Here is a 54529-nt window from a genome sequence, read left to right on the forward strand (position 1 = left end):
AGGCTGGCCCACGGTCGACCGTCGCCTCGACATGCTGGCCGAGGCGATCAAGATCATTCGCGAACTGTTCAGCGGCGAGCTCATCGACCTGCACGGCGACTATTTCAGCGTCGACTCGGCGCGGCTGTGGGATCTCCCGGACCAGCCCGTGACCATCGGGGTGTCGATGACGGGTGAGAAGTCCGTCGAACGGCTCGGGGTGCTGGCCGACCACCTGATCGATGTCGCGCCCGACCGCGAGATCGTCGAAGACTGGCGCAGGCGCAGGCATCTCACCGGTGTGTTGCCCGAAGGCCGCGTGATCGGCCAGATCCCGGTGTGCTGGGATCCCGATCGGGATGCGGCCGTGGCGCGGGCGCACGAGCAGTTCCGGTGGTTCGCGGGCGGCTGGTCGGTCAACGCGGACCTGCCGACACCGGCCGGATTCGCCGCCGCCACCAAATATGTCCGGCCTGAGGACGTCGCGGCGGCGATCCCGTGCGGGCCAGATCTGGACGCGATCGTCGCGGCCGTCGACAAGTACCGCGACGCCGGGTTCACCGACATCGCGCTGGTTCAGATCGGCGGCGACTCGCAACAGCGGTTCTTGGACGAGGCGGCCAAACCGCTGCTGGCCGCACTGCACGCCGAACTTGACTAGTCTTGCCGGCCAACGCCATTCGCACCGCCGGTAGAACAGGTTTCGGTGGACGATCGGCGGGTACCCGACGGGCGCCGGAGCGTTGATCGCGACGGGCGCCGGCCCGACGGAGGCGCCTTCGGCGCCGAATCGGGCGGGACACCGGTTCGCGCAAGTCAACATCTGATGGGAATGAGCCTATGACGAGCAACGTGCACACCGGTTCGGAGACAGGGAACGTCACCGGTACCGCCGACAAGGACTACAACCTCATTTGGTTCGTGGAAGCCTGCCTGAGCAACGCGCTGCGGATGGAGCAGTACTGCGCCGACGCGCAGCGCGAGGGCGACAGCGAGCTCACCGAACTCTTCAAGCGTGCGCAGCACGAAAGCCGCAAGGGCGCCGAGGAAGGCAAGGCGCTACTGGCGCGACGTATCGCTTGACTCTGAGGGGCGGCGGCCTCGCGTCGGGCTCACCGGCCGGGGAACGCCCGCCGACATGGGGCTGCCGCTGCGCATTGCCAGTGGCAGTCCCATCCACAGCCCCAGGAACATCGCCAGCGTGAGCAACCCGGCGATGACACCTGCGGTGCGCCCCACGACCGTGTCGAAGATCAGATCTGACACCCCGGCCAGGGTGAGCCCGAGCAACAGCAGCCCGGCGTAGGCGCAGCGATGCGCGGCCGAGACCAGGAGGTTGAGCCGGTGCCGCCGAAACAGGATGCGGTGCATGGCGACCGGTGCCACGAGGAGTGCGGTGGCCACCGCCGAGCACGACACCGTGACGAGATACACGTCCCGCATGGTCTCGTCGAGGATGTCGAACCGTTGCTGAAACGGCAGGGTGAGCAGTAATCCGGTGAGAAGCTGAACGCCGGTCTGTACCACCCGCAGTTCCTGCAGCAGGCTGCCCCAGTTGCGGTCGAGGCGTTCGGCTTCAGTTTCGTGTCGAGCCGCTTGATCCCAGCGCTGATCCTCTTCGGGATCATCGACACCCATGTATCGATGATCGCATCGATTACGTGTCAGCCGAAGCCATGTGGGGTAATCCGATCCCATGGCAGAGATTTCGCCTACGACACTGCGGCGCGTGCTGATCGTCACGGGGCTGGTGCTCGGCGTGCTGATCTTGATCATCGCGCTCGTCTACGCCATGGCGTTCATCATTCTGGCGCCCATGATGGCCTGACGAATCGGCCGGACGTTTGCCCGCAGCGCTCTGTGGGCACACGTTGCTGTGGACGGCGAAAACACCGAAAGGAGCAGGGACGTGCCGAAGACGACGAAACAAGGCAAGCCCAAGAAGGACGAACTGCCGAGCACTTTGCAGAAGTCCAGCGCGAAGGCGCAGCGTACCTTCGCCAAGGCGCACGACTCTGCCGTGAAAGAGTACGGAGAGGGGCAACGCGCGCACCGCGTTGCGTACTCGGCGCTCAAACACAGCTTCGAGAAGGTCGGGGATCACTGGGAACCCAAATCGCACCGCGGCCCGTCCGATCAACGCGCACGCAGCGGTGGCCCCAACGCCAAGGGCAAGTCGGCGGGCGGGGTGGACGCCAACTCGACCAAGAAGCACCTGATGGAGGTTGCTCGTCGGCTCGATGTCCACGGGCGGTCGACGATGAGCAAGGATGAGCTGGTCGATGCGATCGCTCGGGCCAATCGTCGAGAGACCCGCAGTTCACGTTGAGGTCGAACATCATTGCCCATGCGATCGCTGGCATCAGCGGGAGTAAGGTCGGTCGGGATATGCCGGGAGGTCAGATGGCAGATGCGGTAGAGCAACACCACCCACCCGCCCGCGGAACGCGGTCGGTGGAGATTCGTGTCGCAGCAAGGCTGGAGAACTTGGCCGTGGTGCGGACGGTGGTTGCTGCGCTTGCCACATTCGAGGATCTGGACTTCGACGTGGTCGCAGATCTGCGGTTGGCGGTCGATGAGGCCTGTACCGCGCTGATCCGCTCGGCGTTGCCCGACTCGTCGTTGTTGCTGACAGTGGATCCGCGCGAGGATGCCGTGGTGATCAGCGTGTCCACGACATGCAACGACGACGCCGTCGTCAAACCGGGCAGCTTCAGCTGGCACGTGCTCAGCTCGTTGACCGACGAGGTCCAGACGTTCACCGGCGGACACAGCGACGGTCAGGGACCGAAAGGCCAGGTATTCGGAATCACGCTCACCACGAGGCGAGTGAGCCTGCTGCGGTGACGTCGGAATACGCGGACGTCCTGGTCATGTTCCGCGAGCTGCAGGGGATGACCGAGGAATCACCGCAGTACTCGCATCAGCGCGAACGGATCGTGGAGCGGTGCCTGCCGTTGGCCGATCACATCGCGCGCCGTTTCGATGGCCGGGGTGAGCCCCGGGAGGATCTCGTGCAGGTCGCGCGGGTCGGTCTGGTGAATGCCATCAATCGATTCGACGTCGAAACCGGTTCTGATTTCGTGTCATTCGCCGTACCGACCATCATGGGTGAGGTTCGGCGGTACTTCCGGGACAACAGCTGGTCGGTCAAGGTGCCGCGGCGCCTCAAAGAACTGCATCTGCGTCTTGGCGCGGCGACCGCGGAGCTGTCGCAACGTCTGGGCCGCGCACCGACGGCCACGGAGCTGGCCGACGAACTCGAAATGGACCGGGACGAGGTTGTCGAAGGTCTGATCGCAGGCAGTTCGTACAACACCCTGTCGATCGACAGCGGGGGAGGCGGTGACGAAGATGCGCCCGCCATCGTCGACACGCTCGGTGACGTCGACACGCGCATGGATCAGATCGAGAATCGTGAGGCGCTGCGACCGCTGTTGGCTCAGCTGCCGGAGCGTGAGCGCACCGTGCTGCTGTTGCGCTTTTTCGAGTCGATGACGCAGACGCAGATCGCCGAGCGGGTCGGGATATCCCAGATGCACGTGTCGCGGCTGCTCGCGAAATCGCTAGCGCGACTTCGCGACCAGCTGCAGTAACGGCGAAGCGCTCGACATCGTGGACAAGGCCGCCGAGACCGTGTCCGAGGTGGGCAGGCGATGGTCGGTGTCGCAGACCCGCAGCAGTCTGGCAACCGCGCGGCTGGGAACCAACCGCCAATCGCAGCTGTCAGCGGCGCACTGGGCCGCCACCGTCGTCAGCGCGGAAAAGCCGGCTGCGCCGAAGAAGTCCACGGCGGACAGATCCACGACCATGCGGTCCGCGTGTGCGGCATGGCGCGCGGCATAGTCGGCGAATTCGGTGGAGTTTGCCGCATCGATGTCGCCATGGGCGGCGACTACGGCGGCGGATTCGGACATCCAGCGAGTGGCGAACACCGCGGCGATGCCGTCGGTGCGGGCGGAATGTGCGGTTGGCGTAGTGACAGACATGGTGACTCCATCAGTCGGAATACGTGTATTCGTTCTGTGGCGCACGCTGACGTCGGAAGCCCAGGAGTTCGGCCCGGACGTCTGAAACGGTCGCATCGGCTGTGAACTCAACCTGTCCCGACCCTACGCGGCTCACGGTCATCCGACAACGTTCGCGGTAGGCCTGCCCGCATGGGCCAGACTGTTCCCATGTCGACCATCACAGCTGCCGGAGGCGTGCTGCTTGCCGCCGGTGCGGGCAGCCGGTTCGGGATGCCGAAAGTGCTTGCGGCGCAGGGTGAATGGCTGCGCGGTGCGGTCACCGCGCTGCGCGACGGCGGATGCGCCGACGTCGTGGTGGTGCTGGGTGCGGCCGTCGTCGACGTCCCGGAACCGGCGCGCGCGGTCATTGCCGAGGACTGGGCGGACGGCCTGTCCGCATCGCTGCGGGCCGGTATCGAGGCGCTCGATTCAGCCGATTGTGCGGTACTGCACCTCGTCGACACGCCCGATGTCGGCGCCGACGTTGTGCGTCGGGTACTGGCTGCGGCGCAAGAGTCGGGGCTGGCCCGCGCCGTCTACTCCGGCCGTCCCGGGCACCCCGTCGTGGTGGCCCGGACGTATTGGGCCGAGTTGCTGGCCGCCGTGCACGGCGACGAGGGCGCCAGGCCGTTCCTGCGCGGCAGAAGCGACGTCGTCGCGGTCGAATGTGGTGATCTCGCGAGCGGCGCCGATATCGACGTCAACCCCCGAGGTTGAGCCCGAGGACGGCGCCGGCGAACCGGCGTACCGAGACCTCGGCGATTCTCGCGGCGTCGGCATGGCCCGTGCGGGCTCTGCTGTGGACGGTCGCGGTGACCGGGTCGAGGGTGACCTCCGCGAGCAACTCGCCTGTGGTCGGCTCGCACACCGCCCACGAGTAGAACGTGTCCGACGCCCACTGGGCTTCGCGGCGGGTCACGTAGTCCGGATCGGTCTCGCCGAGGTCGGTGAGGGCCGGGCGGTCGTCAATCAGGTCATCGTCGCGAAGCGCGCGCAAATACCATGCGCCGGCGTTGATTTCGATCGGTTCCATCGGCGCGCACTCCTTGAGAACGCAGTCAGGGCTGCGATCCCGACGGGATCACAGCCCTGACTGCAAATGTCAGTGATCGATTACTTGATCTCGGCGATCACGGTGCCCTGCGTGATGGCAGCGCCCGCCTCGACGGCCAGGCCGGTGATGGTGCCGTCCTTGTGAGCCGTGACCGGGTTCTCCATCTTCATGGCCTCCAGAACCACCACGAGGTCACCGGCGGACACCTCCTGGCCCTCTTCCACGGCCACCTTGACCACGGTGCCCTGCATCGGAGCCGTCACCGAGTCACCCGAAGCCGCCGCACCTCCGGCGCCACCACGCTTGCGCGGCTTGGGCTTCTTACGAACAACACCGCTCACGCCGCCACCGCCACCGCCGCCGAGCGCCAGGTCTCCGGGCAGCGACACCTCGAGACGACGGCCACCGACCTCGACGACCACGGTCTGGCGCGGAACGGTGTCCTCTTCCTCGATCGGATCGCCACCGGTGAAGGGCTCGACGGTGTTGTTCCACTCGGTCTCGATCCAGCGGGTGTGCACGTCGAAGCTCTCGCCGTCACCGATGAACGCAGGGTCGGAGACCACGGCCCGGTGGAACGGGATGACGGTCGCCAGGCCCTCGACATGGAATTCGGCGAGCGCTCGGCGGGACCGTTCCAGCGCCTCTTCGCGCGTGGCGCCAGTGACGATCAGCTTGGACAGCATCGAGTCGAACTGGCCACCGATGACCGAGCCGGCCTCGACGCCGGAGTCCAGGCGTACACCGGGGCCGGTGGGGATGTCATAGCGCGTGACCGGGCCGGGGGCGGGCAGGAAGCCGCGGCCGGCGTCCTCGCCGTTGATGCGGAACTCGATCGAGTGGCCGCGCGGCGTCGGATCCTCGGTGATGTCGAGGGGCTCGCCGTTGGCGATCTTGAACTGCTGGCGCACCAGGTCGATGCCCGAGGTCTCCTCGGTGACGGGGTGTTCCACCTGCAGTCGGGTGTTGACCTCGAGGAACGAGATCAGGCCGTCCTGGCCGACCAGGTATTCGACGGTGCCTGCGCCGTAGTACTGGGCCTCCTTGCAGATGCGCTTGGCCGACTCGTGGATCTCCTTGCGCTGCGCGTCGGTCAGGAACGGCGCCGGGGCCTCCTCGACGAGCTTCTGGAAGCGGCGCTGCAGCGAGCAGTCGCGGGTGCCTGCGACGACGACGTTGCCGTGCTGGTCGGCGATCACCTGGGCCTCGACGTGACGCGGCTTGTCCAGGTAGCGCTCGACGAAGCACTCCCCGCGGCCGAACGCGGCGATGGCCTCACGGGTCGCCGACTCGAACAGCTCGGGGATCTCCTCGATGGTGCGGGCCACCTTCATGCCGCGGCCGCCACCGCCGAACGCGGCCTTGATCGCGACCGGAACGCCGTACTCCTTGGCGAATGCGACGACCTCGTCGGCGTCCTTGACCGGATCCGGGGTGCCCGGCACCAGCGGGGCCTTGGCCCGCGCGGCGATGTGGCGGGCCGTGACCTTGTCGCCGAGGTCGCGGATCGACTGCGGGCTCGGGCCGATCCAGATCAGTCCGGCGTCCAGCACGGCCTGGGCGAAGTCGGCGTTCTCCGACAGGAAGCCGTAACCCGGGTGGATGGCGTTGGCGCCGGACTTCGCGGCGGCGTCGAGGATCTTCTCGAACACCAGGTACGACTCGGCAGACGTCTGGCCACCGAGGGCGAACGCCTCGTCGGCGAGCCGCACGTGCGGCGCATCGGCGTCGGGCTCGGCGTACACGGCCACGCTGGCCAGTCCGGCGTCCTTGGCGGCGCGGATCACCCGAACCGCGATCTCCCCGCGATTGGCGACAAGCACCTTGGAGATCTTTGAGCTGGCGTGGTTCGCCACGGTGCCTCCTCGGCAGTTCTCTAAGAAACGTCTTTAAGAATCTATCGCGGGCAGTTTATGCGGCGCACCTGAACCCTTGGCGAGCCGGTGCCGGTTACCGACGGGTAGGTTTCGTCCCGGATTCGTCGGTCGGCGCATCGGTCCTGCTCGACGCCAGAATTCGGGCGTAAGCCCGCACCCCGACGCTATTACCGTTGGCGCGCGGGGGCAGGGATATTCGTCAATGTTGTCGGCGTGTTGGTGAGTGGGGGTCATGGCGGCCGCGCCCACGGCGGCCGCGTCGTCGACTGTCGCTCAGGCGGCCCGCAGCCGCCGTTTGATCCGCGTCAGCATGGCCGACATGCCGCGCAGCCGCAGCGGGCTGATCAGGGCGGCCAGGCCCAGGTCGGTATAGAAGTCGTCGGGTACGGCCAGGATGTCGTCCGAGGATTGGTTGTCGAGCCCGGTCGCGAGGATCGCGGCGAACCCGCGCGTCGTCGGCGCCTCGGCAGGCGCGCTGAAGTACAGCCGGACATGGTCCCGGTCAGACGCGTCGACGTCGAGGAACAGCGGCGACTGGCACTCGGGGACCGGCTCCATCGCGGCTTCCTCGAGGTGAGCGGGCAGCGGCGGCAAGTCGTTGGCGAACTCCAGAAGCAGCTGCAGCTTGTCCTGGCCGGTCACTTCCTGGAAGTCCGAAACCACCTCGGCCAGGGCGGCCGGCATGGCACTCATGCGGAACCCGGGGCCTCTCCCGGATCGGGCCCCACCGCGACGGGCACGCGTACGGCGTTACCCCACTCGGTCCAGGATCCGTCGTAGTTGCGCACGCCGGGCAGGCCGAGCAGGTGGGTCAGCACGAACCAGGTGTGGCTCGAGCGCTCACCGATGCGGCAGTACACGACGGTCTTGTCCTCGGGCGTGAGGAAGCTGTAGAGCTCCTCGAGCTCGGCCCGGCTGCGGAACTGGCCGTTGTCCTTGGCGGCCTTGGCCCACGGGATGGACTTGGCCGTCGGAATGTGACCGCCGCGCAGCGCGCCCTCTTCGGGATAGTCGGGCATGTGGGTGCGCTCGCCCGTGTACTCCTGAGGCGACCGCACATCGATCAGTGGCTGCTTGCCGAGGATGCCCAGAACGTCCTCGCGGTACGCCCGGATCGGGGCGTCGTCCCGCTCGACGACCGGGTACCCGGTGGTCTGCCGGACCGGCACGTCAAGGGTCGTGTCGCGGCCGTTGGACACCCACAGATCGCGTCCCCCGTCGAGCAACCGCACGTCGGGGTGGCCGAAGAGGGTGAACACCCACAGTGCGTAGGCCGCCCACCAGTTGCTCTTGTCGCCGTAGATCACGACGGTGTCGTCCCGGCTGATGCCCTTGCGATTCATCAGCTCGGCGAACTGCTCGCCGTTGATGTAGTCGCGGACATGGGGATCGTTGAGGTCGGTGTGCCAGTCGATCTTCACCGCGCCGGGGATGTGGCCGGTGTCGTAGAGCAGCACGTCCTCGTCGGACTCGACGATGGCCAAACCTGGCCTGCCGAGATTGCTGGCCAGCCAGTCGGCGGTGACCAGGCGTTCCGGGTGGGCATAGTCGGTGAGCGTGGGGCTGGGATCTGCAGGCAGCGGCACAGTGTGAGCCTACCGCCGGACCGGAAATTGCTGCTCGGTAGTGCCGCGACGCCCGCCTATGGTCCCCGATCACGGTTGCCGCGACGGCCGTCAGGCGACGGTGCGCTCGATCAGCTGAGCGACAGCGGCCATGCCTGCGGCATTGGGATGAAAGGAGCCGGCGAACCGATGGATCGGCTGCAGGGGCTGAATCCACGGCTCGTCGGTGCCCAACTCGTGGCCGCGTCCCAGCTGTGAAGCCAGGACCAAGTCGACACGTGTGGCGTCGGCGGCGCGAGCGAACACCTCCGACAGCTGCTCGTGGACGGTCGCCACGGCCGCGATGGCCGCGGCGTCGAAAGGCGCGTCCTCGAACGCTCGTGTTTCCTGGCCGACCAACGGCAGGTAATCGACCAGAACGACACGGGCCTGCGGTGCGCGGAGCTGGGCTTCGGCCACGACACGCGCCAGACCGCTCGTGGCCGAATCGAGCTGGGGTTGCGTGACCACGGGAAGAGTGGCGGGCCGCCACCGCTGCAATCGCCTGCCGGTGTAGCGGTCGAGGGTGAAGTACACCCCGAGCTTGATCGCCGAGCCCAGATAGTCGAGGTCGTTGCCCGCCGCGGTGATCAACACCAGGTCGGTGTCGGAGGGGAGCCCGGTGAGTTGGGGCGGGAACTTCGTCAACGCGACGCGCTGCGGGGTGTCGAGGATTGTCGAAGTTGTCGCTCCGGACACCGTGAGATCGGTGAGCCGCGCGCCGAACGTCTCGGCGAGCAGGTGCGCGTAGTTTCTGCCGGAGCGCATCGCGGCGCGGTCGGCGACTGGCGGGATACCCGGACCGGCGGCATACGAGCTGCCGAGCGCGGCGATCCGGCGGGGAGCGGTCATCGCTCCATGTTATGGACTTGTGTGTGAAACACGGCGGGCTGCAAGTGCTCCCGTGCCGTCAAGCGGTGAAGACCACCTCGTAGGCCACGGCGTAGCGACGGGCCCCTGGCTTGGTGCGGAACAGCGAACCGCCGTCCTGGCACCAGGTGACGACGCGCAGCAGGCGCTTGCCCGGTGCGAGGCGTTTGGCGATGATGTCGGCGAATGCGGCGCGCAGCCGCTCCAGGTCATAGGTTTCGATGTCGCGGGTGACGCGAACGTCCCACATCGTCTCTTCGACTGGCATCGGCCCAGTGTCAACCCGATCCGGTGCGGATCCGGGTCTTCCGCGCGGCGTGCCGTCGGCCAAAAAGGTTGCAATTTGGTCACTGCCGACCGCCGGTACCCGCCCGTCGTGATGGCCACGTGCGCGGTGTCGACCAAACTGCTTGTCGTTCAACAGCAATGGAATCTCCTGTGTCAGCGCCAGTTTGCGCCGAACATCTTGATGCCGGTCATTTCCGTCGCACCCGCCTCATGTCGCCCTTGGGCCGCTGAGAAATCAATACCCGCTGGTGACGCAGTCGAAACCGGGAATACGTTTCGTGCGCACGGCCGCGGGTACAGCGCAGGCATGGGATTTCAAGTAACAGAAGTGCAGAAGTGCCTGGCCGGTTTCAACTACCCGGGCTCACCGACAGACCTTGCCGACCACGCCCAGAAGAACGGTGCGGACAGCGATCTTGTCGAAACCCTGCGGGGTCTCGACAAGGACAGTTTCGACGGGCCCAATGCCGTCATGTCCGCGCTCGGATCCAAGGATGCGCTGGGTGGCGGGCAGTGACTGAAAGACAGAGAAATGACGAAAGCAGCGAACCCGCACCCGGATCTGGTTGACGACATCATCGCCGACCATCGCGAGGTGGAGGAAGTCTTCAAAGAGCTGGAGAAGAACGAGGATCCGCCGCGACGGCGAGACCTCGTCGAACACGTCGTGACCGAACTCGTCCGGCATTCGGTGGCCGAGGAACAGTATCTCTATCCGACCGCGCGGCGGGTGCTCGACGACGGCGACGAGCTGGCAGACCATGAGCTCAAAGAGCACGCCCAAGCCGAACTGGTGATGAAGCAGATCGAGAAAACCGATACTGACGACCCGCATTTCGAAGAACTCGTCGGCAAGCTCATCGGGGACATCCGCCACCACATCGAAGATGAGGAACAGGATCTGCTGCCCAAACTTCGAGCCGCGTGCGCCGAGACCGATCTGCGTGAACTCGGCGAGAAGTTCGAGAAGGCCAAGAAGGCGGCGCCGACCCGCCCGCATCCGGCCGCGCCGGATCGACCCCCGGTCGACATGATCATCGGTCCCGGGGTCGGTCTGATCGATCGGCTGCGGGATGCCCTGACCGGTCGGGGCGGATGACGCAGCGCCGGGCCCGCAGCGTTTGACGCAGCTCGGCGCGGGTATCCAGCTCCCACCTGACAAGGAGCGATGCCCGATGAAAGCGGCGACATCCGGTCGAGCGGCAGCCCGAGTTCGACTGTCCCACCACGTGATTCGACTTGACGACGGCCATCAGGTCGGTGTCTCCGTCGGTGGCCACGGCGTGCCGCTGGTGTTCTTGCACGGTTTGGGGTTGAGCCGTCGCGCATACCTGCGCCTACTGAGTCGGGTCGCTGCTCTCGGCTTTCTGGTGGTGGCGGTCGACACCCCAGGGCATGGTGATACTCACGATCTACCCTGCGACGCAGGAGAACTCGGCGACCGCGCGGACCTTGTTATCCGCACACTGGATGCACTCGGCATCGAGCAGGCGGTAGTCGCCGGCCATTCGATGGGCGGGCGCCTGACGATTCATCTCGCGGCAGCCGTGCCCGATCGGGCACTGGCCGTCATCCTTTTCGACGCCGCGGCGGGCGCGTCGTTCGATGCTGCCGTCGCGACCGTGACGCGCTCGCCTCGACAGATCTTGCGCACCATCACCGGGGCGATGAGTGACATGTACCGCGACCCGTTCTGGATGCAGGTCGCCGCGGCAAGCCGGTATCTGCGGATGCTTACCGCTGTGGCATTGGGCAAGATTCTGCCGCCCACAGGCTTCACGGGTGCCGCGCGGGCGATCATGCAGTCGGGGGAGTGCACGTCGCTGCTGCGGGTCATTCGCGAACGGCAGATCCCGACCATGGTGTTGCACGGGGCAAGCGATGCGATTGTGCCGTTCGAAAGTGCATGTGAGGTAGCCGACGACGCAAATGCGACGCTCTACCGTGTGCGCGACGCTTGCCATTCCTGGCTCATCACCGATCCCCGTCGAGGCGCGGACTCGGTGCGCCGACTGCTCGACGGCGCATTGGGTGACGTGTTGCGCCATGCCGCAGAAGCGTTGGGGGTAGACGACTGGCGTGACATCGCGGCGTGGGACCGACGCCTGGTCGAGCCGGACGCCTTGGTGCGCACTCTCAACCCGGACCACAACCTGCTCGGTATGGATGTGCGCGGGCGGGTGGACATGGAACTCGTGCGGCGTGCCGATCACCCGAAGGCCGCGCGGCGCGCGGCGGTGGTGCGGGAGTTCCTGCGGCCCCGGGATGCCCGCCCCGCGTGAACCGGATCAGCGCTGGGGTTGCGTGTCTCCCGGCGGCGGTGTCGGCAGTCCCAGGCGGTCCTGGATGTTGTCGATCTTCGCCTCGATCCGCTCCATGTCGTCGGCGTCGACCTTGAATATCCAGTGTTTCGCACCGAGGAGCAGGATGGCCTGGAACACCAGTTGGAGCCACTCGCTCTGCCAGTTCTCCAGGGTGCTCGCGAAGAAGGTGCTCCAGTACTCCGGCCACGCGAACGGCTGGCCGTGCGCAGCTTGTTCGGAGCGGAACGTCTGCAGCTGTGTGACGAACTGGCCGAACCATGATCCGGCGAACAGCAACAGCAGCACATACACCGCACCCCACCGTCGAAAATGTCGCATTACCCCTCCTTCAGCCCTCCGACGCGGCATCGCTCCCGTGGTGAAGTTCGTCGTGCAGCTCTTCTTGATCGCTGACCTCTTCGTTTTCGAGGTCGATGACGTCTTCTTTGGCGTCGGTGGTGGCCCGGATCAGCTCATCGAGCTTGATCAGGATCGCGGTGGTGTGCCGATTGGTGGTGTGCTGCAGGACGAACAACATCGGCAGTGTCACCAAGGCCGCGGCGGAATGGATGAACACCTGCCACCAGTGATCGAAGCCGGTCACCGCTCCCACCACGAAGAAGATGACCGCCGCGGCCGCGATAAGCACTGCGGTCCAACGTGATCCCACAACGCGGCTGGTGGTGTCGAGGAGCGCAGTCAACCCCTGCGGGGTGTCAGCCTTCGATGCCATCGGATCTGCGCTCTTTCTGTCAGACGTCAGGCCGGCACCGACAAGCCGGCGACCCTGGTAGTACCCCGTGTCGCTCGGCCGAAACTGCGCGAGGGCCCCGAGCTCGGCTTGGGGCTCCGCAGCAACACGTGGACAGGGAACCGGCAAGGCCCGACGACGCGCCGCCCCAGCGGTGTTGTGAACCGCGGATTCACCGCGTGGCCTGCGGCAGTGGGTTTGCCGACGCCTACGGCGGGTAATCAGATAATCCGATGAGTACCAGGAGGTTCCGGTGTCTGGCGGTGGTGTGGGAGACGCGGTGGAACTCGATGCGGCGATGACCGAGTTGGTGCGGAGATCGAGCGGCGGTGCCAATCCTGACCACTACGTGATCCTGGCAAAGATCGTGATGGCCGCCGCTGAGCAACTGCCTGCTGTGGATCACGCCGGGGTGGCGCTGTTCGGCGAAAGCGGAGTGATCCGTTCGCTTGCAGCCACGGATGGTGATGCGCTGATGCTCGACCACGTTCAGCGGCTTTGCGGACAGGGCCCCGGCTACCAATCTGCGGCGGATGGCCGGGCCGTGCATGTCGACGACCTGTCCGTCGAGAAGCGCTGGCCTGCCTTCGTCGAACAGGCCTCAGCACTCACGCCGATACGTTCGATTCTCATGTTCCCGCTGCTGGCAGACGGTGGCGACAGTGCGGTGCTGGCCATGTCCGCTGACGGCCCGAGCGTATTTCTGGCAGATGTGGTGAAGGCCGGCTCGGTGTTCGCCAAACACGCCGCCGGTTGTCTCGAAGCGGCACGCAATCAACCGCCGGTGCGTTGCCACGTCGCCGCGGTGGGTTCCCGCTCACGACGCCCTCAAGGAGTCAGTCGCTGGGTGCGCCACTGATGCCGCTGCGCGGGCCGTGGCGACCGGTGTGAATCGACCCGTGGTGTTTGGTCGGTCGGCGCCCGGGTACCTCCCCGGGCAGCCTGAACCCGACGAGAGGGTCCGTGATGAGGACGATGCCCCACCCGCGCGCTGCCATGAAGACGGTTGGTGCACGTGCGTCCAGCGCTGTCAGCGGTCCCTTCCAATGGATTGCCGCCCTGCGGAACGGCAGGGTCTTTCATCCCGACGGTGTGCTGACAACGGGCTCCCTTGAACGGACTGCACCCGCGGGCGACGGTCTGCCCGTCGAAACCACTCACGACGTGGTGGCTCGGCTGTCCAAAGGGCTCGGCCTGCCGGGCGCGGTGCCTGACATCATCGGACTCGCCGTGCGGTTGCCACCGCAGCAGTCCGCCGCGACGCCGTGGGACATCCTGCTTGCGTCTGCCGGTACCGGCCCAGCCGGCCGTGTCGTCGGCGTGCGGCCCGCGCTTCGGTGGTCCGGCCAGCCGCTTTCCAGCGTGATGCCGGTGCGGTACCACAACCGAAATTGGTGGATCAGCGCGCGAATGGTCGACGACATCAACGGCTTTGGTGTACCGCTCGCCGATGTGCGAGATCGGTTGCGCGACAGCGGTGTGCGGTTCGACATCGATCAAGCCTGTGGCGCGCAACCGTTTCGGCCCTTGGCCCGGCTGACTCTGCGCGGCGTCGTACCGTCCGATGCGGCACACGACGTGGCGTTCGACCCGGTCTTGCACGTCGCACCCGGAGTGCGGCCGGCGCCACAGTGGCTGGCTTCGTTGCGCGCGCACGCCTACGACCGCAGCCGGCGTGGCCGTCATGCCGGGTGAGTTCAGCGGTTATGTCCGGAACGGAGGAGATTGATGGATGCACTGGCATTTCTGCGCAGCGACCACGAGAGCGTGTTGGGCATGCTCGAAGTGCTCGAAGGCGCGCCGCGTGGCGAAGGCGCCACCGCAAGCGGCCTCAAAACGATGGTGACCAACTTGATCATCGCGGAATCCCAACACGAGGCAATCGAAGAGCAGCTGTTCTGGCCGGCCGTACGGCAGGCCCTCGATGACGGCGACGAACTCGCCGATCGGGCGATCGACCAGGAGGAGGCCGGCAAGAAGCTGCTGCAGCGCCTCGAGGACGGCGAGCCGGGCCAGGCCGATTACCACGATGCCCTCGACGAGTTCATCAAGGCAGGCCGAGAACACATCACATACGAGCAAGAGGTGGTGTGGCCGCGGTTCTCGGCCGCTGTGAGCGCCGGTGACCTGGACAAGCTGGGCGCCGAGCTTGAGGCGGCCAAGAAGCTGGCGCCCACCCGCCCGCATCCCGGCACGCCGTCGAGTCAGGGCGCCCAGATGACCATGGGCATGGGCGCGGCGATCATCGACCACGTCCGCGACGCGGTGAGCGGACGTGACGACAAGAACCCACCGGATCCGCCCGATCAGTAACGGGCAAAAGCGGAGGGGCCGGCGCTTCAGCCGGCCCCTGGCGTTTTCCGGTTACGTTGTGGCTGTGTGCTGTTCGTGAGTGAACGGCTTTTCGCTGTGAACCGCGGGTTCACCGTCGGGATTGTTCTCGACGCCCTTGTTCTCGCGCATCGAGCTGCCGAGCCAATCGTCGGCAGGAGACTTCACGTACTTCCATTTCATCCCGTCGGGCCACGGTCCCTGCCCTTGATTCCACGGTCCGCGGACATCGCCTTTGCCGTTGGACATGTTGAACGCGACGTTCTGGAAGCGGTCGTCGCCTGCCAGCGTGCCGGGCGGGAAGTTCACCGGCAGTTCGTTGAGCGCCGCCGTGAACTGCTGGTAGTGCGCGACCTCGCGGGTCATGAGGAAGGTGAGCGTGTCCTGAACACCCGGATCGTCGGTGAACTGCTTGAGGTACTCGTAGACGATCTTGGCCCGCGACTCGGCGGCCAAGTTGCTGCGCAGATCCACCGACGGATCTCCGTTGGAGTTCACGTATGCACCCGACCACGGCACGCCGGCCGAGTTGCTGACATCGGGGCCGCCGCCCGTGAGCGCAAAGTACAAGGGATTGACGGCAACCTGGTGGATGGCCTCTTCACGGCCTTCGGGGCTCGCCACCGCCGGCATCCAGTCACAGCGCTCGTTCGCCAACTTGAGATCGTCGTTCAGACCGTCGAGCAGCATCGTGATCGTCGCTCCGACCATCTCCAGATGGCTCAGCTCCTCGGTCGCGATGTCCATGAAGAGGTCGTACATCTTGGGGTTCTTCTGACGCAGCACAAACGCCTGCGTGAAGTACTGCATCGCCGCCTTGAGTTCGCCGTTCGCGCCGCCGAACTGCTCTTGCAGGATGGTCGCGAATCGTGGGTCGGGTTGGCTCACCCGGACTTCGAATTGCAGGTCTTTGTTGTGGATGAACATTGGCGCTCCTCGGGCTGCGTCGGGCTGATCCCGCCGCATACCACGCAAACGACCGCGTCAAACCCGTTTGACGAGTTGCGTGTGCGCCGACGCCGATGCACGCCGCGGCACGCCTCACACGTAACGGCGCGCCAGGTTCTCGACTCCGGCGGCAAGGAAGCGGCGGACCACGCTCGCCACTTCCGTCTCATCGCCTGCGGTCACCTCGAAGTCCGCGGACCAGATGACGGTGCTGTGTTGCCCGTCCTCAGGACGGGCGCTGAAGTCACCGACATAGTGGTCGACGGGCATGTCGGTGGACATGATCTCGTACCGATATCGATGGTCTTCGGGATTCAGCGCGATGAGCCGCTCAACCTGGTGTTGGTTGTCGCGTGTTTCGGCCGCCCGGAGCGCACCGATCTCATCACCGCTTCCTTCCACTCGTGCCAGCATCGGGTGCCACTCGGCCACGGCGTGAAACGGCCCGATCTCGCGCCACAATTCGTCGATGTTGCGATCCACCAGTGCGGTCGCCTCTACGTGTGCCATTGCCGTTCCTTCCGCGTAGGTCAGCCGTTCGCTGTCGGCTCGCCTCTTCGCCGTGTCCACACTCTGTGGGCCGAGATCCCCTCGGGCAAGAGCGACGGTTTGCCCGGTCCGGTCACGAGATAGACCGCGCCGGCGAGCATCAACAAGTAGCCCAGCACGGATGCCGTCAACAGCGCGGCGATCATGGTGGGCACAACGATCATCGCAGCGACCATGGCGGCCAGCCCGCTCACGATGAGGGCCGCCGCCTTCATCCGCCGAACCGCGACCCGGTACGGAGCCCGTAGGTGCTGAGCGAGTTTCGGATCGTCACTCTGCAGTTCCCGCTCGATGTCCGCGAGCAGGTGCTTTTCATAATCGGAGAGCGGCATCTTCTCTCCTTCCGCCGCCATCATGCCGGTGACCCGCTGGGCGTCGAATCCATCGTCTTTGGGATTCCCTGACACGGGCATGCATACACGTCGTGGAGCCGACGAAATCCCGCAGTCGGTCTCTCGAAACTATCGCGACGGCGCGCTGTGTTCCCAGAGCTCGGCGACCGACACCCCCGCCGCGGCCAGCATGCGGCGCAGCAGCGGCAGGCTCAGCCCGATGACGTTCGACGGGTCGCCGTCGATGCGCTCGACGAACCAACTGCCGAGCCCGTCGAGAGTGAAACCGCCCGCCACGCCCAGCGGTTCGCCGCTGTCCAGGTACGCCTCCAGATCGGCGGCCGATGGCTTGGCAAAATGCACTGTGGTGACCGCTGATTCGACTTTGCGGGAGACGACGTCGCGGTTGCGCACGGTGACCAGGGCGTGCCCGGTGTGCAACTGGGCGGACTGTCCGGCCATCGCCCGCCACTGGCGTCGCGCCGCATCGACGGTTCCGGGCTTACCGCACAGCGCACCATCGAGATACAGCATGGAATCGCAACCGATGACGACGCAGTCCTCCGCGATGGCCGCAGGCAGACGTGTCACCACATCGTCGGCCTTGGCAGCGGCCAGGGCACCGACCACCTGCTCGGGTGGTGCGTCGCCCACAGCCGCGATGACGGCGTCCTCGTCGACGCCGGACACCACGACCACCGGGTCGACCCCGGCCTGCCGCAGCACACCCAGCCGGCCCGACGATGCCGAACCCAGGACGACTCGGGTCATCTCATCGGTGCCGTTTCTTCTTCGCGCAAGCGCTCACTGGTGCTGTTTGCGTCAGCGCCGGATGTGGGTCCGCTCCAACAACGTCACCCGCTGCCAGCTGAAGATCGCATAGCGCAGCTTGTCGACCGGGTGGCCCCACAGGTTGCGGTCCCGCTTGACCGGCTCGGCGCCGCCGCCGGCCGCGCCCAGCACAGCCATCAGCGCGGCCATGTCCTCGTCGGTCGGGTTACCGCTCAGCACCTTGATGTGGGCCTCGTGGTCAGCCTGGGCTTCCGCGGCCGCCTCGTTCGCGCTCACAGCAGCTGAATCGTTCGCCCCGCTCACAGCAGCTGAATCGTTCGCCCCGCTCACAGTGGAATGTTCCCATGCTTCTTCGGCGGCGTCTGCACGATCTTGCGCTCCAGCAGCCGCAGCGCGGTACCGATGTAGCCGCGCGTGTGCGACGGCGGGATGACCGCGTCGACGTAACCGCGCTCGGCGGCGATGTACGGGTTCACCAGGGTGTCCTCGTAGGTCTGCTGCAGTTCGAGGCGCAGCGCGTCGACATCCTGGCCTTCCTGGGCCGCCTTCTTCAGATCGGAGCGGTACACGAAGCCGACCGCACCCGAGGCGCCCATGACCGCGATCTGCGCCGTGGGCCACGCCACGTTGACGTCACAGCCCATGTCCTTGGACCCCATGACGCAGTACGCGCCGCCGTAAGCCTTGCGGGTGATGACGGTGATCTTGGCGACCGTGGCCTCGCCGTAGGCGTAGAGCAGCTTGGCGCCGCGGCGGATGATGCCGTTGTACTCCTGGTCGGTGCCGGGCAGGAAGCCCGGAACGTCGACCAGCATCACGATCGGGATGTTGAAGCAGTCGCACGTGCGGACGAACCGCGCGGCCTTCTCGGAGGCGTTGATGTCCAGGCAGCCCGCGAACTGGGTGGGCTGGTTGGCGACGATGCCGACCGGGCGGCCCTCGACGCGGCCGAACCCGATGATGATGTTCTGCGCGTAGCCGGCCTGGACCTCGAGGAACTCGTCGTCATCGAGGATCCGCGAAATGACCTCGTGCATGTCGTACGGCTGGTTCGGCGAATCCGGGATCAGGGTGTCGAGCTCGAGGTCTTCCTCGGTGAGGTTGTCCTCGATGGCGCCCTCGGGGGCCGGTGCCGGGTAGTGCGGCGGCTCGGCGTAGTTGTTCGGCGGCAGGTAGCTCAGCAGGTCGCGGACGTAGTCGAAGGCGTCCTGCTCGCCCGACGCGACGTAGTGCGCGGTGCCGGACTTGGACTCGTGGGTGTGCGCGCCGCCCAGCTCCTCCATGGTGACGTCCTCGCCGGTGACGGTCTTGATGACGTCGGGCCCGGTGATGAACATCTGGCTGGTCTGGTCGACCATGACGATGAAGTCGGTCAGCGCGGGGGAGTACACGTGGCCACCGGCCGCGGCACCCATGATCAGCGAGATCTGCGGGATGACACCCGAGGCCAGGATGTTGTTGCGGAAGATCTGGCTGTACAGACCCAGGGAGACGACGCCCTCCTGGATCCGGGCGCCCGCGCCGTCGTTGATGCCGATCAGCGGCCGGCCGGTCTTGATGGCCAGCTCCTGCACCTTGACGATCTTCTCGCCGTACACCTCGCCGAGGCTGCCACCGAACACGGTCGCGTCCTGGCTGAAGATGCACACGTCGCGGCCGTCGATGGTGCCGTAACCCGTGACCACGCCGTCGCCGAGCGGGCGGTTCTGATCGAGCCCGAAGTTGGTGCTGCGGTGCTTGGCCAGCGCGTCCAGTTCGACGAACGAACCCTCGTCGAGCAGGGCGTAGATGCGCTCGCGCGCGGTCAGCTTGCCCTTGGCGTGCACCTTCTCGACGGCGGCTTCACCGACCGGATGCAGCGTTTCCTCGGTGCGCCTCTTCAGGTCGGCCAGCTTGCCTGCCGTGGTGTGGATGTCCACCTGATGATCGGCTCGCGCTTCTGGCGGCTCGGTAACGCTCGTCATGGGTCACGATGCTATCGGTAACCCTAAGACGCGTCTAAGAGAGGTGGGGTGTGACGCGTCACTTCGCCTCCGCGTTGTGTGCTGTGCGTCCCAGCCGTCGGCCTACTCTTTCCCGCATGACCACCGACCCGGTTCGGCTCTCGAATCTGGGCTCCGACCCCGCTTCGGTGCTGCGACTCGTCGCGCACTTCGACGCACTCGAGGAGCAGGAGGCCAACGCCGACGCCGTGGTTCGCACGGCGGCACTGATGGCCGAAGGCCCCGTCGGCGCCCGCTGGCCGGGCGGCACCGTCATCCGCTACGACGCGTCCGGACGCCTCGACACGGCCGAGGACCGCGCCCCCGAGCCGCCGCGGCCGGACGAGACGGTCGTCTGGGTCGAACGCGCCGGATCCGCGCATCCACTGGACGCGGTGCTGGTCGACCGGCTGCGCCACGTGCTGCGACGCGTCGCGCAGCGCACCGGGGTCAGTGGGACGCCGCATCTGGGCGATCCCGCGTTGGTGGAGGTCGTGCTGTCGGGCAAGGAGCACCGCGAAGACCGGGCGCGCGCCATCCGGCTGCTGGGGCTCGACGAGACCAGGCCGACGTGCGTGCTGGCCGCGTCCGGGCATTCGCCGACGGACACGTTGCGCATCGTCACCGGGGAGCTGCCCGGGCTGGCCGTGCGTTCGGCGGTGATCGGCAGTGCGACAGCCATTGTGTGCCAAGGGTTGTTCGACACCAGGGAGATCTCCGATCGGCTGGAGCGCGTCATCGTCGAACAGTTCCCGGTGGCCGTCAACGTGGGCACGGCGTCGGGCCCGTGGGTTGGAATCGGCTCTGGCGGTAACGTTTTCGGCGCATCGACGTCATGGCACGAGGCGCTGCGGGCGTTGCGGTTCGCGTCGTCGACCGGATACGGCAGGCGCGCGGTGGCCTACGAGCGGCTGAGCTCGCTGGAGCTGCTGGCGGACCTGCCGATGGACCGCGTGCGCCGCAACCGGGACGTGGCGCGCATCAACGAGATTGCGTCGTCGCCGACCGGCGCGCTGGAAGTGCAGACCATGGAGGCGTTCTTCGTGTTCGGGTCGCTGCGGCGGACCGCGGCCGAGCTGCATGTCCACCACAGCACGGTGGCTGCGCGGCTTGCGCACGTGCAAGCCCAGATGGGCTGGGATCTCGACGATCCCATGGATCGATTCCTCGCGACACTTGTGCTCATGGTCCGGCGGATCGCGCTGTCGTCGGCCGAACTCGCCGACGCGGACCTGTTGTAGTCGCGGATCTCCGGTACGTGGCCTGCGGCCACATCGAGACGGTAGCCAGGGACAAATGTGGGCGCATTTTTGTCCCACACTTCAGTTTCGGCAAACTCCGGCGCCCGCACCCGACAGTTGTCGGGCCGATTCGCGCGATCGACCGACGTGTGGCTGGTGACGACCATCACCAGTTTGGCCAAGATTGCGATGCAGCCCAGCGCCAACCGACAAAGGAGGCCGCGATGGCCATCATCGACCCGACCAGGACTTGGGTTCCCGTGGAGGAGCGTCTCGCCGCCACCACCAATGAGCGGCACCGTCAGGTGCTCGGCATCGTTCTCGAGCACATGAAAGCCGAGGCTGAGCCCGACATGGACCGGCTCATGGCGACGCTGAGTCCCAATCCGGACTACCACTTCTGGTACGCCAACGCCGATATGGGCCCCAAGACCACCGAGGGGGTGCGCGCCTACTACGAGGCATTCGTGGCCAGCGGTGCCAACCACCTCGTTTTCGAGATCGATCGCCTTGCCGTCGACGATGATCTGGTGATGACCGAAGGCTGGATGAAGATGATCTATCCGGGCGCGGCCGCCCAGGCGATCGGCGTGGAGGTCGAGGATCCGGACGGCGACTACCTGCTGGTGTTCCGTCAGCTCATCAACTGGCCGATCGATGCCGACGGCCTGATCATCGGTGAGGACGCCTATCAGACCGGCCCGGTCAGCGTGACGAAGCTGAGCCCGCAAGACCTGCCGCAGGCCTACCTCGACCAGAAGCGCGCCGCCGCCCAAGCCCATGCCTGATCGGACCGACATCGCGGCCATGCTGCTCGACCGCGTAGGCGACGAGCACCTCGGCCTGCGAACCCGCGACCGAGACTGGACGTGGGACGAGGTGGTCACCGAATCCGCGGCCCGCGGTGCGCTGGCTCAGGAGTTGCGGCAGGACACGCCATTCCACATCGGCGTGCTGTTGGACAACGTGCCCGATTTCCTGTTCTGGCTCGGTGGTGCAGCGCTCGTCGGCGCCACGATCGTCGGGATCAACCCGACGCGCGGCGCCGCCGAGCTGGCAGCCGAAATCCGCCTCGCCGATTGCCAATTGATCGTCACCGACAGCGCGGGCGCGGCACGATTGCGCAACCTCGACCTCGGGCTGGGCCCCGACCGGATCCTCAAGATCGACGACCCCGAGTACACCGCGGCGCTGGACGCGCTTCGGCCTGAGCCCGCCATCGCACCCGGCGTGGACGCGGACTCGTTGCTGTTGCTGCTGTTCACCTCAGGCACCACCGGAACCTCCAAGGCGGTCAGGTGCAGCCAGGGCCGGCTCGCCCGGATCGCCTACGCGGCCGGGGAAAAGTTCGGCCACGTGCGCGAGGACGTCGAGTACTGCTGCATGCCGCTGTTCCACGGCAACGCCATCATGGCGCTGTGGGCGCCCGCGCTGTCGGTCGGCGCCACCGTGTGCGTGACACCGTCGTTCTCCGCGTCGGGATTCCTGCCCGACGTCCGGTATTTCGGCGCGACGTTCTTCACCTACGTGGGCAAGGCGCTCGGCTACCTGATGGCCACCGAAGAACGGCCCGACGACGCCGACAACCCGTTGGTCCGCGGCTTCGGCACCGAGGCATCGCCCGATGACCAGAATGAGTTCCGCCGTCGCTTCGGCGCCGAGCTGTTCGAGGGCTACGGTTCCAGCGAAGGTGGCGGAGCGGTCGCCCTGGATCCCGATGCGCCGCCGGCCGCGCTCGGCCGGCCGGCCCACGCCGGCGTGGTGATCGTCGATCCCGAGACGATGAAAGACTGTGCGCCTGCGGTTTTCGACGAGCACGGCCGGCTGGTCAATCCCGACGAGGCCGTGGGGGAGATCGTCGACAAGTTCGGCACCCGCAGCTTCGAGGGCTATTACAACAACGACGAGGCCAACGCCGAACGGATCCGCAACGGCTGGTACTGGACCGGCGATCTGGGCTACGTCGACCAACAGGGCTTCATCTACTTCGCGGGGCGGCGCGGGGACTGGATCCGGGTGGACGGCGAGAACACCTCGGCGCTGACCATCGAGCGGGTGCTGCGCAGGCACCCCGATGTCGTGGCCGCGGGAGTCTACGCGGTACCCGACCCGCGCTCGGGCGACCAGGTGATGGCCGCGATCGAAGTCGTCGAACCCGAGACGTTCGATGCGGCTGGATTCGTCGAGTTCCTGGCCGAGCAGGATGACCTTGGTGCCAAGGGGATCCCGCGTTTCCTGCGGGTTTCGAAGAATCTGCCCGTGACGGGATCCAACAAGGTGCTCAAACGTGAACTGCAGCAGCAGCGTTGGCACACCGACGAGCTGGTGTACCGGTGGGTGGGACGCGGGGCACCGGTGTATCAGGCCATGGACGACGATGCCAGACGGGCGCTGGACGGCGAGTTCGCGCAGTACGGGAGGCAACATCACCTATGACGAGCTGGGATGCCGAATGCGATGTGCTGATCGCCGGATCGGGCGGCGGCGGGGTAACGGGAGCCTACACCGCTGCGCGCGAAGGCCTTTCGGTGCTCCTGGTCGAAGCCAGTGACAAATTCGGCGGCACCACGGCGTACTCCGGTGGCGGTGGTGTGTGGTTCCCGTGCAATCCGGTGCTGGTTCGGGCCGGCACCGACGACACCATCGAGGACGCGCTGGAGTACTACCACGCCGTCGTGGAGGACCGGACGCCGCGCGACCTTCAGGAAACCTATGTCCGCGGTGGTGCGGCGCTCATCGAATACCTCGAATCCGACGAGAATCTGAAATTCGCGCCGATGCCGTGGCCGGACTACTTCGGCACGGCGCCGAAAGCCCGGGCCGACGGCCAGCGCCACATCGCGGCCCGCCCACTCAAGGTGGCCAAGGCGCCGCATCTGCGTGAGCTGGTGCGCGGGCCACTCGATGCCGACCGGCTCGGCGCCGAACAACCCGACGACTACTTCATCGGTGGCCGGGCGTTGATCGCCCGGTTCGTGAAAGCCATTGAGCAGTACCCGAATGCGTCGCTGCGACGCAACACCTCGCTCGTCGAACTGGTGGTTGAGCACGGGGACGTGATCGGCGCTATCGTCGAGACCGAAGGTGAGCGCCGGGCCATCCGGGCCCGGCGCGGTGTGCTGCTCGCGGCGGGCGGCTTCGAGGGCAACGACGAGCTGCGCCGCGCATACGGGGTTCCGGGCGCCGCACGCGACACCATGGGCCCGCCGGCCAACGTGGGCCGTGCGCATCAGGCCGCGATCGCCGTGGGCGCTGACGTGGACCTGATGGACCAGGCATGGTGGTCACCCGGCATGACCCACCCCGACGGACGTTCGGCGTTCGCGCTGTGGTTCACCGGTGGCATCTTCGTCGACCAGGACGGTCGACGTTTCGTCAACGAGTCCGCGGCCTACGACCGAGTCGGCCGAGCGATCCTGCCGCGGCTGGCCGACGGATCGATGACGTTGCCGTACTGGATGATCTACGACGACCGCGAGGGCGAGGTTCCGCCCGTCAAGGCGACCAACGTCTCGATGGTCGACACCCGGCAATACCTCGATGCCGGGTTGTGGCACACCGCCGACACGTTGGCAGAGCTCGCCGCCAAGATCGGCGTCCCCGCGGAGAACCTGACCGCCACCGTGGCGCGGTTCAACACGTTCGCGGCCCGCGGCCACGACGAGGATTTCGGGCGCGGCGACGAGCCGTACGACCGCGCGTTCTCCGGTGGCGCGTCGCCGCTCGTCACCATCGACCAGGCACCTTTCCACGCCGCCGCGTTCGGGATCTCCGACCTCGGCACCAAGGGCGGGCTGCGTACCGACACGGCGGCCCGGGTACTCGACAGGACGGGAACGGTGATCGCGGGGCTGTACGCCGCAGGCAACACCATGGCCGCGCCCAGCGGCACCGCTTATCCGGGCGGTGGAAATCCGATCGGCACCAGCATGCTGTTCAGCCACTTGGCCGTCAAAGACATGCTAGGGAGATAGATATGAGTGACATCCGCGAAATCGACACCGGCACCCCGATGACGCGGTTCGCCCGCGGCTGGCACTGCGTCGGGCTGGCCGAGACGTTCCGCGACGGTCAGCCACACGGCATCGAGGCCTTCGGAACCAAGCTGGTGGTCTACGCCGACTCGGCGGGCGACCTGCACGTGCTCGATTCGTACTGCAGGCACATGGGTGGTGACCTGTCGATGGGCACGGTCAAGGACGACAATCTGGCGTGCCCGTTCCACGACTGGCGTTGGGGCGGCGATGGCAAGTGCAAGCTGGTGCCCTACGCCAAACGGACCCCGCGGCTGGCCCGGACCCGCACCTGGCCGGTCCACGAGGTCAACGGACAGCTGCTGGTGTGGCACGACCCCGAAGGGTCGACGCCGCCGCCCGAGCTGTTGCCGCCGACCATCGAGGGCTATGACGAAGGCATCTGGTCACCGTGGCAATGGAATTCGATTCTGATCGAGGGTTCACACTGCCGCGAGATCGTCGACAACAACGTCGACATGGCGCACTTCTTCTATATCCACCACGCCTACCCGACCTACTTCAAGAACATCATCGAAGGGCACACCGCGAGCCAGTTCATGGAGTCCAAGCCGCGTCCGGACTACGCCACCAGAGAGCTGTGGGATGGCACCTATCTGCGTTCGGAGGCAACGTATTTCGGCCCGGCGTACATGATCAACTGGTTGCACAACGACCTCGCGCCGAACTTCACCGTCGAGATAGCCCTGATCAACTGCCACTACCCGGTGACGCACGACTCGTTCGTGCTGCAGTGGGGCGTCGCGGTTCAGCGCAATCCCGCGCTGCCCGCCGACAAGGCCGAGAAACTCGCGGCGACCATGAGCCGGACGTTCGGTGACGGCTTCATGGAAGACGTCGAGATCTGGAAGCACAAAGCCCGCATCGACAACCCGCTGCTGACCGAGGAGGATGGTCCGGTCTACCACCATCGCCGGTGGTACGAGCAGTTCTACGTCGACCTCGCCGACGTGACGCCCGACATGACCGACCGCTTCGAGCAGGAGGTCGACACCACGCACGCCAACGAGCTCTGGCAGCAGGAGGTCGCCCACAACATGAGCGCGGCGAACAGTTAGGTGACACCTCGGCCGTAAGCTGGCCGCGATGAACACGAGGCCACCGCTGGACGTGACGGCGCTGCGCGACGGATTGAGCGCGCGCTGGCGTCAACTCGACGTCGTAGACGAGACCGGATCCACCAACGCCGACCTGCTCGCGCGCGCCGCGGCCGGAGAGGACATCGCCGGTGCGGTGCTGCTCGCCGAATATCAGAACGCCGGGCGCGGCAGGCACCACCGGCAGTGGTCGGCGCCTGCCCGGTCGCAGCTGGCCGTGTCGTTCGGTGTGGACGCCTCCGGGGTGCCTGCCGACCGCTGGGGATGGTTGCCGCTCGCGGTCGGCGTCGCGGTGGTCGACGCCATCGCCGAGACCGCCGGTGTGCGCGTCGGCCTCAAATGGCCCAACGACGTGATGGTCGGTCCGGACGGCGGCAAGCTGGCGGGCATCCTCGCCGAGGTCGCCTCGCCCACGCAGGTCATCGTCGTCGGGGTCGGTCTCAACGTGACGATGACCGCCGACGAGGCCCCGGATCCTCGTGCGACGTCCCTCACGCAGCTCGGGGCGGCGACCGTGGACCGCAACCCGCTCGCCCAGGTGTTGCTGCGGCAGCTGGACACCCGCATCGCCGGTTGGCGTGCCGCCGACCCGGTGCTGGCCTCCGACTACCGCTCGCGCAGCGTCACGATCGGCAGCCGGGTTCGTGCGAGTCTCCCCGGTGACCGCACCATCGACGGCACCGCCGAGGCCGTCGACGAGCTGGGGCGTCTCGTCATCGACACCGGAGCCGAACGTGCCACGGTGTCCGCGGGCGATATCACGCACCTGCGCCCGCTCGAATCGTAGAGTGCAGCCGTGGGGTACCCGGAGAATGTGCTGGCCAATGACGAGCAGGTGGTCCTGCACCGGCACCCGCACTGGAAGCGGCTGATCGGCGCGGTGCTCGTGCTGATCGTGGCCAGTGCGGCCGCGGCGTTCGTGGCGGCCGTCGTGAACACCACCGACTGGCAGCCCACGGCAAAGAACGTGGTGTTCATCGTGATCGCCGCGATCTGGGCCATCGTCGTCGGATGGCTGACGGTATGGCCGTTCCTGAACTGGTGGACCACGCACTTCGTCATCACCGACCGGCGCGTGATGTTCCGGCACGGGGTGCTCACCCGATCGGGCATCGACATCCCGCTCGCGCGGATCAACAGTGTCGAGTTCCGGCACGGCCTGACCGACCGGTTGCTGCGAACCGGCACTCTGATCATCGAATCAGCGTCGCAGGATCCCTTGGAGTTCTACGACATTCCGCGTGTCGAACAGGTGCATTCCCTGCTCTATCACGAAGTTTTCGACACCCTCGGTTCCGACGAGTCGCCGAGCTGACGCAACCGGGCCCGGCGGCTCGGCCTGCGCAGTGGTGTCACCGTGCCGGTGGCGCGGTGGTGCTCGGCACGATCCTCGAACGCCTCGGCGATACCGCCGCCGGTGAGGGTGGATTCCAGCGCCAGGTCGGGGTCGCGACCGAACTCGTCCGGGAACACCCAGCGCCGGAACGCCCAGAATCGGAAGGCCATCTGCAGCAGATTGCCCAGGATGTAGGCCGAGATGAAGTCCGCGATGTTCTCCACCGTCAGGGACACCTCGGGCACCCGTAGACCCAGCACGTAGCTGGAGAAGTACAACGGCGCCATCGACAGCAACACGCCCACACCGCTGAACGCGAAGAACAGCAACGCCTCGTGGTGGCGTTCGCGGCCCCCGCGGTTCTGGAAGCTCCACTCCCGATTCAGGATGTAGGACGCGATCACCGCGACGATGCCCGCGATGATCTTTGCGGTGACCGGTTTGGGCTCCAGCACCGTCAGCTTGAGGGTGTAGAAGATCGCTGAGTCGATGATGAACGTCGTCGCGCCGACGATCGCGAACTTGATCAGTTCGTGATGCCGTTCGGCGAAAGGACGGACGAATCGCGGCAATCGGGCGATTGTCGCATCAGCGAAGGACACAGGTAGGCAGTGTACGTAAACATGTGGTCACATGCCGCATCGCTGCCCGCCGCTGAGGCTTAACCGCAGGTCAATGCGCAGGTCATCGCCAGGGCCGCGAACGGCGCATGACACCATAGGGACCGTGTCGACCACACCAAGAACACCACCCGTAGTAGCCATGATCGGTGGCGGCCAGCTGGCCAGGATGACCCATCAGGCGGCGATCGCGCTCGGCCAGACCCTGCGCGTGCTGGCCACCGGGCCCGGCGAACCGGCTGCACAGGTCACCCCCGATGTCGTCCTCGGATCACACACCGACCTGGACGCGTTGCGGAAAGCCGCGGAGGGCGCGTCGGCGCTGACGTTCGACCACGAGCACGTGCCGACCGAGCATCTGGAGCAACTCGTCGCCGACGGGGTGACCGTGGCGCCGCCGCCGTCGGCGCTGGTGCATGCGCAGGACAAGCTGCTGATGCGCCGCAGGCTGAAGGAACTTGGCGCCCCGGTGCCCCGCTTCACCGAGATCACCTCGGTCGAGGACGTGACGGCGTTCGCCGAGTTGATCGGCGGGCCGGTGGTGATCAAGACCGTGCGCGGCGGTTACGACGGCAAGGGCGTCGTGATGGCCGACACTCCGGAACAGGCCAGGGACATCGTGGCCGGCTACCTCGCCGACGGCGTGGCCGTGCTTGCCGAAGAGCGGGTTGCGATGCGCCGCGAACTCGCCGCGCTGGTGGCGCGTTCGCCGTTCGGGCAGGGCGCTGCCTGGCCCGTCGTGGAGACCGTGCAGCGCGACGGCATCTGCGTCGAGGTGTACGCGCCGGCGCCCGACCTGTCCGACGAACTCGGTTCTGCCGCAGCCGAACTCGGGTTGCGGTTGGCGGCCGAGCTCGGCGTCGTCGGTGTGCTCGCGGTCGAGCTTTTCGAAACCGTCGACGGCACACTGCTGGTCAACGAGCTGGCCATGCGGCCGCACAACTCGGGGCACTGGACCATGGACGGCGCCGTGACCAGCCAGTTCGAACAGCACCTGCGGGCGGTGCTGGATTACCCGCTCGGCGATACCGCCGCGACCGCGCCCGCGACCGTGATGGCCAACATCCTGGGCGCACCCGAGACCCCGTCGATGTCGATGGACGAGCGGTTGCATCACCTGTTTGCCAGGATGCCCGAGGCCAAGGTGCACCTGTACGGCAAGGGCGAGCGACCCGGCCGCAAGATCGGGCACGTCAACATGATTGGCTCCGACATGGCCGACCTGCGAGAGCGGGCGGTCCGCGCGGCGCACTGGCTGTCGCATGCGGAGTGGACCGATGGATGGGATGAACATGGCAAGTAAGCCGCGCGTCGGCCTGATCATGGGCAGCGACAGTGACTGGTCGGTGATGTCCGACGCCGCCGACGCCCTCGCCGAGTTCGAGGTGCCGTTCGAGGTCGGCGTGGTCTCGGCACACCGGACCCCGCAGCGCATGCTCGACTACGCCAAGACCGCCGCCGACCGCGGCGTCGAGGTGATCATCGCCGGGGCCGGTGGCGCCGCCCACCTGCCCGGCATGGTGGCCTCGGCCACACCGCTTCCGGTGATCGGAGTTCCGGTACCGCTGGCCCGCCTCGACGGCATGGATTCCCTGCTGTCGATCGTGCAGATGCCGGCTGGGGTGCCGGTCGCGACGGTTTCCATTGGCGGAGCACGGAATGCGGGCTTGCTGGCAGTGCGGATCCTGGGCTCCGGCGACGCCGAGCTGCGGTCCCGGATGGTGAAATTCCAGGCCGACCTGGAAGCCATGGTGCTGGAAAAGGACACCGCATTGCGCGAACGCCTGCTGGGCTGACCAAGTCGCCCGGCTGAATCAATCGCCGATCAGCTCGCGAATCCGGGGTGTCAGGGACTCGAGCGGTTCATCGGTCGACATCACCACAACGGCGGTGCGGCCGCCACTGCCCCGGTAGATCGGCCATGCCGCGGCCAGGGCTTCGGCGAGGTCCGACCGCGGGTTGGTCGAATCACCCCGCAGCCATCGGCGCAGCACGTGGTTGTGTGCGGCGACCACGGCGTTGGCGAACAGTTCGGCGCGCAGGCCCGCCGTCCAATCCCCGGTCTGCCCGGTCCGCAGGTGTTTGGTGAACAGTCGGACATATCGCGATACCACGGCCGTCTCGAAATCGCGTAGCGCTGGTACCGAGCGGGTGAGCCGGTACCGCGTCCGCGCGCGCTCGCCCTCGGCGAGATAGTTCTCGAAGACCGAGGTGGTCGCCACCGCGATGATCTCGGCGGGTAGCGCCTCGGCGGGCACCGCGGACAATCTCTCGTCGGCGCGGCGCAGCAGCGCCTCGTGGTCGGGAAATATGAACGCTTCCTTCGATCCGAACTGGCGAAACGCGGTCGTGCGTCCCACCTGCGCGCGTGCCGCGATGTCGTCGACGCTGGTGGCCTCGTACCCGCGTTCTTCGAACAGTTCGAATGCCGCGCTCACCAGGCGCTCCCGGGTGCTTGGCAAAACAGGCATGAGCGCACCTTTCCTGGGACTGAGTGCCGATGCTATGGTACTGAGTACCAAACGTAGCAGGGCGACGCACGCGATGTGCAGTCCGCGCAACATTGATCCAAGAGAGCCGAGAGCTAGGGAGAAGATCATGGCCGGCTGGGGCGGTAACCCATCTTTCGATTTGTTTCAGTTGCCTGAGGAGCACCAGGAGCTTCGGGCGGCAATCCGTGCGCTGGCGGAGAAGGAGATCGCCCCGCACGCTGCCGATGTCGACGAAAATGCACGCTTCCCCGAGGAAGCCCTGCGGGCTCTGACTGCCTCGGGGTTCAACGCGATTCACGTGCCGGAGGAATACGGCGGCCAGGGTGCCGACTCCGTCGCGGCCTGCATTGTCATCGAAGAGGTTGCGCGCGTTGATTGTTCGGCGTCGCTGATCCCCGCGGTCAACAAGCTGGGCACGATGGGCTTGATCCTGCGCGGCTCCGACGAGCTGAAGAAGCAGGTGCTGCCGACGCTGGCCTCCGGCGAGGCGATGGCCTCCTACGCGTTGAGCGAGCGCGAGGCGGGTTCGGATGCCGCGGGCATGCGCACCCGGGCCAAGGCCGACGGGGACGACTGGATCCTCAACGGCACCAAGTGCTGGATCACCAACGGCGGCAAGTCGACCTGGTACACCGTGATGGCCGTGACCGATCCCGACAAGGGGGCCAACGGCATCTCTGCGTTCGTGGTGCACAAGGACGACGAGGGCTTCAGCGTCGGCCCCAAGGAGCGCAAGCTCGGTATCAAGGGCAGCCCGACCACCGAGCTGTACTTCGAGAACTGCCGCATCCCGGGCGACCGGATCATCGGTGAGCCCGGAACCGGTTTCAAGACCGCGCTGGCGACCCTGGATCACACCCGCCCGACCATCGGCGCGCAGGCCGTGGGTATCGCCCAGGGTGCGCTGGATGCGGCGATCGCCTACACCAAGGAGCGCAAGCAGTTCGGTACCGCCATCGCCGATTTCCAGGCCGTGCAGTTCATGCTGGCCGACATGGCGATGAAGCTTGAGGCCGCGCGCCTCATGGTCTACCACGCTGCGGCGCGTGCCGAACGTGGTGAGACCAACCTCGGCTTCATCTCGGCGGCGTCGAAGTGCTTTGCCTCCGACGTGGCCATGGAGGTCACCACCGATGCCGTTCAGCTGTTCGGCGGCGCGGGTTACACGGTGGACTTCCCGGTCGAGCGGATGATGCGCGACGCCAAGATCACCCAGATCTACGAGGGCACCAACCAGATTCAGCGCGTGGTCATGAGCCGCGCCCTGCTCAAGTAACGCTCGGCAAGGGTCAGTTCGCGCGGTGCGGGACGAACTCCTGCACTTTGGCTTTGATGCCCTCTTTGACGAATCCCCAGCTGTTCTCATCACCTTCGAGTACGGCCGCGGCGGTCGACTTGAACTGCTCCCATGTGGCGTGCGGCGGGATCGGGGGCATGTCGGGATCGGTGTGGACGTCGAGCACCGTGGGGCGGTCGGCCGCCAGAGCCGTGCGCCAGGCGTCGGCGAGGTCGGCGGGGTCTGTGACGGTCATCGCGCCCAACCCCAGGCTCGCGGCGAACGCCGCGTAGTCGACGTCGGGAAGTGTCTGGGAATCGGTGAATTTCGGGGCACCGCCCATGGCTCGCAGCTCCCAGGTGACCTGGTTGAGGTCGTTGTTGTGCAGGACGGCGACGACCAGGCGCGGGTCTGACCATTGCGGGTGGTAACGCTTGATGGTGATGAGCTCGGCCATACCGTTCATCTGCATGGCGCCGTCGCCTGCGAACGCGATCGCCGGGCGGTCCGGGTGGGCGAACTTCGCGCCGATCGCGTAGGGCACACCCGGGCCCATGGTGGCCAGGGTGCCCGACAGGGATCCCCGGACGTCGCCGCGGAACTTGAGCTGGCGGGCATACCAGTTGGCCGCCGAGCCGGAATCGGCGGTGACGACGGCATTTTCGGGTAGCTGATCGGACAGTTCGGCGAACAGGCGCAGCGGATTGACCGGGTCGGCGCTCACGTCGGCCTGCATGCGCATGGTCTCCCACCAGCGGCCCACGTTCTTCTCGATCCTTTCCCGCCAGGACCGGCCGGCTTTGCGGTGCAGGTGTGGAATGAGCGCGCGCAGTGCGGTTTTGGCGTCCGCGACGAGATTGACCTCATACGGATAACGCATACCGATCATCGTGGGGTCGATGTCGATCTGGACGCCGCGGGCCTGGCCGAACTCCGGCATGAACTGGGAGTAGGGGAAGCTGGAGCCGATGGTGAGGAGCGTGTCGCAGTCGCGCATCATCTCGTAGCTCGGCCGGGTGCCGAGCAGCCCGATCGACCCGGTCACCCATGGCAGCTCGTCGGACAGTACATCCTTGCCCAGCAACGCTTTCGCCGCGCCGGCGCCGAGCAGGTCGGCGACCTCGGCCACCTCTTGCCGTGCGTCGTGGGCGCCGGTACCCACCAGCATCGCCACCCGGTCACCCGCGTTGAGCACCTCGGCGGCCCGGGCGATCGCGGCGTCGTCGGGCGCGATCGCGGGCCAGTCCACCCCGAGGCTCGACGGCACCATCTTGAACTCGTGCGTCGGCGCCGAGTACGGCAACTCCTGAACGTCGGCGGGGATGATCAAGGCGGTCGGCGTGCGCTGGGCCAGGGCGGTACGGATTGCGCGGTCCAACACATTCGGCAGCTGTTCGGGCACGTTGACCGTCTGCACATAGGCACTGGCCACATCCTTGAACAGGCTCGCCAGGTCGACCTCCTGCTGATAGGAACCGCCCATCGCACTGCGGTTGGTCTGCCCGACGACGGCGACCACCGGCACATGGTCGAGTTTGGCGTCGTAGAGACCGTTGAGCAGGTGGATCGCGCCGGGCCCCGACGTCGCCATGCACACCCCCACGCGGCCGCTGAACTTCGCATAGCCGACGGCTTCGAACGCACACATCTCCTCATGGCGGGCCTGGACGAATGCCGGGCGGTCCTCCGCGCGGCCCCATGCGGCCAGGATGGCGTTGATGCCGTCACCCGGATAAGCGAACACGTGGCGCACATCCCACTCACGCAGGCGCTGCAACAGGTAGTCGGCGACAGTCAGCTCGGACATGGACGGTTCCCTCCTCGATTCGACTTCCGAGGCGGGTACCCGTTCTCACCGCGAGCAGTCGCGGAGGTACCCGAAAATCGCGAATACCGGGTACGGGAGTGACTGCTCGCGCGGGAACGTCGGGCAGCAAACTCAGCCGCGCGTGACTTTTTCCATGGTGCGGCGCCGGTCCATCGCGGCCGGGTCGGGATTGGTCACCTGTACCAGTGACGCGCCGGCGGCGAAGACCGCGAGCATGTTGTCGATAATCGCGTCGGGGCTGTCCCAGGCTGCGGTCGACAGCACTCGATCGGAGCCGGTGAAACCCTGTGCGGCAGCGGCGGTTTGCGCGGCCGCCAGCACGTCGGCGGCCGATCGGCCGGCCAGCGCGGGGCCGGGCTGGCGTTCGGGCACGATCTGGTCACCGTGCACGCGGACAGACGTCGCGTAGTCGGTCACCCCGACCGGCAGGTCGTCGGCGGGCCTGCCGAAGGGGTCGAGGGACAGCACCGCGACCTCGCCACCCGCCACGGCGTCGTCAGCTTCGTCGAGCCGGTCGCGCGTGCACAGGGCCATGTCGGCCGGGCCGTCCACCACCACCTCGGCACCGATCCACCAGACCCCGAACAGCACGGCCGCGGTCTGCCAGTGTGCGGGCAGCAGCACCGCGACCCGGGTGCCGGGGCCTGCGCCCAGCTCGTCGCGCAGGAGGTTGGCGGTCTTGGCCGCCCAGTTGGCCAGCGTCACCGCCGACAGTTCGATGCGCTCGCCCGTGGCGTCGTCGTAGTAGGTGATCCGCGGGCCTGCCGGATCGGCTGCGAGCAACGGATCCAGCACCGACGCGGTGACGGTCGCGGTCAATTCACGCACTGTGGGTCGTCGGAACCTGCCGTGATGATCGGCGACGGGGGCGGCGGGGCTTCCTCACCGGTTTGGGACGAGCCGGTGTCGGACGAACCGATGCCCGCCGCGGCCGGATCGACGCCGTCCACCGTGGGATCGCTGCCGTCGAGCCCAGAACCCGGGCCGGTGTAGTCGTCGGCCAGCACGACCCGCACGGACCCGGGCGGCACAGTGCCGTCCTGCGCCACCGGCAGGCCACCGAGATCCTTCGAAACCTGCTGGGCGCCAAGGTCGTCGGTCTTGGCTGCCAGCACCTGACTGCCCGACAACGGTGCGCCCTCATGGTTGCCGGTGTTGCCCGGCGTGAAGCCCTTGGTGGTCAGCACGTGCGAGACCGCGGCGGCCAGACCGTTGATGTCGGTGGCGTTGACCACCTCGACCGTGGTCTTGTCCGGCGAATAGGCCAGCTCTTCGGTCTTGCCCTCGTCCTGGCCCTCCAGCAGGCTCGTCACCCACTCGTGCACCGCGGTGGGATCCACCCGGACCACGCTCTGCATGCCGTCGTCGCTCCAGCCGTCCTCCCGCAGGATCGGGATGGTGGCGAATGCGACGTTGCCCGCAGCGAGCTTCTGCAGCTGCTCGATGAAATCCATGATGTCCCAGCCGTCGGAGATCACCACGGAGCGCTGCACCGCGTCCTGCAGCCTGCCCAGGGTCGCCGGGCTCGACAGGGTCTTGCTCGAGATCACCTCGTGAGCCAGGGACGCCATCACGGTCTGCTGGCGTGTCACGCGGTCGAGATCACCGCGCGGCAGGTCGTGGCGTTGCCGCACGAAGCTCAGCGCCTGCGGGCCGTTCAGCTTCTGCCAGCCCGCGGGGAAATCCGCACCCGAAAGAGGCTCGTAGACGGCATCTTTGAGGCACACGTTGACCCCGCCGAGGGCGTCGGTGATCAGGGCGAAGCCCAGCAGGCCGATCTCGGCGTAATGGTCGACGGTGACACCGGTGAGCCCCGCGACGGTCTGGATGAGTTCTTCGCGGGCCGCCTCGGTGGCCTTGGGTTCGGCAGTGGCGGGATCCTCGCCCTCGACTTCGACGAGCTGCTTCATCCGGTCCAGCTTCACGTCGCCGAAGACGCCGTTGATCTTCATCTTTCCCCAGCCGGGGGCCTCGACGTAGGAATCGCGGGGGATCGAGATCGCGGTGGCCGACTTCCCGTTGTTCGGGATGCGCACCAGGATGATGGTGTCGGTGTTGGTCGACACGTCGTCGCCGGCCCGCAGCGTCGCCAGCTCCTCGGCCGACAACGGGTTGCCGTGCGCGTCGGTGCGGCTGTCCATACCGACCAGCAGGATGTCGATGGCGCCGTCCTCACCGCCCTCGCCGAGTGCCGCCGAGTTGATGTGGTTGATGCCGGATTCGAAGGACCGGATCTGCGTCCAGGCCACGCCGGTTCCGAGGACCACAGCCGACGCTGCGGTCACAGCAACGGCGCGGAGTAGGCGGAGTGGCACGTGCCCAGGCTACTTGTGGGGTGGACGTGAGCCCGGTAACGCGGACCGGCGTGCCAGACTCGGCACATGTCGCAGCGCATTGTGATCACCGGGGCCGGTGGCATGTTAGGGCGGGTATTGGCAGGTCAGGCCAGGTCGGATGGTCGGGACGTGCTCGCGCTGACCTCTGCCGAATGTGACATCACCGACGTCGAGGCGGTGCGCAGACACGTCGCGGCGGGCGACGTGGTGATCAACTGTGCTGCCTATACCCAGGTCGACGCCGCCGAAACCGACGAGGCCCGCGCGTACGCAGTGAACGCCGACGGGCCCGGCAACGTCGCGACGGTGTGCGCACAGGTCGGGGCGGGGCTGGTGCACGTGTCCACCGACTATGTGTTCAGCGGCGTGTTCGATGACGGGCAGCCAAGGCCATACGAGGTCGACGACCCCACCGGAGGGGTCGAGAACGTCTACGGACGCACCAAACTGGCCGGAGAGCAGGCCGTGCTGGCCGCCAAACCCGACGCGCACGTGGTCCGGACCGCCTGGGTGTACCGCGGCGCCGACGGCAGCGACTTCGTCGCGACCATGCGCCGCCTGGCGGCCGGCGACGGGCCGGTCGACGTCGTCGCCGACCAGATCGGCTCACCGACGTACACGGGGGATCTCGCGACCGCGCTGCTGGAGGTGGCCGACGGCAAGGTCAACGCGCCGATCCTGCATGCCACCAACGCCGGGCCGGCCAGTCGCTTCGAGCTGGCCCAGGCGACGTTCGCGGCGGTCGGTGCCGACCCGGATCGCGTGCGGCCGGTCGGCAGCGACCGGCATCCCCGCCCCGCGCCGCGCCCGCCCTACACGGTGTTGTCTGCGACGAAGTCGATCGATGCGGGCCTGACCCCGCTGCGGGACTGGCGGGAAGCCCTGGTCGCAGCGGTTGCGGCGGCGCCGCTGACCGGCCCGCTACCCTCTACGCCGTGACTGAGGATGCGGCCCGCCCGCTCGCGGTGGTGACGGTGACGTACTCCCCGGGCCCACACCTGGACCGGTTTCTGGCTTCACTGTCACTTGCGACGGACCGGCCCGTGACGGTCGTGATGGCCGACAACGGATCCACCGACGGTGCGCCCGAGGAAGCCGAGAAGCGGTACCCGAACGTGACGCTGCTGCGTACCGGCGGCAACCTGGGGTACGGCAGCGCGGTCAACAGGGCCGCCGCGCAACTGTCGGACGCCGAGTGTCCGGAGTTCTTCGTGGTGGCCAATCCCGACGTCCAGTGGGGGCCGCACTCGATCGACCTGCTGCTGGAGGCGGCCCGCCGATGGCCGCACGCGGGTGCCCTCGGTCCGTTGATCCGCGATCCCGACGGATCGGTGTATCCGTCAGCCCGCCACCAGCCGAGCCTGATCCGTGGCGGCATGCACGCCGTGGTGGGGCCGTTCTGGAAATCCAATCCGTGGACCGCGGCCTACCGGCAGGACCGGCAGGAGCCCAGCGAACGCGAAGTCGGCTGGCTGTCGGGCTCGTGTCTGTTGCTGCGCCGCGAGGCGTTCGAGGCGATCAACGGGTTCGACGAGCGCTACTTCATGTACATGGAGGACGTCGACCTCGGGGATCGGCTCGCACGTCAGGGTTGGCAAAACGTCTACGTGCCCACGTCGGAAGTGTTGCACTACAAGGGGCACTCCACCGGGCGCGACCCGGGCCGCAACTTGGCCGCCCATCACCGCAGCACCTACACTTTCCTCGCCGATCGGTACCCGGCGGCCTGGCAGGCGCCGCTGCGGTGGACGATTCGGGGCGCGCTGGCGGCACGCGCGGGCCTGGTGGTCGGTAGTTCTCGGCGTAGACAGGCGAAAGGGCAGCGCTGACGTGATCAATCCTGCGGAAGTGGACGCTGTCGTCCTCGTCGGCGGACAGGGCACCCGGCTGCGCCCGCTGACCCTGTCGGCCCCCAAGCCCATGCTGCCCACTGCAGGCGTGCCGTTCCTGACCCACTTGTTGTCGCGGATCGCCGCGGCGGGCATCAAGCACGTCGTGATGGGCACGTCGTACAAGGCTGAGGTCTTCGAGGCGGAATTCGGGGACGGATCCGAGTTGGGCCTCGACATCGAGTACGTCACCGAGACAGAAGCGCTCGGCACGGGCGGCGCGATCGCCAACGTGGCGGGCAAGCTGCGCTACGACACCGCGATGGTGTTCAACGGCGACGTGCTGTCCGCGGTCGACCTCGGCGAGCTGCTCGAAGCCCACGATGCCCACAAGGCCGACGTGACGCTGCACCTGGTGCGGGTCGGCGACCCGCGGGCGTTCGGATGCGTGCCCACCGACGGCGACGGCCTGGTGACGGCATTCCTGGAGAAGACGCAGGATCCGCCGACCGATCAGATCAACGCCGGCTGCTACGTGTTCAAGCGCACCATCATCGAGCAGATCCCACGAGGCCGGGCGCTGTCGGTCGAGCGGGAGATCTTTCCCGAGGTGTTGTCGCGCGGGCTGCGTATGTGCGGCTTCGTCGATGCGTCGTACTGGCGGGACATGGGTACCCCGGAGGATTTCGTACGTGGCTCGGCCGATCTGGTGCGTGGTATCGCGCCCTCGCCCGCGCTGAACGGACACCGCGGAGAATCGTTGGTGCACGACGGCGCCGGGGTCGCCCCGGGCGCACTGCTGATCGGCGGGACCGTGGTGGGCCGGGGCGCCGAGATCGGCGCGGGCGCGCGCCTCGACGGAGCGGTGATCTTCGACGGCGTGCGCGTCGAGGCGGGCGCGGTCATCGAGCGTTCGATCATCGGCTTCGGTGCGCGGATCGGGCCGCGTGCCTTGATCCGCGACGGGGTGATCGGTGACGGCGCCGACATCGGCGCGCGGTGCGAATTGCTGCGGGGGGCCCGGGTGTGGCCCGGCGTGACGATTCCCGACGGCGGCATCCGCTACTCGACCGACGTCTGACTCTGCGCCGAGACTACGGTTCTTGGCGAGGATCGGCGGAAATCGCGCCAGAAACCGTAGTCTCGGCGAGCTGGCTGAGCCCGAAGTCGGTGCCCTCGGGCAGCGCGTCGAGCGGCCACCACCGCAGGTCCAAAGACTCGTCGCTGCAGACGATCTCGGCCCCCTCCGGGGCTCGCACCACGAACTGCATGTCGAGGTGACGGGTCGGCACGCCCAGTGAACAGGTCACCGGATGCGCGTGCACCGCAGCCAGTTCGGGGTCGATAGTCAGTCCGGTGATCCCGGATTCCTCGGTGGCCTCGCGCAGCGCGGCCGCGTGGATGTCGACGTCGTCGGCCTCGCAGTGACCGCCGAGTTGCAGCCATCGGCCGAATCGCGGATGCAGTGTCAGCAGGGTGCGCGTGCCCGTGTGGTCGAGGACCAGCGCCGAGGCCGTGATATGGCCTGGCACACACGACCGTTGGCACGCGTCGGGGCGGGCGGCCAGGAACGACAGCAGCGCGTGGCGCAGGCTGTCCTGGGCGGGATCGGTTGTCCGCCAGTCGGTGAGCACCGTGACGGCCGAGGTGTGAAGACTCATCGCACAATCAACAGGTCAGCGGTCGGCACGGGCTCACGCGGCGGCTGCGCCTCGGCCGGATAGCCGATCGCGATGGCGCCCAAGGGCTCCCAATCGGGCGGCAGGTCCAGTTCGGTGCGTACCAGCTCGCCCGCGAAGATCGTCGAGCCTATCCAGCAGCTGCCGACGTCGCGCACGGCGAGTGCGACCAACAGCGCCTGGACGGCCGCGCCGACCGCGACTGTGAACATGGTGTGCTCGGCCTCGGTGCGTGCGGCATCCGGATAGCTGTGTGCGCCATCGGGTACCAGGAACGGGATCACCAGTTCCGGTGCGTCGTACAGGATCTGCCCGCGGCCGACACGACGTTCGACGGATTGGGGATCGCGGCCGTCGCCGCTGAGGTCGGCCCGCCACCGGTCCTTCATGCGGTCCAATAGTCGGGTGCGGGTCGACGGGTCGCGGACCCAGACGAACCGCACCGGACGGGTGTGGTGCGGGGCCGGCGCGGTCAGCGCCTCGCCGACCGCGGCCTCGATGAGCTCGGCAGGCACCGGTTCGGTGCTGAAGCTGCGCACGGACCGGCGCAGCAGCTGAGCCTGCGTGCGGCCCAACTGGATCGCCTCGGCGGTACCCAGCCAGAACAGGTCGTCCTCGCCGGAGCGCAGCAGCGTCTTCGCGGTCGATCCGTCGTCGGTGACGGCCATGCCGCGGACCACGGCCACCGGGATCGCGGTGAGCTTGCCCTTTACCAGATCGGCTGCGGCGGCGATCTCGTCGGCCACCGCGACCTCGGTCACGACCAACTCGTTGCCGTGCCGGTCGCGGGCCCCCGCATAGCCGTGCAGCACGGTCAGCCCGGCGGCGCCGATCGCGAAGTCGGTCTGGCCGTTACGCCATGCCCGACCCATGGTGTCGGTGATCACCACGCCCACAGTGACGCCGAGTTGCTCACGCAACCCGTCGCGCAGCGCGGCGGCGCTGCCGTCGGGATCGACCGGCAGCAGCGCGAGTTCGGTGGATCCGACATTGGAACCGTCGACGCCCGCGGCCGCCTGCACCAGTCCGATCGCGTTCTCGGTGATCAACGTGCGGCCCTTGCGGGCCAGCACCCGTACAGCCTCCCCGTCGATCAGCTTGCGGCGCAGGGCATCCCGCTCCTCAGGATCGGCGGGTGCGTCGACGATGCGGCCCTCGCACTTGGACAGCACCTTGCTCGTGACGACGAGCACGTCGCCATCGCGCAGCCACGGCGCGGCCGTGACGAGCGCGCCCACCAGATCGTCTCCCGGCCGGAACTCAGGCAGGCCGGGAACCGGCAGGATCTCGACGGCGCCGGCCGAACCATGCTCGTTCACAGCGCCACTCCCGCGAGTTCGAGGCCGGCGCGCACCATCTCGGCCGTGGCCGCGGGGTCGGTCATCAGCAGCGGAACGGCGCGCACCTGCACGCCGTCGATCTCGGCGTGATCGCCTTCGTGTACCAGCCAGCCGTCGAGCAGCCCGGTGCCCGAGCGGGCGCCGAAGTGCTTGCCGACGGCCTCCGACGTGGAGTCGACCCCGATGATGGACAGGCATTCATCGGCCATGCCGCGCAACGGTTTTCCGGCGATGATGGGGGAGTATCCGATGACCGGCGCGCTGGTCGAGCGCAGCGCGCCCCGGATACCGGGAATCTGCAGGATGGGTCCGATGCTCACGACCGGATTTGACGGCGCCAGCAACACCACGTCGGCCTCGGCGATGGCGTCGGTCACGCCCGGCCCGGCGGTTGCCTGCTCGGCCCCGACGAACGCAAAACTGTGCGACGGCACCTGCGCGCGGTAGCGCACCCACCACTCCTGGAAGTGGATCGCGCGGCGCTCGCCGTCGTTCGGGTCGGTGATCACGACGTGGGTCTCGCTGCGGTCGTCGCTGGCAGGCAGCAGCCGCGCGCCGGGGTTCCACCGCTTGCACAGCGCCTCGGTCACCTGGGACAGCGGGTAGCCCGCGCGCAGCATCTGGCTGCGGACCAGGTGGGTGGCCAGGTCGCGGTCTCCGAGGCCGAACCAGTCCGGCTGCACCCCGTAGGCCGCGAGTTCCTCCTTCGCGTGCCACGTTTCATTGCGGTGCCCCCAGCCGCGTTCCGGATCGATGCCGCCGCCGAGGGTGTACATACAGGTGTCGAGGTCGGGGCAGATCCGTACGCCGTGCATCCACGCGTCGTCGCCGACATTGACGATCGCGGTGAGTTCATGCTTGCTGCTGCCGTCCCCGAAGCTGCCGAGTCGCAACAGGTTCTGGACGCCCAGCAAAAACCGTGCGCCGCCAACTCCGCCGACCAGAACGGTGATCTTCACAACGTCCGACACTAGGCGTTCGGGTGCCGTGCACGGAAACGACGTCGTCACGACCAGGACACGCCGAGGTCGCGACGCGCCGAATTGATATCACGAGATGGTATGAATTCCGGCCATTCCGCTTGACCCTGGCAGCTAACACGTGTGTAATCACAGCAGTGTCATTTCCTGGTTGGTGGCCGATCCTGGTGTCGCGGACCGAGATTCGATCATCTGTTCGAATGGAATGGCCGCATATCACAATAGTGGGGCTCCACTGAGGATCTATGAGACCGAGTGAGGAGGCGGGGGATATGTCTTATGAGAGCGGCGATTTCGATCGTGTGGTCCGGTTTGACAGCCGGCTACTCGGCTCGGTAGACAACGCACCGCACATCAACACCGGGCCGACACCGATGGGGGCAGCCGGACGTCCTCAACTGAGTTTGGTTCCCGATCAGATTGATGTTGCTCCGGCAACCGAAGACGACCAATGGCAGGAACGCGCCCTGTGTGCGCAGACCGATCCGGAGGCCTTCTTCCCGGAGAAGGGCGGGTCTACCCGCGAGGCCAAACGCATCTGCCAGGGCTGCGAAGTCAAAGACGCTTGCCTGGAATACGCGTTGGCGCACGATGAACGCTTCGGAATTTGGGGAGGTTTGTCGGAACGCGAACGCCGGCGCCTCAAGCGCGGCATCATCTAGCTAGACGGGCGTCACTCGTCGTCGATCGTCGGGTCGATGACGGGTGGTTCCACCCCCAGGTAGGTGGCCACCTGAGCCACCAGAATTTCGTGCAACAGCTCGGCAAGCTCGTCGGCCCCTTTGGCACGACGCTCGATAGGCTTGCGAAACAACACAATTCGTGCCCGCGTCGCATTTCCTCTGACATCGACCCCTGCGGGTATCAACCGGGCCAACGCGATCGGGCCATCAGCGATCACCTCGGCGGGCCACTGCACACTGTCCGGATCCTTGGGTGACATCCGAGGGATCTCGTCGACAGCCACGTCGAGCGTGGACACCCGGGATGACCACCGCCGCTCGATCGGCTCGTAGGCCTCCAGCACCGCCATGTCGAAACGCTCCGCGCGACTGCGCCAGCCCGGCACGGTCCGGGGCAGCAGCGGTCCGCGGATGTCGCGACCACGCCGGGATCGCCAAGGGTTGCGCTGCGGCACGTCGATGATCGTAACGGTTCGGGATCGGCGGGCCCGTGGCTGCGCGTGTCCACCACCGCCCGACGTTTCCGCACGATAATCTCTCGTGCGTGAATGTTCCCCGTCGCTGCTGCCGGCCCGGGTGCCCGCATTACGCCGTGGCGACGCTGACCTTCGTCTACTCCGACTCGACGGCCGTCGTCGGGCCCCTGGCCACCGTCTCCGAGCCCCACTCGTGGGATCTGTGCGTCGGGCACGCCAGCCGCATCACCGCGCCCCGCGGCTGGGAGCTGGTGCGGCACGCCGGACCCTTGCCGTCGCATCCCGACGAGGACGACCTGGTGGCACTTGCCGACGCCGTGCGCGAGGGGCATCCCACGGCGGCGCCGCGTGGCGGTGTCGTGGCCGGCTTCTCCGATCCCGTGACCGGCGCGAGCGGTGGTGCTGTGATGGCGCCCGCGGCCCGGCAGACGGAAACCAGTGGACGGCGTCGCGGTCACCTGCGGGTGCTGCCCGACCCCAGCGACTAGAACGTTGATTAGACAACGGTTAGGCAGCACAGCCCGGCCAGACTAGTGACCGTGAAGAACGCGTGCGACGGTTAGGCTGGCGCCAACGATCCCGTTCACAAGGAGTTCTATGTCTCGGCCAGCGGCGGCTGTTCACGGTGTCATCAAGGCGTATGACGTCCGCGGTCTGGTCGGCACCGAAATCGACGAGCAGTTCGTCGCCGAGGTCGGCAGCGCGTTCGCCCGGCTGGTCCGCGCGGAAGGTGCCACGCAGGTCGTCGTCGGGTACGACATGCGGGCGAGTTCGCCGTCGTTGGCGTCGGCGTTCGCCGACGGGGTCACGGCTCAGGGGCTCGACGTCGTCCGCATCGGGTTGGCGTCCACCGACGAGCTCTACTTCGCCTCCGGTCTGTTGGACTGCCCGGGCGCGATGTTCACCGCAAGCCACAACCCCGCCGCCTACAACGGCATCAAGCTCTGCCGGGCCGGCGCCAAACCGGTCGGCAAGGACACGGGTCTGTCCGTCATCTCCGATGAGGTGATCGCGGGCGTTCCCGGGTACGAAGGCGCCGCAGGCACCGTGACCGATCGGGATGTGCTGGCCGACTACGGGGCGTTCCTGCGGTCCCTGGTGGACCTGAGCAGCCTGCGCGACCTGCGGATCGCGGTCGACGCCGGAAACGGCATGGCCGGCCACACCACCCCCGCGGTGCTCGGGCCGCTCCCGGGCGCCACGGTCGAGCCGCTGTACTTCGAGTTGGACGGCACGTTCCCCAATCACGAGGCCAATCCGCTCAACCCGGCCAACCTCGTGGACCTGCAGGCGCACGTACTGGCAACCGGCGCCGACATCGGGCTCGCCTTCGACGGCGACGCCGACCGCTGCTTCGTCGTCGACGAACTGGGCCGTCCGGTGTCCCCGTCCGCGGTCACCGCGCTGGTCGCCGCACGCGAGCTCAAGCGCGAGATCGGTGCGACCGTCATCCACAACCTGATCACGTCGCGGGCCGTGCCGGAGTTGGTGATCGAACGCGGCGGCACCCCGGTGCGCTCGCGGGTCGGGCACTCCTACATCAAGGCCCTGATGGCCGAAACCGGTGCCATCTTCGGTGGCGAGCACTCGGCGCACTACTACTTCCGGGATTTCTGGGGCGCCGACTCGGGCATGCTGGCCGCGCTGCACGTGCTCGCCGCGCTCGGCGAGCAGGACCGGCCGCTGTCCGAGCTGATGGCCGACTACCAACGCTACGAGTCCTCCGGCGAGATCAACTTCACGGTCACCGATGCCCCCGCATGCGTCGACGCGGTACTGCGCGCGTACGGCAGCGAGATTCACTCCATCGACCACCTCGACGGTGTCACCGTCGACCTCGGCGACGGCCGATGGTTCAACCTGCGCACGTCGAACACCGAACCGTTGTTGCGGCTCAACGTCGAAGCGCGCACCACCGAGGACGTCGAGGCGATAGTCGAGAAGGTCGCCGGGCACATCAACCCGCTCAGCGAGGCCGTGCCATGAACGCCGTAGAGGCCGCGATCGACCTGGACGACAGCGACGGGTTGCTCGCCGCAGACCGTAACGGTCTGTTGCGGGCCGCGGCGATGGCCGGAGCGCAGGTGCGTGCCACGGCCGCGGCGCTCGCGGAGGGCCTGCTGGACTCCTTGCGGTCCGACCATCCACCGCGCACGGTCATCTGGGTGGCAGGCCGTGGCGCCGCACACCAGGCCGGTGCCATGTTGGCCGCGTCCCTCGGCGGCTCGGTCGCAGCGCCGATCGTCGTCGCCGCCGAAACCCCGCCGTGGATCGGCGCGCTCGACGTCCTCGTGATCGCCGGTGACGATCCCGGCGACCCGGCATTGGTGAACGCCGCCGCCACCGGGGTGCGCCGGGGCGCCCGCACGCTCGTGGTGGCCCCACACGAAGGCCCGCTGCGCGACATCGCGGCGGGCCGGGCCGTGGTGCTTCCGCCCAGGCTCTGGGTGCCAGACGATTTCGGTTTCGTTCGTTACCTCGCAGCGGGATTGGCCCTGCTGCACGTGGTGGATCCGAGCCTGCGAGTCGACCTTGCCGCGCTGGCCGACGAACTCGATGCCGAGGCGCTGCGCAACAGTGCGGCGCGCGAGCTTTTCACCAATCCCGCAAAGACTCTCGTCGAGCGGATGTCCGGCACCGACATCGTGCTGGCCGGCGACACCGCGGCCACGCTCGAGTTGGCCAGGCACGGTGCCGCCGCGATGTTGCGCCTGGCCGGCACGGTCGTGGCCGCCGCGGGGCTGGGCGATGTGCTGGCCGCGGTGGGCAGCGGAGCGACCGGAGGCGCAGAGCACTCGCTGTTCCACGACGAGCAGATCGACGGCCCGCTGCCACGCCGCATGCGAACTTTCGTGTTGAGCACCGATACCGAGCGGCCCGTGGTGGCCGCGCGGATCGCGGGCTTCGACGACATCACGGTGCTCGGTGCCGAGGATGTGCCGGACGTGACCGGTGCGGAGCTGCCGATCGGGCGCCCGGAACAACAACTGGCGATATTGGCCGTCCGACTGGAGATGGCGGCCGTCTACCTGAAACTGGTTCGAGGTTAAGCGAGTGCATCTGCTACGGGGAGCGGTGCGGACCTATGCCTGGGGTTCGCGGACCGCCATAGCCGAATTCACTGGAAGGCCAAGCCCTACAGTGCATCCGGAGGCCGAGCTGTGGTTCGGCGCGCATCCGGGGGATCCGGCCTGGCTGCAGACCGACGACGGCGAGGAGTCCTTGCTGCAGGTCGTCGCCGACGATCCGGAGGGCCAGCTCGGCGCGACCGCGGTGGGCCGCTTCGGCGAGGCGCTGCCGTTCCTGGTCAAGGTGCTTGCCGCCGACGAACCACTGTCGCTGCAGGCCCATCCGAGCCAGCAGCAGGCTCAGGAGGGCTTCGACCGGGAGGACCGGCTGGAGATTCCGGTCTCGGCGCCGACACGCAACTACCGCGACCGCAGCCACAAACCCGAGTTGTTGGTCGCGTTGGGACAATTCGATGCCCTCGCCGGTTTCCGTCCCGTCGCGCGCACGGTCGAGCTGATGCGGGCCCTGGCGGTCTCTGATCTCGACCCCTACATCAACCTGCTGTCAGACCAGTCCGATGCCGACGGCCTGCGGGCGCTGTTCACGACGTGGATCACCGCGCCCCAGCCTGATCTCGACGTCTTGGTGCCTGCGGTGCTCGACGGAGCGATCAACTACATACGGTCGGGCGAGAAGACTTTCGCGGCCGAAGCCAAGACCGTGCTCGAGCTCGGTGAGCGGTATCCGGGTGATGCGGGTGTGCTGGCCGCTCTGCTGCTCAACCGCATCAGCCTGCAGACCGGGGACGGCATCTACCTGCCTGCCGGCAACCTGCATGCGTATCTGCACGGCGTCGGCGTCGAGGTGATGGCCAACTCCGACAACGTGTTGCGTGGCGGCCTGACGCCCAAGCACGTGGATGTGCCGGAGCTGCTGCGGGTGCTGGATTTCACGCCGACGCCCGAGGATGGTTTGCGTCCCGAAATTGTCCGGGAGGGAACCGAACTCATCTATCGGACGCCTGCACCTGAGTTCTCGGTCTCGGTGTTGTGCGTCGACGGCGACCAACTCGGGCACGAGATCGACGCTCCGTCACGCCACGACGGGCCTCAGGTGCTGCTGTGCACCGAAGGTGCCGCCGTGGTCCAGGCCAAAGGTGGAGCGGTCACCCTGGAGCGGGGTGCGGCGGCGTGGGTGGCCGCCGACGACGGCCAGATCCGGTTGACCGCCGAGCAGCCGACCAAGCTGTTCCGCGTGACGGTCGGGATCTAGCGGCTGCCGGCCGGGTCGGCTTCGAGCCGCTCGTGCTCACTGGCCGCGCCGACGGCAGTGCGCCGGTCCCGGCGTTCGGACAGCCACTGGCGAGCGTTGTTGCGGATGGCACGTCCGATCAGGCGGGGCGACGGCGCGAGGTAGAGACTGTCGAGCAGGCTCGTGCGCCGCAGGAACCATTCGGCCAGCACCGGGTCGGTTTCGGCCGCACCGACGAACTGGTCGAACAAGCCGTAGAGCGGGCCATACCACCACGGGCGATCGCCCTGCGCGCCGTGCTCGACGTGATCGGCGACGGCGTTCATGAGCCACACCGGAAAAGTGGTCCGTGCTGTCGCACGGGCCAGTCGCGCAGCAATATCGGTCATGCCGCTGTCGAGGACCGAGCGTAGGTTGCCGGCTTGGAGCGCGGTCATGGTGACGCCCTGACCGAACGTCGGGTTGAGACTCGCGACGGCGTCGCCGAACGGGATGATCCCGCCGGGCATCCTGGAGAGCTTGTCGTAGCGGCGCCACTTGCTGGTCGGGTAGCGGTGGAACGTCATCCCGCCGACCGGTTCGCCGGCCTGCAGGGCTGCGCTGAGATGCGGCGGCAGCAGCGTCTCGGCGAGCCGGCAGATCCCCGCGAAGTCGCGCGGCGGTTCGGTCTTGGCCACGCCGAAGGTTGTCACGGTCCAGATGCCGTCTTCGTGGAACAGCATGCCCATGCCGAGCTGCGAATCGTGCTCGGCGCTGACCAGCACCATCTTCTCGGCGATCCGGCCCGCGGGAATCCGCACGCGGTGCGACGCATACGTGACTCCGACGTGGACCGTGTCCTCGCGCGGGCGTTCGAATCCCCACTGCTGCAACCACACGGGAAGGCGGCTGCCCCGGCCGGACGCGTCGACGACGAGACCCGCCGCCACCTGACTGCCGTCGTCGAGGACGACCCCCGTGACGCGGTTGGCCGCCGGATCGTATTGCGGGTGCGTGACCGACTGCCGCACCACCTCGACCGCCGGGATGGCGACGACGCGTTTGCGGAGCTGCCACTCGAGTTGCCCGCGGCTCGGCACGTACGCGGTAAACCTGTCGTGCAGAGTTTGCCCGGTGCCGAGCACATGGCCGGCCGCAGCGAAATGAATTGATTCGGGCTGGTTGCGCACGACCGGAACGCCTGCGGCGGCCATGTCGTCGAGCAACCCGGGAAAAACCGCTTCGAGTTCCTGCGCGCCGCGCGCCATCAGCAGGTGAACGTGCTGACCTTGGGGTATGGCACTGCGATTGGCCGGTCCATCTGGTAGTTCATCGCGTTCGTACAGAGTGACGCGGTCAAAGTGGTCGGATAGCACACGAGCCGCGCACAGGCCTGCGATGCTGCCTCCGATGACAACGGCGTGGTTCGAAGGGAGATCGAGCGTCTTCATCATTACCAGCGACAGTAATGCATACATTGCCCTGCACCGGGCATAAATGAGAGGCAGCGTAAATTATGACGGCCAGATGGCGTACGAAGTCCGTGGAGCAGTCGATCGCCGACACCGACGAGCCGTCGACGCGACTACGCAAAGATCTCACGTGGTGGGATCTGACGGTCTTCGGAGTGTCGGTGGTCATCGGTGCCGGCATCTTCACCATCACTGCGTCGACGGCGGGTAACCTCACCGGCCCTGCCATATCGATCTCGTTCCTCATCGCGGCGGTGGCCTGCGGGCTGGCCGCGCTGTGTTACGCCGAGTTCGCGTCCACCGTGCCGGTCGCGGGCAGTGCGTACACCTTTTCGTATGCGACGTTCGGGGAGTTCGTCGCATGGATCATCGGCTGGGATCTCATCCTGGAGTTCGCGGTCGCCGCCGCCGTCGTGGCGAAAGGCTGGTCGAGTTATCTGGGCACCGTCTTCGGATTCGGGGGCGGCACAGCCGATTTCGGTGGGTTCGAGGTCGACTGGGGGGCGTTGCTGATCATCGGCTTCGTCACCGTGTTGCTGGCCCGCGGCACCAAGCTGTCCGCCCATTTCAGCCTCGCCATCACGATCATCAAGGTGTCGGTGGTGCTGCTGGTGGTGGCCGTCGGGGCGTTCTACATCAAGGCCGAGAACTACACGCCGTTCATCCCGCCAGGTGAGGCCGCGAAGGAAGGTGCCAGCGGCACCGAACAGTCGCTGTTCTCGCTGCTGACCGGGGGAGAGGGCAGCCACTACGGCTGGTACGGCGTGCTGGCCGGCGCCTCGATCGTGTTCTTCGCGTTCATCGGGTTCGACATCGTCGCCACCACCGCGGAGGAAACCAAGAACCCGCAGCGCGACATCCCGCGCGGCATCCTCGGCTCGCTCGCGATCGTGACGGTGCTCTATGTGGCGGTCGCGGTGGTGCTCTCGGGGATGGTGTCCTATCAGCAGTTGAAGACGACGCCCGACGGCCACGCCGCCAACCTGGCGACCGCGTTCAGGGACAACGGGATCAACTGGGCCGCGCAGGTGATCTCGATCGGCGCGTTGGCCGGCCTGACGACCGTGGTGATCGTGCTGATGCTCGGCCAGACTCGGGTGCTGTTCGCGATGTCGCGCGACGGGCTCATGCCGCGGCAGTTGGCCAAGACCGGTCCGCATGGCACACCCGTGCGGATCACCGTCATCGTCGGCGTCCTGGTGGCGATCGCGGCATCGGTGTTCCCGATCGGCAAGCTCGAGGAGATGGTCAACATCGGGACACTGTTCGCGTTCGTCCTGGTGTCGGCGGGCGTGATCGCGCTTCGCCGGACCCGTCCGGACTTGCGCCGTGGATTCCGCACCCCGTGGGTTCCGCTGCTGCCCATCGCGGCGATCCTGGCGTGCGTGTGGCTCATGCTCAACCTCACCGGCCTCACCTGGATCCGGTTCCTCATCTGGATGGCGATCGGCATCGTGGTCTATTTCGCCTACGGGCGCAGGCACTCCGTGCTGGCCAACCGGGATCTGGCCACCGCGGTGGAGTAACCGCCCCAGCCCTACCGAGATTCACATCAGGGACAAATCTCAGCCCGATGCCGTCCCTGGTGTGGATCTCGGTGTCCGCGCATATCCCACGTGCTTTACAAAAGCATGGTCCGTGTCTAGACAGGCGACAAAGCCCGCTCTATAGTCAAACCAACGCAGTGATCGCACTCACACAAGGAGGTTTGACGTGACGGCTGAGGTAACCGATGGCATCGCCGACGTCCAGGAGTGGCGCGACAAGAAGCGCCACCTGTGGTTGATGGGCCTGATCGCTCCGACCGCGCTATTCGTGATGCTGCCCATCGTGTGGGCGCTGAACCAGGCGGGGTGGCACGTCGCCGCACAGGTACCGCTGTGGATCGGCCCGATCCTGCTCTATGTCCTGCTGCCGCTGCTCGATCTGCGGTTCGGGCCCGACGGCCAGAACCCGCCCGACGAGGTGATGGAGCGGCTGGAGAACGACAAGTACTACCGGTACTGCACCTACATCTACATCCCGTTCCAGTACGCGAGCGTGATCATGGGGGCCTACCTGTTCACCGCGTCCGACCTGAGCTGGCTGGGCTTCGACGGCGGACTGAGCTGGCCGGCCAAGATCGGTGTCGCGTTGTCGGTGGGTGTGCTCGGAGGGGTGGGCATCAACACCGCACACGAAATGGGCCACAAGCGGGACTCGCTCGAGCGCTGGCTGTCCAAGATCACCCTGGCCCAGACGTGTTACGGCCACTTCTACATCGAGCACAACCGTGGGCATCACGTCCGCGTCGCGACTCCGGAGGATCCGGCGTCGGCCCGCTTCGGCGAGACCTTCTGGGAGTTCTTGCCGCGCAGCGTGTTCGGCAGCCTGCGCTCGTCCTGGGAGCTGGAGGCCCAGCGGTTGCGTAGGCAGGACCGCTCGCCGTGGCACTGGTCGAACGACGTGCTCAACGCGTGGGCCATGTCGGTGGTGTTCTTCGGGATCCTCATCGCGGTGTTCGGCCCGGCGCTGATCCCGTTCATCGTCATCCAGGCCATCTACGGCTTCAGCCTGCTGGAGTCGGTCAATTACCTGGAGCACTACGGCCTGCTGCGGCAGAAGACCGCGAGCGGTCGCTACGAGCGATGCGCCCCGGTGCACAGCTGGAACTCCGACCACATCGTGACCAACCTGTTCCTCTACCACCTGCAGCGGCACAGCGACCATCACGCCAACCCGACGCGGCGCTACCAGACCCTGCGCAGCATCGACGGCGCGCCCAACCTGCCCAGCGGTTACGCGACCCTGATCGGTTTGACGTACTTCCCCCCGCTGTGGCGCAAGTTGATGGACCACCGGGTGCTCGAGCACTACGACGGCGACATCACCCGGGTCAACGTCCAGCCGCGGCTGCGCGAGAAGATGCTGGCCCGTTACGGAGTCGCACAGTGAGCGCCTACCGGTGCCCCGGCTGCCAGTACGTCTACGACGAGGCCAAAGGCGCCCCGCGCGAAGGGTTCCCGGCCGGCACCGCATGGGGCGACGTACCGGATGACTGGTGCTGCCCGGACTGTGCGGTGCGGGAAAAGATCGATTTCGAACCGATAGGAGTGACCCGATGAGCGAGCCGTACAAGCTCTACATCTGCGTGCAGTGCGGATTCGAGTACGACGAAGAGAAGGGGTGGCCCGAGGACGGCATCGCCCCGGGCACCCGCTGGGACGACATCCCCGACGACTGGAGCTGCCCCGACTGCGGCGCCGCCAAGTCTGATTTCGAGATGGTCGAGGTTGCCCGGCCGTGACCGCGGCTTGGTCGACTCCCCGCCGCGTGGGAGGGGCGAGCGCAGCGACAAGAGGGATTAGAGTCGCGCGTGTGAGTCGGCCGCGGGACAAGCAGCGCATCCCCTATGCAGAGGCATCGCGGGTGCTGTTGCGTGATTCGATCCTCGACGGCATGCGCGACCTGCTGCTGACCAGGGACTGGTCGGCGATCACGCTGTCGCATGTCGCGCAGGCCGCGGGGATCAGCAGGCAGACCATCTACAACGAGTTCGGATCGCGGCAGGGCCTGGCCGAGGGGTACGCGATGCGACTTGCCGACCGCCTGGTCGACGCCGTCGACGAGGCCATCAACCACAACGTCGGCCAGGTTCACGCGGCGTTTCTCGAGGGCTTCCGAGCCTTCTTCGTCGAATCGGCAGCCGACCCGCTGGTGATCTCGCTGCTCACCGGGGCTTCCAAGCCGGATCTGCTGCAGATCATCACGACAGGCAGCGGACCCATCATCGCCCGGTGCTCCGAGCGGCTGACCGGAACGTTCCAGAACAGTTGGATGAAGGCCAGCGACGAGGATGCCGGGGTGCTGGCGCGCGCCATCGTGCGCCTGGCGATGAGCTACGTGTCCATGCCCCCTGAGGCCGATCATGATGTGGCCGGTGACCTGGCCCGACTCATGACGCCGTTCGCCGAGCGCTACGGTGTGATAGATACCCGCTAGCTGTCAGTGCGCCGCCGCCGTAAAAACCGCATGAGCGCCTGTCCCGCGAGCCCGCAGGCTAGAGGTATCTGCATGTGGCGTTGCCTTTTGGCGCGCCCCCATGCGCTGGCAAGCAATCACGACTGAAAGAGGGCTCTACATGACCGAGTTGAAGGCTGATAGCCGGGGCGGCATCGACTTCAAGGTGGCCGACCTGTCGTTGGCCGACTTCGGCCGCAAGGAAATTCGCCTGGCCGAACACGAGATGCCGGGATTGATGGCGCTGCGCCGCGAGTACGCCGACGTGGCGCCGCTCAAGGGTGCGCGTATCTCGGGCTCGCTGCACATGACCGTGCAGACCGCCGTGCTGATCGAGACGCTGGTGGCCCTCGGTGCCGAAGTTCGATGGGCATCGTGCAACATCTTCTCGACCCAGGACCACGCGGCCGCGGCCGTCGTCGTCGGCCCGCACGGCACCGAGGAAGCACCCAAGGGCGTGCCGGTGTTCGCATGGAAGGGCGAGACGCTCGAAGAGTACTGGTGGGCCGCCGAGCAGATGCTCACCTGGGAGGGCGAACCCGCCAACATGATCCTCGACGATGGCGGCGACGCGACCATGATGGTGCTGCGCGGCGCGCAGTACGAGAAGGCCGGTGTGGTGCCGCCCGCCGAGGACGACGACCCGGCCGAGTGGAAGGTCTTCCTGTCGGTCCTGCGCAAGACCTTCGAGACCGACAAGGACAAGTGGACCAAGATCGCGGAGTCGGTCAAGGGTGTCACCGAAGAGACCACGACCGGTGTGCTGCGGCTCTACCAGTTCGAGGCCTCCGGTGAGCTGCCGTTCCCGGCGATCAACGTCAACGACTCGGTCACCAAGAGCAAGTTCGACAACAAGTACGGCACCCGGCACTCGCTGATCGACGGCATCAACCGCGGCACCGACGTGCTGATCGGTGGCAAGAAGGTGCTGATCTGCGGCTACGGCGACGTGGGCAAGGGCTGTGCCGAATCGCTCGCCGGCCAGGGTGCGCGCGTTTCGGTCACCGAGATCGACCCGATCAACGCGCTGCAGGCGCTCATGGACGGCTTCGACGTCGTCACGGTCGAGGACGGGATCGGCGCCGCCGACATCGTCGTCACCGCGACCGGCAACAAGGACATCATCACCCTCGACCACATGAAGGCGATGAAGGACCAGGCCATCCTCGGCAACATCGGCCACTTCGACAACGAGATCGACATGGCCGCCCTGGAGCGGTCGGGCGCGAAGCGGCTCAACATCAAGCCGCAGGTCGACCAGTGGACCTTCGACGACGGCAAGTCGATCATCGTGCTGAGCGAAGGTCGTCTGCTGAACCTGGGCAACGCGACCGGCCACCCGTCGTTCGTGATGAGCAACAGCTTCTCCAACCAGGTGATCGCGCAGATCGAGCTGTGGACCAAGAACGACGAGTACGACAACGCCGTGTACCGCCTCGCCAAGCATCTCGACGAGAAGGTCGCGCGCATCCACGTGGAAGCACTCGGCGGTCAGCTGACCAAGCTCACCAAGGAGCAGGCCGAGTACATCAACGTCGACGTCGAAGGCCCCTACAAGCCGGAGCACTACCGCTACTGAGTTCCTGACGTAGCGCCAACAGACGCGAAATCGCCCAAATCCCTAGGGATTTGGGCGATTTCGCGTCTGCTCGCCAGGCGTTTGTTACCGTTCCGCGGCATGGGGCGGGTATGGGGGATGCTTGTTGCGCTGCTGCTTGCCGGATGTGTGGGTGTCGTACCCGCGCACGCCGACCCGTCCAACGACAACCACGATCCGATCTTCAACGAGGACGAGTACGCCGAGTTCTACACCCCGCCCGACCCGCTGCCGCCAGGTGCGCCGGGCGACGTGATCCGGTCGGAGCCGTCGCGGCTGGTGCTCGAACCGTCGGGCCAGCTCGG

The 54529-nt window shown here is 67.1% G+C and carries 64 protein-coding genes (2 of these 64 running past the window's edge); 38 read left to right on the forward strand and 26 right to left on the reverse strand.

What is annotated here, in order from left to right; genetic code table 11:
- On the forward strand, positions 1-640 hold the 3' portion of the coding sequence (locus G6N67_RS23245; RefSeq protein WP_036428563.1) for an LLM class F420-dependent oxidoreductase. It extends 347 nt beyond the left edge of the window; only the last 640 of its 987 coding nucleotides appear in the window; its start codon lies beyond the left edge, outside the window; it ends in the stop codon at positions 638-640.
- Positions 641-819: 179 nt separating this feature from the next.
- Positions 820-1062: a hypothetical protein gene (locus G6N67_RS23250; protein WP_036428560.1), complete on the forward strand. Its 243-nt coding sequence runs from the start codon at positions 820-822 to the stop codon at positions 1060-1062.
- On the opposite strand, the gene G6N67_RS23255 is transcribed toward G6N67_RS23250, so the two are convergent.
- Positions 1039-1617 carry a DUF6328 family protein gene (locus G6N67_RS23255; protein WP_036428557.1) on the reverse strand — a complete coding sequence of 193 codons (579 nt, stop codon included), beginning with the start codon at positions 1615-1617 and terminating at the stop codon, positions 1039-1041. The genes G6N67_RS23250 and G6N67_RS23255 overlap by 24 nt on opposite strands.
- Positions 1618-1675: 58 nt before the next feature.
- Here G6N67_RS23255 and G6N67_RS39535 point away from each other — a divergent pair, with 58 nt between their 5' ends.
- The 4 genes from G6N67_RS39535 (at position 1676) to G6N67_RS23270 (ending at position 3575) form a co-directional block, all read left to right on the forward strand.
- The gene (locus tag G6N67_RS39535; protein WP_036428555.1) at positions 1676-1807 is read left to right on the forward strand and encodes a hypothetical protein; all 132 of its coding nucleotides are present in this window, start codon (positions 1676-1678) and stop codon (positions 1805-1807) included.
- A gap of 81 nt (positions 1808-1888) precedes the next feature.
- The gene (locus tag G6N67_RS23260) at positions 1889-2308 is read left to right on the forward strand and encodes a ChaB family protein (protein ID WP_036428552.1); all 420 of its coding nucleotides are present in this window, start codon (positions 1889-1891) and stop codon (positions 2306-2308) included.
- A 74-nt stretch (positions 2309-2382) separates the two neighbouring features.
- Positions 2383-2826: an ATP-binding protein gene (locus G6N67_RS23265; protein ID WP_036428549.1), complete on the forward strand. Its 444-nt coding sequence runs from the start codon at positions 2383-2385 to the stop codon at positions 2824-2826.
- A 26-nt stretch (positions 2827-2852) separates the two neighbouring features.
- Positions 2853-3575, forward strand: coding sequence for an RNA polymerase sigma factor SigF (locus G6N67_RS23270; protein WP_229478501.1), 723 nt, complete (start codon positions 2853-2855; stop codon positions 3573-3575).
- On the opposite strand, the gene G6N67_RS23275 is transcribed toward G6N67_RS23270, so the two are convergent.
- Positions 3546-3968 carry an STAS domain-containing protein gene (locus G6N67_RS23275; protein WP_036428545.1) on the reverse strand — a complete coding sequence of 141 codons (423 nt, stop codon included), beginning with the start codon at positions 3966-3968 and terminating at the stop codon, positions 3546-3548. The two genes, G6N67_RS23270 and G6N67_RS23275, sit on opposite strands and share 30 nt — an antisense overlap.
- A 189-nt stretch (positions 3969-4157) precedes the next feature.
- Here G6N67_RS23275 and G6N67_RS23280 point away from each other — a divergent pair, with 189 nt between their 5' ends.
- A complete protein-coding gene (locus G6N67_RS23280) occupies positions 4158-4706 on the forward strand; it encodes a nucleotidyltransferase family protein (protein ID WP_036428541.1) in 549 nt (182 codons plus the stop codon).
- Here the strand turns inward: G6N67_RS23280 and G6N67_RS23285 are convergent.
- From G6N67_RS23285 to G6N67_RS23310, 6 genes are all read right to left on the reverse strand, one after another.
- Positions 4690-5022, reverse strand: a complete 333-nt coding sequence (locus G6N67_RS23285; RefSeq protein WP_036428540.1) for a hypothetical protein — start codon at positions 5020-5022, stop codon at positions 4690-4692. The two genes, G6N67_RS23280 and G6N67_RS23285, sit on opposite strands and share 17 nt — an antisense overlap.
- A gap of 80 nt (positions 5023-5102) precedes the next feature.
- Entirely contained in the window at positions 5103-6899 is a 1797-nt protein-coding gene (locus tag G6N67_RS23290) for an acetyl-CoA carboxylase biotin carboxylase subunit (protein WP_036428538.1), read from the reverse strand.
- Positions 6900-7193: 294 nt separating this feature from the next.
- Positions 7194-7613 carry a SufE family protein gene (locus tag G6N67_RS23295; protein ID WP_036428536.1) on the reverse strand — a complete coding sequence of 140 codons (420 nt, stop codon included), beginning with the start codon at positions 7611-7613 and terminating at the stop codon, positions 7194-7196.
- Positions 7610-8506, reverse strand: coding sequence for a sulfurtransferase (locus tag G6N67_RS23300; protein WP_036428535.1), 897 nt, complete (start codon positions 8504-8506; stop codon positions 7610-7612). The genes G6N67_RS23295 and G6N67_RS23300 overlap by 4 nt, the downstream gene beginning before the upstream one ends.
- Positions 8507-8596: 90 nt before the next feature.
- Positions 8597-9376 (reverse strand): SGNH/GDSL hydrolase family protein, encoded by a 780-nt coding sequence (locus G6N67_RS23305; protein ID WP_036428532.1) that lies wholly within the window; start codon positions 9374-9376, stop codon positions 8597-8599.
- 58 nt (positions 9377-9434) lie between these two features.
- Complete coding sequence (locus G6N67_RS23310) at positions 9435-9644, reverse strand: hypothetical protein (protein WP_036434228.1); 210 nt, start codon at positions 9642-9644, stop codon at positions 9435-9437.
- Positions 9645-9989: 345 nt separating this feature from the next.
- On the opposite strand from G6N67_RS23310, the gene G6N67_RS23315 reads away from it, so the two are divergent.
- From G6N67_RS23315 to G6N67_RS23325, 3 genes are all read left to right on the forward strand, one after another.
- Complete coding sequence (locus tag G6N67_RS23315; protein ID WP_036428530.1) at positions 9990-10199, forward strand: DUF2795 domain-containing protein; 210 nt, start codon at positions 9990-9992, stop codon at positions 10197-10199.
- Positions 10200-10214: 15 nt separating this feature from the next.
- Positions 10215-10781 (forward strand): hemerythrin domain-containing protein, encoded by a 567-nt coding sequence (locus G6N67_RS23320; protein ID WP_036428527.1) that lies wholly within the window; start codon positions 10215-10217, stop codon positions 10779-10781.
- 130 nt (positions 10782-10911) lie between these two features.
- Complete coding sequence (locus G6N67_RS23325; protein ID WP_230022044.1) at positions 10912-11964, forward strand: alpha/beta fold hydrolase; 1053 nt, start codon at positions 10912-10914, stop codon at positions 11962-11964.
- A 6-nt stretch (positions 11965-11970) separates the two neighbouring features.
- On the opposite strand, the gene G6N67_RS23330 is transcribed toward G6N67_RS23325, so the two are convergent.
- Both G6N67_RS23330 and G6N67_RS23335 read right to left on the reverse strand, forming a co-directional pair.
- Complete coding sequence (locus G6N67_RS23330) at positions 11971-12354, reverse strand: DUF6766 family protein (RefSeq protein WP_396897932.1); 384 nt, start codon at positions 12352-12354, stop codon at positions 11971-11973.
- The gene (locus G6N67_RS23335; protein ID WP_036428522.1) at positions 12335-12718 is read right to left on the reverse strand and encodes a low affinity iron permease family protein; all 384 of its coding nucleotides are present in this window, start codon (positions 12716-12718) and stop codon (positions 12335-12337) included. Before G6N67_RS23335 ends, G6N67_RS23330 begins: the two co-directional genes overlap by 20 nt.
- A 298-nt stretch (positions 12719-13016) precedes the next feature.
- Here G6N67_RS23335 and G6N67_RS23340 point away from each other — a divergent pair, with 298 nt between their 5' ends.
- The 3 genes from G6N67_RS23340 to G6N67_RS23350 all read left to right on the forward strand — a co-directional run bounded on the left by G6N67_RS23340 (position 13017) and on the right by G6N67_RS23350 (position 15049).
- The gene (locus G6N67_RS23340; protein ID WP_131524544.1) at positions 13017-13595 is read left to right on the forward strand and encodes a GAF domain-containing protein; all 579 of its coding nucleotides are present in this window, start codon (positions 13017-13019) and stop codon (positions 13593-13595) included.
- Between the two features lie 233 nt (positions 13596-13828).
- A complete protein-coding gene (locus G6N67_RS23345; protein WP_407663292.1) occupies positions 13829-14431 on the forward strand; it encodes a phosphodiesterase in 603 nt (200 codons plus the stop codon).
- Positions 14432-14464: 33 nt separating this feature from the next.
- Positions 14465-15049, forward strand: coding sequence for a hemerythrin domain-containing protein (locus G6N67_RS23350; protein WP_036428517.1), 585 nt, complete (start codon positions 14465-14467; stop codon positions 15047-15049).
- Positions 15050-15100: 51 nt separating this feature from the next.
- Here the strand turns inward: G6N67_RS23350 and G6N67_RS23355 are convergent, their stop codons facing one another.
- From G6N67_RS23355 to G6N67_RS23380, 6 genes are all read right to left on the reverse strand, one after another.
- Complete coding sequence (locus G6N67_RS23355) at positions 15101-15994, reverse strand: manganese catalase family protein (protein WP_036428515.1); 894 nt, start codon at positions 15992-15994, stop codon at positions 15101-15103.
- Between the two features lie 114 nt (positions 15995-16108).
- Positions 16109-16525 (reverse strand): SRPBCC family protein, encoded by a 417-nt coding sequence (locus G6N67_RS23360; protein ID WP_036428513.1) that lies wholly within the window; start codon positions 16523-16525, stop codon positions 16109-16111.
- A gap of 20 nt (positions 16526-16545) precedes the next feature.
- Positions 16546-16977 (reverse strand): DUF3040 domain-containing protein, encoded by a 432-nt coding sequence (locus tag G6N67_RS23365; RefSeq protein WP_051578423.1) that lies wholly within the window; start codon positions 16975-16977, stop codon positions 16546-16548.
- 48 nt (positions 16978-17025) lie between these two features.
- Positions 17026-17667, reverse strand: coding sequence for a Maf family protein (locus G6N67_RS23370; RefSeq protein WP_036428511.1), 642 nt, complete (start codon positions 17665-17667; stop codon positions 17026-17028).
- Positions 17668-17718: 51 nt separating this feature from the next.
- Complete coding sequence (locus G6N67_RS23375) at positions 17719-17991, reverse strand: acyl-CoA carboxylase subunit epsilon (RefSeq protein WP_036428510.1); 273 nt, start codon at positions 17989-17991, stop codon at positions 17719-17721.
- Positions 17992-18014: 23 nt separating this feature from the next.
- The gene (locus G6N67_RS23380; protein ID WP_036428508.1) at positions 18015-19652 is read right to left on the reverse strand and encodes an acyl-CoA carboxylase subunit beta; all 1638 of its coding nucleotides are present in this window, start codon (positions 19650-19652) and stop codon (positions 18015-18017) included.
- 116 nt (positions 19653-19768) lie between these two features.
- On the opposite strand from G6N67_RS23380, the gene G6N67_RS23385 reads away from it, so the two are divergent.
- From G6N67_RS23385 to G6N67_RS23415, 7 genes are all read left to right on the forward strand, one after another.
- A complete protein-coding gene (locus G6N67_RS23385) occupies positions 19769-20911 on the forward strand; it encodes a PucR family transcriptional regulator (protein ID WP_036428506.1) in 1143 nt (380 codons plus the stop codon).
- 224 nt (positions 20912-21135) lie between these two features.
- On the forward strand, positions 21136-21699 hold the full coding sequence (locus G6N67_RS23390; protein ID WP_036428502.1) for a nuclear transport factor 2 family protein: 564 nt from the start codon (positions 21136-21138) through the stop codon (positions 21697-21699).
- Complete coding sequence (locus G6N67_RS23395; RefSeq protein WP_036428501.1) at positions 21692-23347, forward strand: steroid-22-oyl-CoA synthetase; 1656 nt, start codon at positions 21692-21694, stop codon at positions 23345-23347. The genes G6N67_RS23390 and G6N67_RS23395 overlap by 8 nt, the downstream gene beginning before the upstream one ends.
- Entirely contained in the window at positions 23344-24885 is a 1542-nt protein-coding gene (locus G6N67_RS23400; RefSeq protein ID WP_036428499.1) for an FAD-binding protein, read from the forward strand. Before G6N67_RS23395 ends, G6N67_RS23400 begins: the two co-directional genes overlap by 4 nt.
- A 2-nt stretch (positions 24886-24887) precedes the next feature.
- Positions 24888-26003, forward strand: coding sequence for a 3-ketosteroid-9-alpha-monooxygenase, oxygenase component (locus tag G6N67_RS23405; RefSeq protein WP_036428495.1), 1116 nt, complete (start codon positions 24888-24890; stop codon positions 26001-26003).
- Positions 26004-26031: 28 nt separating this feature from the next.
- Positions 26032-26829: a biotin--[acetyl-CoA-carboxylase] ligase gene (locus G6N67_RS23410; protein ID WP_036428493.1), complete on the forward strand. Its 798-nt coding sequence runs from the start codon at positions 26032-26034 to the stop codon at positions 26827-26829.
- A gap of 9 nt (positions 26830-26838) precedes the next feature.
- Positions 26839-27357 carry a PH domain-containing protein gene (locus G6N67_RS23415; protein ID WP_036428491.1) on the forward strand — a complete coding sequence of 173 codons (519 nt, stop codon included), beginning with the start codon at positions 26839-26841 and terminating at the stop codon, positions 27355-27357.
- Here the strand turns inward: G6N67_RS23415 and G6N67_RS23420 are convergent.
- On the reverse strand, positions 27312-27980 hold the full coding sequence (locus G6N67_RS23420) for a GtrA family protein (RefSeq protein ID WP_036428489.1): 669 nt from the start codon (positions 27978-27980) through the stop codon (positions 27312-27314). The genes G6N67_RS23415 and G6N67_RS23420 overlap by 46 nt on opposite strands.
- A gap of 73 nt (positions 27981-28053) precedes the next feature.
- Between G6N67_RS23420 and G6N67_RS23425 the strand changes: the two genes are divergently transcribed.
- Together G6N67_RS23425 and purE are read left to right on the forward strand one after the other, a co-directional pair.
- On the forward strand, positions 28054-29301 hold the full coding sequence (locus tag G6N67_RS23425; protein WP_081812388.1) for a 5-(carboxyamino)imidazole ribonucleotide synthase: 1248 nt from the start codon (positions 28054-28056) through the stop codon (positions 29299-29301).
- Positions 29291-29794, forward strand: a complete 504-nt coding sequence (gene purE / locus G6N67_RS23430) for a 5-(carboxyamino)imidazole ribonucleotide mutase (RefSeq protein WP_396922253.1) — start codon at positions 29291-29293, stop codon at positions 29792-29794. The genes G6N67_RS23425 and purE overlap by 11 nt, the downstream gene beginning before the upstream one ends.
- Positions 29795-29812: 18 nt before the next feature.
- Here purE and G6N67_RS23435 read toward each other — a convergent pair whose 3' ends face one another.
- Positions 29813-30469 (reverse strand): TetR/AcrR family transcriptional regulator, encoded by a 657-nt coding sequence (locus tag G6N67_RS23435; protein ID WP_036428482.1) that lies wholly within the window; start codon positions 30467-30469, stop codon positions 29813-29815.
- Positions 30470-30596: 127 nt separating this feature from the next.
- On the opposite strand from G6N67_RS23435, the gene G6N67_RS23440 reads away from it, so the two are divergent.
- Positions 30597-31766 (forward strand): acyl-CoA dehydrogenase, encoded by a 1170-nt coding sequence (locus G6N67_RS23440; protein WP_036428480.1) that lies wholly within the window; start codon positions 30597-30599, stop codon positions 31764-31766.
- 13 nt (positions 31767-31779) lie between these two features.
- Here G6N67_RS23440 and G6N67_RS23445 read toward each other — a convergent pair whose 3' ends face one another.
- From G6N67_RS23445 to G6N67_RS23455, 3 genes are all read right to left on the reverse strand, one after another.
- Positions 31780-33573 carry a thiamine pyrophosphate-requiring protein gene (locus G6N67_RS23445; protein ID WP_036428478.1) on the reverse strand — a complete coding sequence of 598 codons (1794 nt, stop codon included), beginning with the start codon at positions 33571-33573 and terminating at the stop codon, positions 31780-31782.
- Between the two features lie 132 nt (positions 33574-33705).
- Entirely contained in the window at positions 33706-34422 is a 717-nt protein-coding gene (locus tag G6N67_RS23450; RefSeq protein WP_036434224.1) for a TIGR03089 family protein, read from the reverse strand.
- Positions 34410-35909 carry an LCP family protein gene (locus tag G6N67_RS23455; protein WP_036428476.1) on the reverse strand — a complete coding sequence of 500 codons (1500 nt, stop codon included), beginning with the start codon at positions 35907-35909 and terminating at the stop codon, positions 34410-34412. Before G6N67_RS23455 ends, G6N67_RS23450 begins: the two co-directional genes overlap by 13 nt.
- A 66-nt stretch (positions 35910-35975) precedes the next feature.
- Between G6N67_RS23455 and rfbD the strand changes: the two genes are divergently transcribed.
- From rfbD to manB, 3 genes are read left to right on the forward strand one after another with little or no spacing between them, the layout of a single operon-like run.
- The gene (gene rfbD, locus G6N67_RS23460; RefSeq protein WP_036428473.1) at positions 35976-36869 is read left to right on the forward strand and encodes a dTDP-4-dehydrorhamnose reductase; all 894 of its coding nucleotides are present in this window, start codon (positions 35976-35978) and stop codon (positions 36867-36869) included.
- Positions 36866-37759 (forward strand): glycosyltransferase family 2 protein, encoded by an 894-nt coding sequence (locus tag G6N67_RS23465; RefSeq protein WP_036428471.1) that lies wholly within the window; start codon positions 36866-36868, stop codon positions 37757-37759. Before rfbD ends, G6N67_RS23465 begins: the two co-directional genes overlap by 4 nt.
- Position 37760: 1 nt before the next feature.
- Positions 37761-38840, forward strand: coding sequence for a mannose-1-phosphate guanylyltransferase ManB (manB, locus tag G6N67_RS23470; RefSeq protein WP_036428469.1), 1080 nt, complete (start codon positions 37761-37763; stop codon positions 38838-38840).
- 13 nt (positions 38841-38853) lie between these two features.
- Here manB and G6N67_RS23475 read toward each other — a convergent pair whose 3' ends face one another.
- Genes G6N67_RS23475 through cofD form a run of 3 tightly spaced genes read right to left on the reverse strand, consistent with a single transcriptional unit; the run spans position 38854 to position 41737 of the window.
- The gene (locus G6N67_RS23475; RefSeq protein WP_036428468.1) at positions 38854-39420 is read right to left on the reverse strand and encodes an NUDIX hydrolase; all 567 of its coding nucleotides are present in this window, start codon (positions 39418-39420) and stop codon (positions 38854-38856) included.
- The gene (locus tag G6N67_RS23480; protein ID WP_036428466.1) at positions 39417-40757 is read right to left on the reverse strand and encodes a coenzyme F420-0:L-glutamate ligase; all 1341 of its coding nucleotides are present in this window, start codon (positions 40755-40757) and stop codon (positions 39417-39419) included. The genes G6N67_RS23475 and G6N67_RS23480 overlap by 4 nt, the downstream gene beginning before the upstream one ends.
- Complete coding sequence (gene cofD, locus G6N67_RS23485; protein WP_036434223.1) at positions 40754-41737, reverse strand: 2-phospho-L-lactate transferase; 984 nt, start codon at positions 41735-41737, stop codon at positions 40754-40756. Before cofD ends, G6N67_RS23480 begins: the two co-directional genes overlap by 4 nt.
- Before the next feature lie 293 nt (positions 41738-42030).
- Here cofD and G6N67_RS23490 point away from each other — a divergent pair, with 293 nt between their 5' ends.
- The gene (locus G6N67_RS23490) at positions 42031-42420 is read left to right on the forward strand and encodes a WhiB family transcriptional regulator (protein ID WP_036428464.1); all 390 of its coding nucleotides are present in this window, start codon (positions 42031-42033) and stop codon (positions 42418-42420) included.
- Positions 42421-42431: 11 nt separating this feature from the next.
- On the opposite strand, the gene G6N67_RS23495 is transcribed toward G6N67_RS23490, so the two are convergent.
- Positions 42432-42854, reverse strand: coding sequence for a metallopeptidase family protein (locus G6N67_RS23495; protein WP_036434222.1), 423 nt, complete (start codon positions 42852-42854; stop codon positions 42432-42434).
- Positions 42855-42985: 131 nt separating this feature from the next.
- Between G6N67_RS23495 and G6N67_RS23500 the strand changes: the two genes are divergently transcribed.
- The 4 genes from G6N67_RS23500 to manA all read left to right on the forward strand — a co-directional run bounded on the left by G6N67_RS23500 (position 42986) and on the right by manA (position 47198).
- Positions 42986-43405 (forward strand): DUF3499 domain-containing protein, encoded by a 420-nt coding sequence (locus G6N67_RS23500; RefSeq protein WP_036428461.1) that lies wholly within the window; start codon positions 42986-42988, stop codon positions 43403-43405.
- Between the two features lie 109 nt (positions 43406-43514).
- Positions 43515-44903, forward strand: coding sequence for a phosphomannomutase/phosphoglucomutase (locus G6N67_RS23505; protein WP_036428458.1), 1389 nt, complete (start codon positions 43515-43517; stop codon positions 44901-44903).
- A complete protein-coding gene (locus tag G6N67_RS23510; RefSeq protein WP_036428456.1) occupies positions 44900-45967 on the forward strand; it encodes a hypothetical protein in 1068 nt (355 codons plus the stop codon). Before G6N67_RS23505 ends, G6N67_RS23510 begins: the two co-directional genes overlap by 4 nt.
- Positions 45968-45971: 4 nt before the next feature.
- Entirely contained in the window at positions 45972-47198 is a 1227-nt protein-coding gene (gene manA, locus G6N67_RS23515) for a mannose-6-phosphate isomerase, class I (RefSeq protein WP_036428453.1), read from the forward strand.
- On the opposite strand, the gene G6N67_RS23520 is transcribed toward manA, so the two are convergent.
- Positions 47195-48610, reverse strand: coding sequence for an FAD-dependent oxidoreductase (locus tag G6N67_RS23520; protein ID WP_036428451.1), 1416 nt, complete (start codon positions 48608-48610; stop codon positions 47195-47197). The two genes, manA and G6N67_RS23520, sit on opposite strands and share 4 nt — an antisense overlap.
- 62 nt (positions 48611-48672) lie before the next feature.
- Here G6N67_RS23520 and G6N67_RS23525 point away from each other — a divergent pair, with 62 nt between their 5' ends.
- The 7 genes from G6N67_RS23525 to G6N67_RS23555 form a co-directional block, all read left to right on the forward strand.
- A complete protein-coding gene (locus tag G6N67_RS23525; RefSeq protein WP_036428449.1) occupies positions 48673-50154 on the forward strand; it encodes an amino acid permease in 1482 nt (493 codons plus the stop codon).
- A gap of 259 nt (positions 50155-50413) precedes the next feature.
- The gene (locus tag G6N67_RS23530) at positions 50414-51562 is read left to right on the forward strand and encodes an alkane 1-monooxygenase (RefSeq protein ID WP_235749711.1); all 1149 of its coding nucleotides are present in this window, start codon (positions 50414-50416) and stop codon (positions 51560-51562) included.
- Complete coding sequence (locus tag G6N67_RS23535; RefSeq protein WP_081812387.1) at positions 51559-51732, forward strand: rubredoxin; 174 nt, start codon at positions 51559-51561, stop codon at positions 51730-51732. Before G6N67_RS23530 ends, G6N67_RS23535 begins: the two co-directional genes overlap by 4 nt.
- Entirely contained in the window at positions 51729-51914 is a 186-nt protein-coding gene (locus G6N67_RS23540; RefSeq protein WP_036428445.1) for a rubredoxin, read from the forward strand. The genes G6N67_RS23535 and G6N67_RS23540 overlap by 4 nt, the downstream gene beginning before the upstream one ends.
- A 71-nt stretch (positions 51915-51985) precedes the next feature.
- Positions 51986-52609 (forward strand): TetR family transcriptional regulator AlkX, encoded by a 624-nt coding sequence (alkX, locus tag G6N67_RS23545; protein ID WP_036428443.1) that lies wholly within the window; start codon positions 51986-51988, stop codon positions 52607-52609.
- 139 nt (positions 52610-52748) lie between these two features.
- Positions 52749-54206 carry an adenosylhomocysteinase gene (gene ahcY, locus G6N67_RS23550; protein ID WP_036428441.1) on the forward strand — a complete coding sequence of 486 codons (1458 nt, stop codon included), beginning with the start codon at positions 52749-52751 and terminating at the stop codon, positions 54204-54206.
- A 99-nt stretch (positions 54207-54305) separates the two neighbouring features.
- Positions 54306-54529: the beginning of an alpha/beta fold hydrolase gene (locus G6N67_RS23555; protein ID WP_036428437.1), read on the forward strand. 1084 nt of this gene lie beyond the right edge of the window; only the first 224 of its 1308 coding nucleotides appear in the window; it begins with the start codon at positions 54306-54308; the stop codon falls past the right edge of the window.

Source organism: Mycolicibacterium mageritense (assembly GCF_010727475.1).
In the GTDB taxonomy this organism is placed as follows: domain Bacteria; phylum Actinomycetota; class Actinomycetes; order Mycobacteriales; family Mycobacteriaceae; genus Mycobacterium; species Mycobacterium mageritense.

Bases quoted from the DNA above. Each gene is read 5' to 3' on its own strand.
- G6N67_RS23250 (WP_036428560.1), top strand. From the start codon at position 820: ATGACGAGCAACGTGCACACCGGTTCGGAGACAGGGAACGTCACCGGT.
- G6N67_RS23255 (WP_036428557.1), bottom strand. From the start codon at position 1,617: ATGGGTGTCGATGATCCCGAAGAGGATCAGCGCTGGGATCAAGCGGCT.
- G6N67_RS39535 (WP_036428555.1), top strand. From the start codon at position 1,676: ATGGCAGAGATTTCGCCTACGACACTGCGGCGCGTGCTGATCGTCACG.
- G6N67_RS23265 (WP_036428549.1), top strand. From the start codon at position 2,383: ATGGCAGATGCGGTAGAGCAACACCACCCACCCGCCCGCGGAACGCGG.
- G6N67_RS23270 (WP_229478501.1), top strand. From the start codon at position 2,853: ATGTTCCGCGAGCTGCAGGGGATGACCGAGGAATCACCGCAGTACTCG.
- G6N67_RS23275 (WP_036428545.1), bottom strand. From the start codon at position 3,968: ATGTCTGTCACTACGCCAACCGCACATTCCGCCCGCACCGACGGCATC.
- G6N67_RS23280 (WP_036428541.1), top strand. From the start codon at position 4,158: ATGTCGACCATCACAGCTGCCGGAGGCGTGCTGCTTGCCGCCGGTGCG.
- G6N67_RS23285 (WP_036428540.1), bottom strand. From the start codon at position 5,022: ATGGAACCGATCGAAATCAACGCCGGCGCATGGTATTTGCGCGCGCTT.
- G6N67_RS23295 (WP_036428536.1), bottom strand. From the start codon at position 7,613: ATGAGTGCCATGCCGGCCGCCCTGGCCGAGGTGGTTTCGGACTTCCAG.
- G6N67_RS23305 (WP_036428532.1), bottom strand. From the start codon at position 9,376: ATGACCGCTCCCCGCCGGATCGCCGCGCTCGGCAGCTCGTATGCCGCC.
- G6N67_RS23310 (WP_036434228.1), bottom strand. From the start codon at position 9,644: ATGTGGGACGTTCGCGTCACCCGCGACATCGAAACCTATGACCTGGAG.
- G6N67_RS23315 (WP_036428530.1), top strand. From the start codon at position 9,990: ATGGGATTTCAAGTAACAGAAGTGCAGAAGTGCCTGGCCGGTTTCAAC.
- G6N67_RS23320 (WP_036428527.1), top strand. From the start codon at position 10,215: ATGACGAAAGCAGCGAACCCGCACCCGGATCTGGTTGACGACATCATC.
- G6N67_RS23330 (WP_396897932.1), bottom strand. From the start codon at position 12,354: ATGCCGCGTCGGAGGGCTGAAGGAGGGGTAATGCGACATTTTCGACGG.
- G6N67_RS23335 (WP_036428522.1), bottom strand. From the start codon at position 12,718: ATGGCATCGAAGGCTGACACCCCGCAGGGGTTGACTGCGCTCCTCGAC.
- G6N67_RS23350 (WP_036428517.1), top strand. From the start codon at position 14,465: ATGGATGCACTGGCATTTCTGCGCAGCGACCACGAGAGCGTGTTGGGC.
- G6N67_RS23355 (WP_036428515.1), bottom strand. From the start codon at position 15,994: ATGTTCATCCACAACAAAGACCTGCAATTCGAAGTCCGGGTGAGCCAA.
- G6N67_RS23360 (WP_036428513.1), bottom strand. From the start codon at position 16,525: ATGGCACACGTAGAGGCGACCGCACTGGTGGATCGCAACATCGACGAA.
- G6N67_RS23365 (WP_051578423.1), bottom strand. From the start codon at position 16,977: ATGCCCGTGTCAGGGAATCCCAAAGACGATGGATTCGACGCCCAGCGG.
- G6N67_RS23370 (WP_036428511.1), bottom strand. From the start codon at position 17,667: ATGACCCGAGTCGTCCTGGGTTCGGCATCGTCGGGCCGGCTGGGTGTG.
- G6N67_RS23380 (WP_036428508.1), bottom strand. From the start codon at position 19,652: ATGACGAGCGTTACCGAGCCGCCAGAAGCGCGAGCCGATCATCAGGTG.
- G6N67_RS23385 (WP_036428506.1), top strand. From the start codon at position 19,769: ATGACCACCGACCCGGTTCGGCTCTCGAATCTGGGCTCCGACCCCGCT.
- G6N67_RS23390 (WP_036428502.1), top strand. From the start codon at position 21,136: ATGGCCATCATCGACCCGACCAGGACTTGGGTTCCCGTGGAGGAGCGT.
- G6N67_RS23395 (WP_036428501.1), top strand. From the start codon at position 21,692: ATGCCTGATCGGACCGACATCGCGGCCATGCTGCTCGACCGCGTAGGC.
- G6N67_RS23400 (WP_036428499.1), top strand. From the start codon at position 23,344: ATGACGAGCTGGGATGCCGAATGCGATGTGCTGATCGCCGGATCGGGC.
- G6N67_RS23405 (WP_036428495.1), top strand. From the start codon at position 24,888: ATGAGTGACATCCGCGAAATCGACACCGGCACCCCGATGACGCGGTTC.
- G6N67_RS23410 (WP_036428493.1), top strand. From the start codon at position 26,032: ATGAACACGAGGCCACCGCTGGACGTGACGGCGCTGCGCGACGGATTG.
- G6N67_RS23425 (WP_081812388.1), top strand. From the start codon at position 28,054: ATGCGCAGGTCATCGCCAGGGCCGCGAACGGCGCATGACACCATAGGG.
- purE (WP_396922253.1), top strand. From the start codon at position 29,291: ATGGCAAGTAAGCCGCGCGTCGGCCTGATCATGGGCAGCGACAGTGAC.
- G6N67_RS23435 (WP_036428482.1), bottom strand. From the start codon at position 30,469: ATGCCTGTTTTGCCAAGCACCCGGGAGCGCCTGGTGAGCGCGGCATTC.
- G6N67_RS23440 (WP_036428480.1), top strand. From the start codon at position 30,597: ATGGCCGGCTGGGGCGGTAACCCATCTTTCGATTTGTTTCAGTTGCCT.
- G6N67_RS23445 (WP_036428478.1), bottom strand. From the start codon at position 33,573: ATGTCCGAGCTGACTGTCGCCGACTACCTGTTGCAGCGCCTGCGTGAG.
- rfbD (WP_036428473.1), top strand. From the start codon at position 35,976: ATGTCGCAGCGCATTGTGATCACCGGGGCCGGTGGCATGTTAGGGCGG.
- G6N67_RS23475 (WP_036428468.1), bottom strand. From the start codon at position 39,420: ATGAGTCTTCACACCTCGGCCGTCACGGTGCTCACCGACTGGCGGACA.
- G6N67_RS23490 (WP_036428464.1), top strand. From the start codon at position 42,031: ATGTCTTATGAGAGCGGCGATTTCGATCGTGTGGTCCGGTTTGACAGC.
- G6N67_RS23505 (WP_036428458.1), top strand. From the start codon at position 43,515: ATGTCTCGGCCAGCGGCGGCTGTTCACGGTGTCATCAAGGCGTATGAC.
- G6N67_RS23510 (WP_036428456.1), top strand. From the start codon at position 44,900: ATGAACGCCGTAGAGGCCGCGATCGACCTGGACGACAGCGACGGGTTG.
- G6N67_RS23520 (WP_036428451.1), bottom strand. From the start codon at position 48,610: ATGATGAAGACGCTCGATCTCCCTTCGAACCACGCCGTTGTCATCGGA.
- G6N67_RS23525 (WP_036428449.1), top strand. From the start codon at position 48,673: ATGACGGCCAGATGGCGTACGAAGTCCGTGGAGCAGTCGATCGCCGAC.
- G6N67_RS23530 (WP_235749711.1), top strand. From the start codon at position 50,414: ATGGGCCTGATCGCTCCGACCGCGCTATTCGTGATGCTGCCCATCGTG.
- G6N67_RS23540 (WP_036428445.1), top strand. From the start codon at position 51,729: ATGAGCGAGCCGTACAAGCTCTACATCTGCGTGCAGTGCGGATTCGAG.
- ahcY (WP_036428441.1), top strand. From the start codon at position 52,749: ATGACCGAGTTGAAGGCTGATAGCCGGGGCGGCATCGACTTCAAGGTG.